51 protein-coding genes are annotated in these 57671 nt (G+C 74.6%); 22 read left to right on the forward strand and 29 right to left on the reverse strand.

All coding sequences use genetic code 11. The features are described 5' to 3' along the window. The first annotated feature begins 104 nt into the window (after nt 1-104). From LGQ04_RS16200 to LGQ04_RS16210, 3 genes are read left to right on the forward strand one after another with little or no spacing between them, the layout of a single operon-like run. On the forward strand, nt 105-1040 hold the full coding sequence (locus LGQ04_RS16200) for a hypothetical protein (RefSeq protein WP_229245006.1): 936 nt from the start codon (nt 105-107) through the stop codon (nt 1038-1040). A 53-nt stretch (nt 1041-1093) separates the two neighbouring features. Then, nucleotides 1094-1456, forward strand: coding sequence for a DUF2277 domain-containing protein (locus tag LGQ04_RS16205; RefSeq protein WP_229245007.1), 363 nt, complete (start codon nt 1094-1096; stop codon nt 1454-1456). A gap of 9 nt (nt 1457-1465) precedes the next feature. Further along, nucleotides 1466-1789 carry a hypothetical protein gene (locus tag LGQ04_RS16210; protein ID WP_308016427.1) on the forward strand — a complete coding sequence of 108 codons (324 nt, stop codon included), beginning with the start codon at nt 1466-1468 and terminating at the stop codon, nt 1787-1789. A gap of 37 nt (nt 1790-1826) precedes the next feature. Here the strand turns inward: LGQ04_RS16210 and LGQ04_RS16215 are convergent, their stop codons facing one another. Beyond that, nucleotides 1827-2039 carry a hypothetical protein gene (locus LGQ04_RS16215; RefSeq protein ID WP_229245008.1) on the reverse strand — a complete coding sequence of 71 codons (213 nt, stop codon included), beginning with the start codon at nt 2037-2039 and terminating at the stop codon, nt 1827-1829. A 197-nt stretch (nt 2040-2236) separates the two neighbouring features. On the opposite strand from LGQ04_RS16215, the gene glgX reads away from it, so the two are divergent. The 5 genes from glgX (at nt 2237) to LGQ04_RS16240 (ending at nt 10416) form a co-directional block, all read left to right on the forward strand. Continuing rightward, complete coding sequence (glgX, locus tag LGQ04_RS16220) at nt 2237-4480, forward strand: glycogen debranching protein GlgX (protein WP_229245009.1); 2244 nt, start codon at nt 2237-2239, stop codon at nt 4478-4480. Beyond that, nucleotides 4477-7041, forward strand: a complete 2565-nt coding sequence (gene treY, locus LGQ04_RS16225) for a malto-oligosyltrehalose synthase (protein WP_229245010.1) — start codon at nt 4477-4479, stop codon at nt 7039-7041. The genes glgX and treY overlap by 4 nt, the downstream gene beginning before the upstream one ends. After that, nucleotides 7038-8906, forward strand: a complete 1869-nt coding sequence (gene treZ, locus LGQ04_RS16230) for a malto-oligosyltrehalose trehalohydrolase (RefSeq protein ID WP_229245011.1) — start codon at nt 7038-7040, stop codon at nt 8904-8906. The genes treY and treZ overlap by 4 nt, the downstream gene beginning before the upstream one ends. A gap of 14 nt (nt 8907-8920) precedes the next feature. After that, nucleotides 8921-9832: a PPK2 family polyphosphate kinase gene (locus LGQ04_RS16235; protein ID WP_229245012.1), complete on the forward strand. Its 912-nt coding sequence runs from the start codon at nt 8921-8923 to the stop codon at nt 9830-9832. A 416-nt stretch (nt 9833-10248) separates the two neighbouring features. Beyond that, entirely contained in the window at nt 10249-10416 is a 168-nt protein-coding gene (locus tag LGQ04_RS16240; RefSeq protein WP_229245013.1) for a hypothetical protein, read from the forward strand. Here LGQ04_RS16240 and zapE read toward each other — a convergent pair. After that, complete coding sequence (zapE, locus tag LGQ04_RS16245; RefSeq protein WP_372470116.1) at nt 10413-11501, reverse strand: cell division protein ZapE; 1089 nt, start codon at nt 11499-11501, stop codon at nt 10413-10415. The genes LGQ04_RS16240 and zapE overlap by 4 nt on opposite strands. Nucleotides 11502-11538: 37 nt before the next feature. On the opposite strand from zapE, the gene LGQ04_RS16250 reads away from it, so the two are divergent. After that, the gene (locus LGQ04_RS16250; protein ID WP_229245014.1) at nt 11539-12384 is read left to right on the forward strand and encodes a dihydrofolate reductase family protein; all 846 of its coding nucleotides are present in this window, start codon (nt 11539-11541) and stop codon (nt 12382-12384) included. Between the two features lie 5 nt (nt 12385-12389). Then, nucleotides 12390-12887: a hypothetical protein gene (locus tag LGQ04_RS16255; protein ID WP_229245015.1), complete on the forward strand. Its 498-nt coding sequence runs from the start codon at nt 12390-12392 to the stop codon at nt 12885-12887. Nucleotides 12888-12936: 49 nt separating this feature from the next. On the opposite strand, the gene cuyB is transcribed toward LGQ04_RS16255, so the two are convergent. Genes cuyB through gnd form a run of 3 tightly spaced genes read right to left on the reverse strand, consistent with a single transcriptional unit; the run spans nt 12937 to nt 16362 of the window. Then, the gene (cuyB, locus tag LGQ04_RS16260; RefSeq protein WP_229245016.1) at nt 12937-13665 is read right to left on the reverse strand and encodes a cysteate racemase; all 729 of its coding nucleotides are present in this window, start codon (nt 13663-13665) and stop codon (nt 12937-12939) included. Next, a complete protein-coding gene (locus LGQ04_RS16265; protein ID WP_229245017.1) occupies nt 13658-14920 on the reverse strand; it encodes a carboxylate--amine ligase in 1263 nt (420 codons plus the stop codon). Before LGQ04_RS16265 ends, cuyB begins: the two co-directional genes overlap by 8 nt. Continuing rightward, the gene (gene gnd / locus LGQ04_RS16270; protein ID WP_229245018.1) at nt 14917-16362 is read right to left on the reverse strand and encodes an NADP-dependent phosphogluconate dehydrogenase; all 1446 of its coding nucleotides are present in this window, start codon (nt 16360-16362) and stop codon (nt 14917-14919) included. The genes LGQ04_RS16265 and gnd overlap by 4 nt, the downstream gene beginning before the upstream one ends. A 266-nt stretch (nt 16363-16628) precedes the next feature. Here gnd and LGQ04_RS16275 point away from each other — a divergent pair, with 266 nt between their 5' ends. From LGQ04_RS16275 to LGQ04_RS16295, 5 genes are all read left to right on the forward strand, one after another. After that, a complete protein-coding gene (locus tag LGQ04_RS16275) occupies nt 16629-17222 on the forward strand; it encodes a DUF3000 domain-containing protein (protein WP_372470117.1) in 594 nt (197 codons plus the stop codon). Next, nucleotides 17219-18493 carry a ribonuclease D gene (locus LGQ04_RS16280; RefSeq protein WP_229245019.1) on the forward strand — a complete coding sequence of 425 codons (1275 nt, stop codon included), beginning with the start codon at nt 17219-17221 and terminating at the stop codon, nt 18491-18493. Before LGQ04_RS16275 ends, LGQ04_RS16280 begins: the two co-directional genes overlap by 4 nt. A gap of 10 nt (nt 18494-18503) precedes the next feature. Then, nucleotides 18504-19550, forward strand: coding sequence for a lipid II:glycine glycyltransferase FemX (locus tag LGQ04_RS16285; RefSeq protein ID WP_229245020.1), 1047 nt, complete (start codon nt 18504-18506; stop codon nt 19548-19550). A gap of 196 nt (nt 19551-19746) precedes the next feature. Then, on the forward strand, nt 19747-21057 hold the full coding sequence (locus LGQ04_RS16290; protein WP_229245021.1) for a thiolase family protein: 1311 nt from the start codon (nt 19747-19749) through the stop codon (nt 21055-21057). A 2-nt stretch (nt 21058-21059) separates the two neighbouring features. Next, nucleotides 21060-23219, forward strand: a complete 2160-nt coding sequence (locus LGQ04_RS16295; protein ID WP_229245022.1) for a 3-hydroxyacyl-CoA dehydrogenase NAD-binding domain-containing protein — start codon at nt 21060-21062, stop codon at nt 23217-23219. A 121-nt stretch (nt 23220-23340) separates the two neighbouring features. Here the strand turns inward: LGQ04_RS16295 and LGQ04_RS16300 are convergent, their stop codons facing one another. From LGQ04_RS16300 to pflB, 7 genes are all read right to left on the reverse strand, one after another. Continuing rightward, a complete protein-coding gene (locus LGQ04_RS16300; protein WP_229245023.1) occupies nt 23341-24096 on the reverse strand; it encodes a PIG-L deacetylase family protein in 756 nt (251 codons plus the stop codon). A 57-nt stretch (nt 24097-24153) separates the two neighbouring features. Further along, entirely contained in the window at nt 24154-24453 is a 300-nt protein-coding gene (locus tag LGQ04_RS16305) for a hypothetical protein (RefSeq protein ID WP_229245024.1), read from the reverse strand. A gap of 32 nt (nt 24454-24485) precedes the next feature. Further along, nucleotides 24486-26717, reverse strand: coding sequence for a DEAD/DEAH box helicase (locus tag LGQ04_RS16310; protein ID WP_229245025.1), 2232 nt, complete (start codon nt 26715-26717; stop codon nt 24486-24488). Next, the gene (locus LGQ04_RS16315; RefSeq protein ID WP_229245026.1) at nt 26714-27100 is read right to left on the reverse strand and encodes a type II toxin-antitoxin system death-on-curing family toxin; all 387 of its coding nucleotides are present in this window, start codon (nt 27098-27100) and stop codon (nt 26714-26716) included. The genes LGQ04_RS16310 and LGQ04_RS16315 overlap by 4 nt, the downstream gene beginning before the upstream one ends. Nucleotides 27101-27103: 3 nt before the next feature. Beyond that, nucleotides 27104-27301, reverse strand: coding sequence for a CopG family transcriptional regulator (locus tag LGQ04_RS16320; RefSeq protein WP_229245027.1), 198 nt, complete (start codon nt 27299-27301; stop codon nt 27104-27106). A 61-nt stretch (nt 27302-27362) separates the two neighbouring features. Next, complete coding sequence (pflA, locus tag LGQ04_RS16325; protein WP_372470118.1) at nt 27363-28358, reverse strand: pyruvate formate-lyase-activating protein; 996 nt, start codon at nt 28356-28358, stop codon at nt 27363-27365. A gap of 9 nt (nt 28359-28367) precedes the next feature. After that, complete coding sequence (gene pflB, locus LGQ04_RS16330; protein ID WP_229245028.1) at nt 28368-30653, reverse strand: formate C-acetyltransferase; 2286 nt, start codon at nt 30651-30653, stop codon at nt 28368-28370. A gap of 364 nt (nt 30654-31017) precedes the next feature. On the opposite strand from pflB, the gene LGQ04_RS16335 reads away from it, so the two are divergent. After that, complete coding sequence (locus LGQ04_RS16335) at nt 31018-32100, forward strand: carboxylate-amine ligase (protein ID WP_229245078.1); 1083 nt, start codon at nt 31018-31020, stop codon at nt 32098-32100. Between the two features lie 99 nt (nt 32101-32199). On the opposite strand, the gene dxs is transcribed toward LGQ04_RS16335, so the two are convergent. Further along, nucleotides 32200-34119, reverse strand: a complete 1920-nt coding sequence (dxs, locus tag LGQ04_RS16340) for a 1-deoxy-D-xylulose-5-phosphate synthase (protein WP_229245029.1) — start codon at nt 34117-34119, stop codon at nt 32200-32202. A gap of 228 nt (nt 34120-34347) precedes the next feature. Between dxs and guaB1 the strand changes: the two genes are divergently transcribed. Then, a complete protein-coding gene (guaB1, locus tag LGQ04_RS16345; RefSeq protein ID WP_229245030.1) occupies nt 34348-35799 on the forward strand; it encodes a GMP reductase in 1452 nt (483 codons plus the stop codon). Next, the gene (locus tag LGQ04_RS16350) at nt 35796-36521 is read left to right on the forward strand and encodes an NUDIX hydrolase (RefSeq protein WP_229245031.1); all 726 of its coding nucleotides are present in this window, start codon (nt 35796-35798) and stop codon (nt 36519-36521) included. The genes guaB1 and LGQ04_RS16350 overlap by 4 nt, the downstream gene beginning before the upstream one ends. Nucleotides 36522-36583: 62 nt before the next feature. Here the strand turns inward: LGQ04_RS16350 and LGQ04_RS16355 are convergent, their stop codons facing one another. The 5 genes from LGQ04_RS16355 to LGQ04_RS16375 form a co-directional block, all read right to left on the reverse strand. Next, on the reverse strand, nt 36584-37045 hold the full coding sequence (locus tag LGQ04_RS16355) for a DUF1801 domain-containing protein (RefSeq protein WP_229245032.1): 462 nt from the start codon (nt 37043-37045) through the stop codon (nt 36584-36586). Between the two features lie 140 nt (nt 37046-37185). Further along, a complete protein-coding gene (acnA, locus tag LGQ04_RS16360; RefSeq protein WP_229245033.1) occupies nt 37186-39939 on the reverse strand; it encodes an aconitate hydratase AcnA in 2754 nt (917 codons plus the stop codon). Between the two features lie 210 nt (nt 39940-40149). Then, nucleotides 40150-40356, reverse strand: a complete 207-nt coding sequence (locus LGQ04_RS16365) for a hypothetical protein (protein ID WP_229245034.1) — start codon at nt 40354-40356, stop codon at nt 40150-40152. A gap of 77 nt (nt 40357-40433) precedes the next feature. Further along, complete coding sequence (locus LGQ04_RS16370) at nt 40434-41765, reverse strand: class I SAM-dependent RNA methyltransferase (protein WP_229245035.1); 1332 nt, start codon at nt 41763-41765, stop codon at nt 40434-40436. Nucleotides 41766-41814: 49 nt separating this feature from the next. Further along, complete coding sequence (locus LGQ04_RS16375; RefSeq protein ID WP_229245036.1) at nt 41815-43818, reverse strand: APC family permease; 2004 nt, start codon at nt 43816-43818, stop codon at nt 41815-41817. Nucleotides 43819-43901: 83 nt separating this feature from the next. On the opposite strand from LGQ04_RS16375, the gene LGQ04_RS16380 reads away from it, so the two are divergent. After that, the gene (locus LGQ04_RS16380) at nt 43902-44555 is read left to right on the forward strand and encodes a potassium channel family protein (protein WP_229245079.1); all 654 of its coding nucleotides are present in this window, start codon (nt 43902-43904) and stop codon (nt 44553-44555) included. After that, the gene (locus LGQ04_RS16385; RefSeq protein ID WP_229245037.1) at nt 44555-45319 is read left to right on the forward strand and encodes a potassium channel family protein; all 765 of its coding nucleotides are present in this window, start codon (nt 44555-44557) and stop codon (nt 45317-45319) included. Before LGQ04_RS16380 ends, LGQ04_RS16385 begins: the two co-directional genes overlap by 1 nt. 43 nt (nt 45320-45362) lie before the next feature. Here LGQ04_RS16385 and LGQ04_RS16390 read toward each other — a convergent pair whose 3' ends face one another. From LGQ04_RS16390 to dut, 4 genes are all read right to left on the reverse strand, one after another. Continuing rightward, on the reverse strand, nt 45363-46220 hold the full coding sequence (locus LGQ04_RS16390) for a DUF3159 domain-containing protein (RefSeq protein ID WP_229245038.1): 858 nt from the start codon (nt 46218-46220) through the stop codon (nt 45363-45365). A gap of 7 nt (nt 46221-46227) precedes the next feature. Further along, nucleotides 46228-46602 carry an OB-fold nucleic acid binding domain-containing protein gene (locus tag LGQ04_RS16395; protein WP_229245039.1) on the reverse strand — a complete coding sequence of 125 codons (375 nt, stop codon included), beginning with the start codon at nt 46600-46602 and terminating at the stop codon, nt 46228-46230. Between the two features lies 1 nt (nt 46603). Continuing rightward, nucleotides 46604-47329 carry a DUF3710 domain-containing protein gene (locus LGQ04_RS16400; protein WP_229245040.1) on the reverse strand — a complete coding sequence of 242 codons (726 nt, stop codon included), beginning with the start codon at nt 47327-47329 and terminating at the stop codon, nt 46604-46606. Between the two features lie 141 nt (nt 47330-47470). After that, nucleotides 47471-47947 carry a dUTP diphosphatase gene (gene dut, locus LGQ04_RS16405; RefSeq protein ID WP_229245041.1) on the reverse strand — a complete coding sequence of 159 codons (477 nt, stop codon included), beginning with the start codon at nt 47945-47947 and terminating at the stop codon, nt 47471-47473. Nucleotides 47948-48057: 110 nt separating this feature from the next. Between dut and LGQ04_RS16410 the strand changes: the two genes are divergently transcribed. Beyond that, nucleotides 48058-48573 (forward strand): DUF3093 domain-containing protein, encoded by a 516-nt coding sequence (locus LGQ04_RS16410; RefSeq protein WP_229245042.1) that lies wholly within the window; start codon nt 48058-48060, stop codon nt 48571-48573. A gap of 157 nt (nt 48574-48730) precedes the next feature. Here LGQ04_RS16410 and LGQ04_RS16415 read toward each other — a convergent pair whose 3' ends face one another. From LGQ04_RS16415 to LGQ04_RS16425, 3 genes are all read right to left on the reverse strand, one after another. Then, nucleotides 48731-49030, reverse strand: a complete 300-nt coding sequence (locus LGQ04_RS16415) for a DUF4193 domain-containing protein (protein WP_229245043.1) — start codon at nt 49028-49030, stop codon at nt 48731-48733. Between the two features lie 342 nt (nt 49031-49372). Then, a complete protein-coding gene (locus tag LGQ04_RS16420) occupies nt 49373-50224 on the reverse strand; it encodes an inositol monophosphatase family protein (protein ID WP_229245044.1) in 852 nt (283 codons plus the stop codon). Nucleotides 50225-50226: 2 nt separating this feature from the next. Continuing rightward, nucleotides 50227-50880, reverse strand: coding sequence for a trimeric intracellular cation channel family protein (locus LGQ04_RS16425; protein WP_229245045.1), 654 nt, complete (start codon nt 50878-50880; stop codon nt 50227-50229). Between the two features lie 125 nt (nt 50881-51005). Between LGQ04_RS16425 and sepH the strand changes: the two genes are divergently transcribed. After that, nucleotides 51006-52112: a septation protein SepH gene (gene sepH, locus LGQ04_RS16430; protein WP_229245046.1), complete on the forward strand. Its 1107-nt coding sequence runs from the start codon at nt 51006-51008 to the stop codon at nt 52110-52112. An 87-nt stretch (nt 52113-52199) separates the two neighbouring features. On the opposite strand, the gene LGQ04_RS16435 is transcribed toward sepH, so the two are convergent. The 4 genes from LGQ04_RS16435 to LGQ04_RS16450 form a co-directional block, all read right to left on the reverse strand. Next, nucleotides 52200-52841: a thymidine kinase gene (locus LGQ04_RS16435; RefSeq protein WP_229245047.1), complete on the reverse strand. Its 642-nt coding sequence runs from the start codon at nt 52839-52841 to the stop codon at nt 52200-52202. A 36-nt stretch (nt 52842-52877) separates the two neighbouring features. Beyond that, the gene (locus tag LGQ04_RS16440) at nt 52878-54077 is read right to left on the reverse strand and encodes an alkaline phosphatase family protein (protein ID WP_229245048.1); all 1200 of its coding nucleotides are present in this window, start codon (nt 54075-54077) and stop codon (nt 52878-52880) included. Next, on the reverse strand, nt 54074-54664 hold the full coding sequence (locus LGQ04_RS16445; RefSeq protein WP_229245049.1) for a DUF5998 family protein: 591 nt from the start codon (nt 54662-54664) through the stop codon (nt 54074-54076). Before LGQ04_RS16445 ends, LGQ04_RS16440 begins: the two co-directional genes overlap by 4 nt. Before the next feature lie 117 nt (nt 54665-54781). Further along, nucleotides 54782-57574 carry a bifunctional acetate--CoA ligase family protein/GNAT family N-acetyltransferase gene (locus LGQ04_RS16450; RefSeq protein WP_229245050.1) on the reverse strand — a complete coding sequence of 931 codons (2793 nt, stop codon included), beginning with the start codon at nt 57572-57574 and terminating at the stop codon, nt 54782-54784. Nucleotides 57575-57671: the final 97 nt, after the last annotated feature.

Raw genomic sequence — 57671 nt, forward strand, 5'->3', positions numbered from 1 at the left:
GGTTCGATCCCTGTATCGCCCACCCCACGAAGGCCGCCCCGGACACCGTCGGGGGCGGCCTTCGCTCGTCCGGCACCTGCGGCGCGTCCTCTAGGCTCGCCCGCATGACGACGCCCGCGCCTCGTGACGACGTGCTCCCCCTCGGCCCCGCGCCCCGCCCCGCCACCGGTCCGGAGCTCGCCGCCCGCGTGCGCGGTGCGGTCGTCGACGCGGTGCTCGACGCCGACGCCGGGGCGACCGGTCTGGACCGCGTCACCGTGGACGCGGCGCTCGAGGGCGCGGACGTCGTCGCCCTCGACGTCGCGCTCACCGGCCTTGCCGTGCACGTGGCCCGCGGCGAGACCGACGACCGCCCCGCACCCGACGCCACGGCACCGGGCGCACCGGCACCGGGCACGCGGACGGAGGACGCCTGGACGGCCAGCGACGGCGACCGGCACGAGCCGGGCACCGTGCGTCGGCTCCAGGTCGACGCCCACCCGCTCCTCGTGGAGGACGTGCCCGTCGACCTCACGGCGCACGCGGAAGGGCTGCGGTTCACGTGGGTGGAGACGGACGACGGCCGGCTCGGCGTGCTGCCCGTGGAGCCGGACGCGGCGCACCCCGTGACCGGGGACGTGCGCGTCGCGGTGCCGCAGGACGCGGTGGTGGAGGCCGCCCGCCGCCTCGTCGGGGCCGAGCTGGCGGCGGTGGGGGCCACGCTCGTCTCCCTCGACGTCACGATCACCTCCCGCGGCCCGCGCGCGGTGGCGGTGCAGGCGTTCGCCCGGGTGCGCAAGGGGCTCCTGTCGGCGAGCGTCCACGCGTCCCTCGTGGCCGACGTCGACCACCGGATGGTGCTCACGGTCCGCGAGGTCGGGCTGACGAGCCGCAACCCCGTGATCGCGGCCCTGCTCGTCGTCGCGCGCCGGCACGTCGACGCGCTGCGCGGCCGCACGGTGGACCTCGCGGCCGAGCTCCCGCCCGGGGTCCGGCTCGGGGACGTGCACCTCGACGTCGGCGGCACGGGCACCGTGACGCTCACGGCCCGGTTCGTCTGACGCCGGGCCGCGCGCCCTTGTGACCCTCGCCACGGCGACGTAGCGTCGCAGGCATGTGCCGGAACATCACGACCCTGCGCGGACTCGTCCCCCCGGCGACGGACGAGGAGGTGGAGGCCGCGGCCCGCCAGTTCGTCCGGAAGGTGACCGGGATCCAGCGCACGAGCGCCGCCACCGAGGAGCCGTTCGAGCGTGCCGTCACCGAGATCCACGCGATCGTGGCGCGTCTGCTCGACGAGCTGCCCGAGCGCCGTCAGCCCCCGCCCACGGTGCCGCCGCTGCGTCGCGAGGAGGTGCGTGCCCGGATCGCCGCGCGCGAGGCCGCCGAGCGCGAGCACGAGCGGGCGCACGCGCTGGGCCTCGCGCACACGCACGACGACGCCGAGGAGCACCCCGCGCACGTGGCCGGCGTCTAGGCTCGGTCCGTGGAACCCGGACCCGCACCCGAGCACACGGCCCCGTCGCACGACCACCGCCCCGAGCCCGTCAGCGCCTCGATGCGGCGCGCCAAGGCGGGGGCGCGGGCCGCGCACGTGACGACCGGCCAGGTGCGGGAGGACGGGGCCGGCCGCGTGACGATCGAGTGCTCGTGCGGGATGGTCCTCACCAACGGCCCGGACTGGACCGTGGACGAGCACATCCGCCTGCACCGCGCGGAGGCCCGCTACCTGGCGCTGAGCCTCGTGGCCCCCGCCGGGATGCCGCGCCTCCTGCCCGTCGACGCGCAGCGCCTCCCCCGGCTGGACTGACCGCGCCGGGCTGGACCGACCGCGCCGGGCGGGCGCCTCAGAGCTCGTCCGGGTCGTCCCAGGACGTGCCGGAGGACGCCCCCTCGATCGGCCGGCGCTCCACCTCCGACAGCGAGTGGGGCGCCTTCGTGGCGTCACCTCCCGTCAGGACGTCGCCGCGCCCCTCCTCGTCCTCACGGGGCGGGGAGAGACGGGCCGAGGCGATGTCGGACTGGTTGAGATCGTCCTTGCGAGGCGCACCGGTGCTCATGGCACGGGTCTACCAGGTCGGCAGGTCCGCCGCACGCCCACGAGGGCGTCCGGGCGCGGGGTGACGGGCGCTCGCGAGCGACCCTGGAGCGTCGTGCGCTTGGCACACTTTTTCGCTCGGCATCGGTGTGATCCGTGTCTCACCGAGGGGGTGGTGTCCCCAGCGCGACCCGACCGCGCCCATGACATCCTCGGGGGATGCAGACCTGGCCTGGTCACCCCTACCCCCTCGGGGCCACGTACGACGGCACGGGGACCAACTTCGCCCTCTTCTCCGAGGTCGCCGAGCGCGTCGAGCTCTGCCTCCTGCGCGACGACGGCACCGAGCGACGCGTCGAGCTCGAGGAGGTCGACGCGCACGTCTGGCACGTCTACCTGCCCGGCAAGGGACCCGGGACGCGCTACGGCTACCGCGTGCACGGACCGTACGACCCGGCGAACGGGCACCGCTGCAACCCGTCGAAGCTTCTGCTCGACCCGTACGCCAAGGCGATCGAGGGACAGGTCGACGGCGACGAGTCCCTGTTCTCCTACCGCTTCGCCGACGGACCGGCGGACGCGCAGACGGACGACGACGCCGACGGGACGTCCGGCCCCGCGCCCGCTCCCCCGCTCAACGACGACGACTCCGCCGCGCACACGATGGTCTCCGTCGTCGTGAACCCGTACTTCGACTGGGGGCACGACCGCCCGCCGAACCGGGACTACCACGACAGCGTCATCTACGAGGCGCACGTCAAGGGCATGACGATGCTCCACCCCGCCGTTCCGGAGGAGCTGCGCGGCACGTACGCCGGCATGGCGCACCCCGCGGTGATCGAGCACCTCGTCACCCTCGGCGTGACGGCCGTCGAGCTCATGCCCGTGCACCAGTTCGTCAACGACCCGACCCTCGTCGACCAGGGCCTGTCGAACTACTGGGGCTACAACACGATCGGGTTCTTCGCGCCGCACAACGGGTACGCGGCGTACGGCACCCGCGGCCAGCAGGTCATGGAGTTCAAGTCCATGGTCAAGGCGCTGCACGAGGCCGGGATCGAGGTCATCCTCGACGTCGTGTACAACCACACGGCGGAGGGCAACCACCTCGGCCCGACGCTGAGCTTCCGCGGCATCGACAACAAGGCGTACTACCGGCTCGTCGACGGCGACGAGGCGCACTACTTCGACACGACCGGCACGGGCAACTCGCTGCTCATGCGCTCGCCGCACGTGCTGCAGCTCATCATGGACTCGCTGCGGTACTGGGTGACGGAGATGCACGTCGACGGGTTCCGGTTCGACCTCGCCGCGACGCTCGCACGCCAGTTCCACGAGGTCGACCGGCTCTCCGCGTTCTTCGACATCGTCCAGCAGGACCCGGTGATCTCCCAGGTCAAGCTCATCGCCGAGCCGTGGGACCTCGGCTCGGGCGGCTACCAGGTGGGCGGCTTCCCGCCGCTGTGGACCGAGTGGAACGGGGCGTACCGCGACACCGTGCGCGACTTCTGGCGCGGCGAGCCGTCCACGCTGCCCGAGTTCGCGAGCCGGCTCACCGGGTCCTCCGACCTGTACGAGCACAGCGGCCGCAAGCCCATCGCGTCGATCAACTTCGTCACCGCGCACGACGGCTTCACGCTCAACGACCTCGTCTCCTACAACGACAAGCACAACGAGGCGAACGGCGAGGACAACAACGACGGCGAGAACCACAACCGGTCGTGGAACTGCGGCGTGGAGGGGCCCACGGACGACGAGGACGTCCTCGCGCTGCGCGCCCGCCAGCGCCGCAACCTGCTCACCACCCTCCTGCTGTCCCAGGGCGTGCCGATGCTCGCGCACGGCGACGAGATCGCGCGCACGCAGCACGGCAACAACAACGGGTACTGCCAGGACAACGAGCTCACGTGGATGGACTGGCGGGGCGTCGTCGACGAGGCGCACGCCGCCGAGCCGCCCGAGCACGACGAGGACGCCACGGACCCCGAGACGGAGGAACGGCGCGCGCTGCTGGACTTCGCGCGGCGGGTCGTGTGGCTGCGCCGCGACCACCCGGTGCTGCACCGCCGCCGGTTCTTCGTCGGCCGGGGACCGGAGGACGACGCGACGGACCCCGCCGAGCTGCCCGACATCGAGTGGCTCGACATCACGGGCTCGCGGATGGACCAGGCCGACTGGGACGCCGCCTACGCGCGCTCGGTGATGGTGTTCCTCAACGGCGACGCCATCCCCGAGACCGACCGCCGCGGCGAGCCCATCGTCGACGACTCCTTCCTGCTGCTCCTCAACGCGCACCACGACGTCCTCGAGTTCACGGTCCCCGCGGCGCAGTACGGCGAGAGCTGGTCCGTCGTCCTCGACACCGACGGGACCACCCAGACCGGGGACGAGCTCCGGCCGGGCGACGTGGTGCCGGTCACCGGCCGCAGCACGATCGTCCTGACCCGGCCACCGCTGCGATGACGGCGACGACGGGCCGGACCCCGGTCTCCACGTACCGGCTCCAGCTGGGCCCCGACCTCACGTTCGACGACGCCGCGCGCCAGGTGCCCTACCTCGCCGCGCTGGGCGTCACGCACCTGTACCTGTCCCCGGTGCTGCAGGCCGCACCCGGCTCCACCCACGGGTACGACGTCGTCGACCACGACCGCGTGAGCGACGTCCTCGGCGGGCGCGCGGGCCTGGAGCGTCTCGCGGCGACGGCCCGTGCGGCGGGCCTGGGCGTCGTGCTCGACGTGGTGCCCAACCACATGGCGGTGCCGACCCCGGCGTGGCACAACCGGGCCCTGTGGTCCGTGCTCGCCCACGGCCCGCAGTCCCCGTACGCGCCCTGGTTCGACGTCGACTGGTCGGCGGGCGACGGCGCCGTGCTCATGCCCGTGCTCGGGGTGCGGCTCGGCGACGCGCTCGCCTCGGGCGACCTCGTCCTCGACGAGGTCGTCGTCCCCGACACCGCGGCGGACGCGGGGAGCGGCGGGACCCCCACGACGGTCCTGCGCTACTTCGAGCACGTCTTCCCCGTCCGCGCGGGCACCGAGGACCTGCCGCTCGCCGAGCTCGTCGAGCGGCAGCACTACCGCCTCGCGTTCTGGCGGGTCGGCGACGAGGAGCTGAACTACCGACGCTTCTTCGACGTGGGGTCGCTCGTCGCCGTGCGGGTCGAGGACGAGGCCGTGTTCGACGCGACGCACGCCCTGCTGCTCGACCTCGTCGCGACGGGCGTCGTCGACGGCCTGCGCATCGACCACCCCGACGGGCTCGCCGACCCCGGGCAGTACCTCGACCGGCTCGCGGACCGCACGGGCGGCGCGTGGGTCGTCGTCGAGAAGATCCTCGCCGGGGACGAGCAGGTCCCGCCCGACTGGGCCACCGTCGGCACCACGGGGTACGACGTCGCGTGGCGTCTCCAGCAGCTCTTCGTCGACCCGGGCGGCCGCGCGGGTCTCGACGCGGTGATGACGCGGCTCACGGGCGGCCGGGCGGGCGGGCTGGAGGAGGTCGTCGAGCAGGCCAAGCGCGAGGTCGTCGCGGGCCCGCTCTACGCCGAGGTCCACCGCCTCACCGACCTCGCGGCGGCCGTCTGCCACGACGACCCGCGGCTGCGCGACCACACGTGGCGGGCCCTGCACCAGTGCGTGCGCGAGCTGCTCGTCGCCTTCGACCGCTACCGGGCCTACGTCGTGCCCGGGGTGACGCCCCGCCACGAGGCCGTGCGCGCGGTCGAGGACGCGGCCGCCCGCGCCCGCACGCACCTCGACCCGGAGCGCGCGGCGACGCTGGAGGTCGTCGTCGACCTGGTGCTCGGTCGCGAGGTGGGCAGCGCGGGCCGTCGCCGCGAGCCGCGCCGGGACGAGCTCGTCGTCCGGTTCCAGCAGGTGTGCGGCGCGGTCACCGCGAAGGGCGTGGAGGACACGGCGTTCTACCGCTGGACGGAGCTCGCGGGCCTGTGCGAGGTCGGGGGCGAGCCGGACCGGTTCAGCCTGGGGGTGCACGACTGGCACGCGTTCGCGCAGCGCTTCGCGGCGCTCACGCCGCTGGGCCTCACGGCGGGCTCGACCCACGACACCAAGCGGGGCGAGGACACGCGTGCGGCGCTCGGCGTGCTCTCCGAGGACGCGACCGGCTGGGGCCGGCTGGTGGACGAGGTGCGTACCGCGAGCGCCCCGTACCGGGGCGCGCTCGTGGACGGGCTCGCCGAGACGCTCCTGTGGCAGACGGTCGCGGGGACGTGGCTGCCCGACGCGGGGACCGACGGCGGGGATCCGGCAGGTGCGGACGCGGGATCGGGGGCGATCGGTCCCGACCGGCTCGTGGAGTACCTGCGCAAGGCGCTGCGGGAGGCGAAGGTCCGCACGTCGTGGACGGGGGTCGACGAGGCGTACGAGCGCGCGGTGGAGGACCTGGCGCGCCGGGCGCTGGACGACCCGGCGGTGCTGGGCGCGTTCGCCCGGTGGGCGCACGAGCACCGGGACGACCTGCGCGCGGCGAGCCTGGGGATCAAGCTCGTGCAGCTCACGGCGCCGGGCGTCGCGGACGTGTACCAGGGCAGCGAGGGGTACTCCCCCACGCTCGTGGACCCGGACAACCGCCGCCCCGTGGACGCCGCGGACCTGGCGGCGCGGCTCGCGCGGCTGGACGACGGCGCGGCGGCACGCACCCTGGGCGACGAGAAGCTGCTCGTCACGTCGCGCGCGCTGCGTGCACGCCGCGACGAGCCGGAGGCGTTCGTCGGCGCCGGCGCCGGGTACGCGCCGGTCGCGTCCTCGACGCCCTGCGCGCTGGCGTTCGCCCGCACGCGCGACGGCGTCCCGCGGGTCGTGACGGTCGCGACCCGGCTGCACGGGACGGTGCGCCGCCTCGGCGGGTGGCGCGACCACGTCGTCGCGCTGCCTCCCGCGGAGGGCGGGTGGCGCGACGAGCTCACGGGCCGGCTGCACCCGGCGGGTCCGGTGCCCGTCGCGGACCTGCTGGCCGAGCTGCCCGTGGCCCTGCTGCGCGCGGCGGCGAGCGGGGGGACGTCGTGACGCCCGCCCCGCCGCCCCGCGGCACGCCGTTGCTCCCCGTGCCGGGTCCTCGCCCGCTCGTGTGGGCGCCGACCGCGCGCCAGGTGGACCTCGTGCTGCCCGAGCCGGGATCGGGGTCGTTCGACGGCGCGCGTCGTGAGCCCCTGCGCCTCGTCGGGGCGCACGTGCCCGGCTGGTGGGGGCACGACCACGAGCTCGCGTGGGACACCGACTACGGGTTCGCCGTCGACGGCGGGCCGGGGCGGCCGGACCCGCGCAGCCCCCGCCAGCCGTACGGGGTGCACGGCCCGAGCCGGTCGTTCGACCCGGGGTTCGCGTGGACCGACGACGCGTGGGCGGGCCGCGACGTGCGGGGCGAGGTCGTGTACGAGCTGCACGTCGGGACGTTCACCCCGCAGGGCACGCTCGACGCCGCGATCGACCGGCTGGACCACCTCGTCGAGCTGGGCGTCGGCGCGGTCGAGCTCATGCCGGTCGCGGCGTTCGGCGGCCGCTGGGGGTGGGGGTACGACGGCGTGCACCTGTACGCCGTGCACGAGCCGTACGGCGGGCCGCGCGCGCTGCAGCGCTTCGTCGACGCGGCGCACGCGCGCGGTCTCGCGGTGGTCCTCGACGTCGTCTACAACCACCTCGGCCCGTCGGGGAACTACCTGCCCGGGTTCGGTCCGTACTTCACCGACGCGCACCACACACCCTGGGGGGCGGCGGTCAACCTCGACCGCTCGGGCAGCCGCGAGGTGCGCGAGTGGGTGCTCGACAACGCGGAGCGCTGGTTCGTCGAGTTCCACGTCGACGCGCTGCGGCTGGACGCCGTGCACGCCCTCGTCGACGACTCGCCGACCCACCTGCTCGCCGAGCTCGCCCGGCGCACGGCGCGGGTCGAGCAGGACCTCGGGCGCCCGCTGACCCTCGTCGCGGAGTCGGACGAGAACGACCCGGCGACCGTCACCGGGGTCGAGCAGGGCGGGCGCGGCATGGACGCGCAGTGGGCGGACGACGTCCACCACGCCCTGCACGCGCTGCTCACGGGAGAGCGGCACGGCTACTACGTGGACTTCGGGTCCGTCGCGGTGCTGCGCAAGGCGCTCACGGGCGCCTTCGTCCACGACGGCACGTACTCGACGTTCCGCGGCCGCACGTGGGGCAGGCCCGTCCCGCCCGGCACGGACGGCCACGCGTTCGTCGTGTGCGCCCAGAACCACGACCAGGTCGGCAACCGCGCCCAGGGCGACCGGCCGTCGTCGGTCCTCGACGCGGGCGGTCTCGCGGTCGCGGCGGCGCTCGTCCTCGTCTCCCCCTTCACCCCGATGCTGTTCATGGGCGAGGAGTGGGGGGCGTCGACCCCGTGGCAGTTCTTCACCGACCACGACGACCCGGAGCTGGCGCGCGCGATCCGTGAGGGCCGCGCGGCGGAGTTCTCGGGGCACGGGTGGGACGGCGAGGGCGCACCCGTGCCGGACCCGCAGGACCCGGCGACGCGGGACGCGAGCGTCCTCGACTGGACGGAGCGGACCGAGGGCGAGCACGCCCGGCTGCTCGACTGGTACGGCACGCTCGTGGCCCTGCGGGCGCGCGACGACGTGCGCTCCGGCGACCTCGCGCGGGTGCGCGTGCACGGGCCGGACGGCGCCGAGGACGACGCGGCCGCGGAGGAGGAGCACCGCGGCCCGGGCGACGGCCCGGCGTTCGTGGTCGACCGGCGCACGGTCGCCGTCGCGGTGAACCTCGGGACGCGCGAGCGGGCGCTGCACCTGGCGCTCGGCGGCGCGCCGCGCCTCCTCGCCGCGTGGGACCCCGCCACCCGGGTCGAGGGCCGGGTGGTGCACGTGCCCGCGCGTGCGGTCGCCGTCGTGTCCTGGGTGTGAGTACGCTCGCGCGCATGGCAGCGGCGAAGAAGACGGCGAAGAAGACGAAGAAGTCCCACGGCACCCCCGGCACCGGCGTCCACGACCTGTGGGAGGCGCCGGCCACCGAGGTGCTGCGCGCGCCGCGGGGGTTCGACGTCGCGGCGTTCGACCGCCGGTCGACGCCCGGCTTCACGGGGGACAAGGCGGCCGGGGCGGCGCTCGTCGCGCACCACGCCGACGAGCTCTCCGAGCTCCAGGAGCGCCTGTTCGCCGAGGGGCGCAGCGGCGGCTCCCGCTCCGTGCTCCTCGTGCTCCAGGGGATGGACACCGCCGGCAAGGGCGGGATCGTGCGCCACGTCGTCGGGCTCGTCGACCCGCAGGGCGTCGCGCACCGGTCGTTCGGCGTCCCGACGCCCGAGGAGCGCCGCCACCACTTCCTCTGGCGGATCCGGCGCGCGCTGCCCACCCCCGGCCACATCGGGGTGTTCGACCGCTCGCACTACGAGGACGTGCTCGTCGCGCGCGTCGACGCGCTCGCGACCCCCGAGGTGGTCGAGAAGCGCTACACCGAGATCAACCGGTTCGAGGAGAAGCTCGTCGAGTCGGGCACGGTCGTCGTCAAGGTCGCGCTCCTCGTGTCCTACGAGGAGCAGCGCGCACGCCTCATGGAACGGCTCGAGCGCCCGGACAAGTTCTGGAAGTACAACCCGAGCGACGTCGACTCGCGCGCGAAGTGGCCCGCGTACCAGGACGCCTACCAGGCGATGCTCGACCGGACGAACACCGAGGTCGCGCCCTGGCACGTCGTCCCCGCCGACCGCAAGTGGTTCGCGCGCCTCGCCGTGAGCGAGCTCCTCCTCGACGCCCTGCGCCGCTTCGACCTCGGCTGGCCGCCCGCGGACTTCGACGTCGAGGTCGAGAAGCAGCGCCTCGCCGCGACGTGACACCGCCCCGAACTGCTGGGCGTGCCGAGGTGCCGACGGCGCGGCGACGCATTGCGCGAGCGCTTCTCTGGGGCGGGCGGATCGTCCTGGCGCTCGCCGTCGTCCTCGTCACCGTCACCCGAGCGACTTTCGACACCTGGTCGAACGGCCCACTCGACGAGGCCGGCTTCGCGACGCACTGGCTGCCGTCGACGACGATGATCGTGCTGTTCGTCTGTGGTCTGACGGCACCGCTCACCCTCCTACCGGTCGGCTCCGCAGCTCTCGTCACGACCGGTCCCGGTCGGATCCACGTGCCGACGGTACTGGGGCGGCGGAGCGTCGAGGCGAGGTCGGCGCGTGGTCGCCTGGTGGTCGTGCCGGGGTCCGGCATCGGCCTGGACGTTCTGGTGCTCGTGGACGCGACAGGGCGTCGGGTGGCGATCGCGACCTCCGGGCTCTGGGACGACGACGCCTCGCCCCTCCCCGACCTGCCGGTCCGACGAACATCCGGCTTCCTCGGATGGCTCGTCGTGGGAGTCGCCGTCGTCAGCGCCTTCGCCGTCCTGTCGATCGGCGGCAGCCTGGCGCGCGTCCTCGTCTAGCGGACGAGCGCGCGACCGTCCTCGGCGAGCGCGCCGAGCCGCGACAGGGCGCGGTAGTACTTCTTGCGGTACCCGCCGCGCAGCATCTCGTCGGTGAACAGGCCGTGCTCCCCCGCCCCGCCGAGGAGCACGGGCACGTCGCGGTCGTAGAGCCGGTCGACGAGCACGACGAGCCGCAGCGCCGCCGACTGCTCCGTCACGGGACGCACGCCGGTGAACGCGACGGCCTCCACGCCGTCGAGCATCGCGCGGTACCGGCTCGGGTGGACCTGGGCGAGATGGGCGAGGACGTCGTCGAACGCGTCGAGGGTGGCACCGGGGACCGTCGCCGCCGCCGCGCGCACGGCGTCGTCGGCGAGCGGCGCGGAGTCCGTGACGACGGCGCGGTGGCGGTAGTCCTCGCCGTCGACGCGCAGCACCTCGAAGCGCGCGGCGAGCGCCTGGATCTCGCGCAGGAAGTCCTCGGCGGCGAAGCGGCCCTCGCCGAGCGCCTCGGGGAGCGTGTTCGACGTCGCGGCGAGCGCCACGCCCCGGTCGGCGAGCTCGCGCAGCAGCCGGGACATGAGGACGGTGTCGCCCGGGTCGTCGAGCTCGAACTCGTCGATGCACACGAGCTTGCGCGTGGCGAGGGCGTCGACCGTGCGCGCGAACCCGAGGGCGCCGACGAGGTTGGTGTACTCGACGAACGTCCCGTACGCGCTCGCGTCGAGCCCCACGGCGTGCGCGAGGGACGTGAGCAGGTGCGTCTTGCCGACACCGAACCCGCCGTCCATGTACACGGCGGGCGCGGTGGTCCGGCGCGCGAACAGGCCCTTGCGCGGGGGCTTCACGACGGCGGCAGCAACCTCCTCGAGCCGGGCGACGGTCGTGGCCTGGCTGGGGTAGCGCGGGTTCGCGCGGTAGGTCGAGAAGCGGGCGTCCGTGAAGTGGCGCGGCGGGACGAGGTCGGCGAGCAGCCGCTCCGGCGAGACGTCCGGCCGCACGCCGGCGAGCGCACGGACCACGGTCGTCCTGTCCGGTTCGGGAGTCGGGGTCGGGGTGCCGGACGAGGCGGCCGTCCCGCCGGCGGCTGGCGCTGAGGTCACGAGGATCCAGCCTACGCCTGCGGCTAGCGTGGCCCCTGTGACCTCTGCCACCGCCGGGCCCGGGCTCGCGGGTCGTGCCGACCTGCCGCCGCTCGACGTCCTCCTGCCCTCCCCCGCACGGCTCGACCCCGACCCGCGCGAGGACGCCCTCGCCGCGCTCTACGCCTACCCGCCGCGGTCCCGTGGCCCGGTGGCGGTCCGCGCGAACATGGTCACGAGCCTCGACGGCGCCGCGTGGGGGCCGGACGAGCGCTCGGGGTCGATCAACGACGACGCCGACTGGCGCGTCTTCCGCGTGCTGCGTGCCCTCGCGGACGTGGTGCTCGTCGGCGCAGGCACCGCACGGGCCGAGGGGTACACCGCCCTCGACCGGCCGCGCGGCCTGGGCCACCTCCACGACGCGCCGCTCGAGCTCGCCCTCGTCACGCGCACGGGGAACGTCCCCGCGACCCTGGCCCCCGGGGACCGGCCGCCCCTCGTCCTCACGGGGCCCGACGGCGCGCGGGCGGCCCGCGCCGTCGTGCCGGCCGACCGCGTGCTCGTCGTCGGGGCGGGCGGCACGGACGGCACGGACCGCGTCGACCTGACCGCCGGTCTCGGGGCGCTCGCCGGGCTCGGCCTGACGCGCGTCCTGGCGGAGGGCGGCCCGTCGCTCCTCACGGACCTCCTGGGCGCGGACCTCCTCGACGAGCTCTGCGTGACGACCACGCCGTCGGTCGTCGGCCCGGGACCGGGCCGGATCGTCGCGGGCGACGCGACCGCGGGCCCGGCCGTGGCCCTGCCGCGCACGGCACGGCTCGGCCACCTTCTGCACTGCCCGGACGACCGGCCCGGCTCACCGGCCGGCACGACCCTCGCGCGCTGGCTCCTGCCGATAGGCTGACGCGCGTGACCGACACGATCCTGGTCCTCACCGAGGACACGCTCAACCCGGCCGACGTCCAGCACATCCTCGCGCTGCACAGCACCGAGGAGGGTGCCGAGACGCTCCGCTACCGGCTCCTCGTCCCGGCCGACACCGAGCGCAACCTGGTCTCCGCCATCGTCGACCACCTCAGCGTGGGCGAGCTCAAGGAGGCGTGGGACGAGGTCCTGGGCCGCGAGCCCTCCCGCGCGCAGGCGACGGCCACCGCCGCCGAGCAGCTCGAGCGCAGCACCGCCGAGCTCCGCGCGGCGGGTCGCGAGGCCGACGGCGCCGTCACCGACGACGACCCCCTGCCCGCGCTGCGCAAGGCCGTCGCGGCGGGCGACGTGCGGGAGATCGTCGTCGTGACGTACCCGCACGCGGTCGAGGACACGTTCCACACCGACTGGGCCTCGCGCGCCCGGGACGAGCTGCACGTGCCCGTGCTGCACCTCTACTCGGGGACCAGCGAGCTCGGCTGAGCCCCGCGCCGTCGGGCCGGCCCGGGGTGAGGGTCGGCCAGGACGCGGCTCAGTCGCGGACGCGGTGGCCCGCGCGACGGATCGTCGCGCGGGCGAGCTGGTCCATCGAGTCGAGGTAGACGGGGTCGGCGAGCAGGTCGTGGTCGACGGCGACGACCGACAGCTCCGTGCACCCGAGGACGACGACCGACGCGCCCCGTGCGACGAGGCGGCCCGCCACGGCCCGGAACGTCGCGATGTCGACCGGGCGGCCCGCCTTCACCTGCTCGTAGATGATCTGCGAGACGAGCGCCTGGTCGGCCTCGTCCGGGACGATCGCCTCCACCCCGCGCGCCGCGAAGGCGTCCTGGTACACGCCCGACGACGCGGTGCCGGCCGTCGCGAGGATCCCCACGGTCGTCAGCCCGGGCACCCGCTCCCGCGCGGCCTGGACCGTCGTGTCGATGATCGACACGAACGGCACGCTCACGGCGTCGAGCACCTGCTGGGTGAAGTAGTGCGCGGTGTTGCACGGCATGACGAGGAACGACACCCCGAAGGCCTCGAGCCGCTGCGCGTCGCGCGCGAGCACCGGGCCGGGGTCCTGCGTCGAGCGGCCGAGCACGAACGCGGTGCGGTCCGGGATCGTCGCGTGGTTGAGCACCACCATGTCGAGGTGGTCCTGGTCCCGCTCCGCGTCGGTGAGCGCGACGACGAGCTGGAGGAAGTACGCCGTCGCGAGCGGGCCGACACCGCCGATGACGCCGACGGGTGCCCGCTCGGCACCCGCGTCAGGCACGGTCGTCCCCCGTCGCGCGCGACGCCGCGGCCCGCACGGCCGACACCGGGTAGTACTGCGCGAACTTGCGCACCTGGCGCAGCTCGGACAGCCGGACCCACAGGTCGCGCCGCCAGGCCCGGTCCCCGCGGTACTTCAGCGGGTGCCCGACGCGCTTGACCTTGCGCAGCCGCGCCGCCACCGCCGTGTCCCCCGCCGCGCGCACGTACCGGCGCAGGAGGAACCCGGGGACGATCCGGTAGAGGACCGGCACCCGCCGCGGGTCGGGCACGCGCCCGCCCTGCAGGTGCTCGCCGACCCAGAACATGGCCGGGTTGATGCCGCTCGCGGTGAGGTAGAAGTTCGACCGCCCCGTCCGCGGGTTGAGCTCGAAGAAGTGGCCCCGCCCGTCGCGCGGGTCGACCTTGACGTCGAAGTTCGCGAACCCGGTCCACCCGAGGTGCTCCACGAGCCGGCGCGCGTCCGCCTCGATCTGCGGGAGCGGACCGGTGAGGATCGCGGCGGGGTTGCCGAGCGTCCCGGGCGTGTGCTCCTCGATCAGCACGTGCCCGCCGTGCGCCATGCGCACCCGGCCGTCCGAGTCGGAGAACGTCGTCATGATCCGCATCTGCGAGTCGTCGCCCGGCACGAACTCCTGGACGACGAACGCCTTGCGGTACCCCGCCTCGCCCGCCGTGTGCAGCAGCCACTCGAGCTCGGCGCGGTCGGCGAGCTCGTGGACCTTGCGCTTCCCGGCGAACTGGGTGTGGTGCCAGGCGACGTTGTCCCCCGGCTTCGCGATGATCGGGAACCGCAGGTCGAGGTCCCCGACCTCGTCGCCGCCGTGCCGCACGACCGTGCGCGGGTGCGGCACGCCGAGCTCGTGGCACAGCTCGGAGAACCGCTGCTTGTCCATGACGCGGTCCAGCAGGTCCGTCGTCGTGTACGGCACGACCGCCACGTCCTCGAGCTGCGCGCGGTGCTCCGCGAGCGCCCGGACGTACCAGTCGGTGCACGTGACGACCATCGCGGGGGCCTTCGCCCGTCCCGCGATCTCCCGGACGGTGCGCACCATGACCTCGGGGTCGTCGAGCTGCGGCTCGATGACGTTCGTGAGGATGGTCGAGTAGCGCATGTTGCGCGTCGAGACGATCGTCACGACCGTGCTGCGCACCCCGTAGGCCTCGTGGAACGCGCGGGCCAGGCTGTACGCGCCGGCGTCGCCCCCCAGGATGATCGGGTGGACGACCGCCGGCCGTGCGACGCGACGACTCACGCGTCGCCGTCGCGCGTCTCGTTCCGGTCGCCGGACCACTCGGTGTGGAACACGCCCGGGCCGTCGACGCGGCGGTACGTGTGGGCGCCGAAGAAGTCGCGCTGCGCCTGGATGAGCGCGGCGGGGAGACGTTCGGCCCGCACGCCGTCGTAGTAGGCGAGCGAGGAGGAGAACGCCGGGGTCGGGACCCCGTTGAGCGCGGCCTGCGCGACAACGCGGCGCCACGCGGACAGGCCGTTGCCCACCGCGCCCGTGAAGTACTCGTCGGCGAGGAGCAGCGGGAGCTGCGCGTCGCGCTCGTACGCCTCCGTGATGCGGTTGAGGAAGCGCGCGCGGATGATGCAGCCGCCGCGCCAGATGCGGGCCATGGCACCGCGGTCGATGTCCCAGCCGTACTCGGCCGAGGCGGCGGCGATCTGGTCGAAGCCCTGCGAGTACGCGACGACCTTCGACGCGTAGAGCGCGAGGCGCACGTCCTCGACGAACGCGTCGCGGTCGGTGACGTCCCACGCCTGGGCGTCGGCGGGCAGGGCCGCACGGCCCGCCTCGCGCTGCGGGACGGAGCCGGACAGGGCGCGCGCGAACGTCGCCTCGGCGATGCCGGTGATCGGCACGCCCAGGTCGAGGCCGTTCTGCACGGTCCAGCGGCCGGTGCCCTTCTGCTCCGCCTGGTCGAGCACGACGTCGACGAACGCCGACCCGGTCGCGGCGTCCACGTGCTGGAGCACGTCGGCGGTGATCTCGATGAGGAACGACTCCAGGTCGCCCGTGTTCCACTCCTCGAAGGTCTTCCCGATCTCCGCGGCGGACGCGCCGAGCCCCTGCTTGAGCAGGTCGTACGCCTCGGCAATGAGCTGCATGTCGGCGTACTCGATGCCGTTGTGGACCATCTTCACGAAGTGGCCGGCGCCGTCGGGGCCGACGTACGTGCAGCAGGGGACGCCGTCGACCTTCGCCGAGATGTCCTCGAGGATCGGGCCGAGGCTCGCGTACGACTCGCGCGTGCCGCCGGGCATGATCGACGGGCCGTTGAGCGCGCCCTCCTCGCCGCCGGACACGCCGGTGCCGACGAAGTGCAGGCCCCGGGCGGCGAGCGCCTTCTCGCGGCGGATCGTGTCGGGGAAGTGCGCGTTGCCCGCGTCGACGACGATGTCGCCCTCCTCGAGCAGGGGCAGGAGCTCGTCGATCACGGCGTCGGTCGCGGCGCCGGCCTTGACCATGACGACGACCTTGCGGGGACGCTCGAGCGAGGCGACGAAGTCCGCCATGGACTCCGACGGCACGAAGTCGCCCTCGTGGCCCGCCTCGGCGATCAGGGACTGCGTCTTGGCGTACGAGCGGTTGTGCACCGCGACCGTGTAGCCGTGGCGGGCGAAGTTGCGGGCCAGGTTGCGGCCCATGACCGCGAGTCCGGTCACGCCGATCTGTGCTCGTGCTGCCATCTGCTTCCCTGCTCCTCGGAGATCGGTACCGGGCACGGCCGCGTCCCGGGCCCGCGGGGCGGGCGGGGCACGACGGGCACGCTGGTGCCGCCGGTACGGGGCGGATACCGGACCAGCCTAGTCCCTGGTCGTCGGCCCGCCCGGACGTGGCCACCATCCGGGCGCGGGCAGCGGTGGTGACGATCCGCCGCCGTCGGCGGTCACGATTCGGTGACGCACCCGCGCGCCCTGGCTCCGCGGGGCGCGGCGGCTCGTAGTGTCGACGGGTGATCACCGCACACGGGACCGACGTGCCCGCGGAGTTCCGCACCGCGCTGGAGTCGGCGTCCGCCCGGCGCGTGCGCCCCGAGGTGTCCCTGCAGGAGGTGCCCGCACCGCGTCGCATCGCCCCGTACTCGTTCGCGCTGACGGGCGAGGTCGCCGGGGCGCGGACCGACGACGGCGAGCTCGCCTCGGGCCGCTTCGTCGTGCTGCACGACCCCGACGGCCAGGAGGCCTGGCACGGGAGGTTCCGGGTCGTCACGCTCGTGCGCGCGACGCTCGAGCCGGAGCTCGCCGCCGAGGACATGCTCGCCGAGGTGGCGTGGACGTGGTTGGCGGACGCGATGCGCGACACGGGCGCCCGGGCGCACGCCGAGGGCGGCACCGTGACACGCGTGCTCTCGCAGAGCTTCGGCGCGATCGCGGGCCGCGCGGACGACGTCGAGCTGGAGATCCGGGCGTCGTGGACCCCCGCCTCCGCCGACCTCGGGCCGCACCTCGGCGCGTGGGCGCAGCTGTTGTGCACGGCCGCCGGCCTGCCCCCGCTCCCCGACGGCGTGGCAGCGCTGCCCCTGCGACGCAATACCGTGGAGCCATGAGCTCGGCCGCAGCACCCTCCACCACCCCCGACCCGACCGGCGACGCGCCGGGGTCGGACGCGCCCGTCGTCGTCCCTCTCACGGAGCCCGCCGACGGCGTCGGACCTGTGGTCGACACCCCCGAGGCGTTCGCGCGGGTCGTCGACGCGTTCGCCGCGGGCCGCGGCCCGGTGGCCGCGGACGCCGAGCGCGCCTCGGGGTACCGGTACGGCCAGCGCACCTACCTCGTGCAGGTGCGGCGCGAGGGCGCGGGGACAGCGCTGGTCGACCCGGTGGCGGTCCCCGACCTGGCGCCCCTGCGCGAGGCGGTCGGCGACGCGGAGTGGGTGCTCCACGCGGCGTCGCAGGACCTGCCGGGTCTCGCCGAGCACGGGGTCGTCCCGGCGCGGGTGTTCGACACCGAGCTGGCGGCCCGGCTCCTCGGGCTCGAGCGGGTGGGGCTGGGCGCGGTCGTCGCGGAGGTCCTCGGCCTGGGCCTGGCGAAGGAGCACTCGGCGGTGGACTGGTCGACGCGACCGCTGCCCGTGGAGTGGCTGCGGTACGCCGCCCTCGACGTCGAGGTGCTCGTCCCGTTGCGCGACGCGCTGGCCGCCCGGCTCGACGAGGCGGGGAAGTCGGCCTGGGCCGAGCAGGAGTTCGAGGCGGTGCGCACCGCTCCCCCGCCGCCGCCGCGCGTCGACCCGTGGCGCCGCACGTCGGGCTCGCACACGGTCCGCGACGCCCGACGCCTCGCCGTGGTGCGCGGGCTGTGGCAGGCGCGCGACGAGAACGCGCGCCGTCGCGACGTCGCCCCGGGGCGGGTGCTGCCGGACCGCGCGATCGTCGCCGCGGCCGAGGCGCTGCCGCGCTCCGTCGCCCAGCTCGTCACGCTGCCGGCGTTCGCCGGGAAGGGGACCCGGCGCCGCGCCGCGTACTGGCAGCGCGCGATCGACGAGGCGCTGGCGCTCCCCGCCTCCGCGCTCCCCTCGCTGCGGGGGCCGCGCACGGACGCCCCGCCGCCGCCGCGCGCGTGGGGCGACCGCGACCCGGGCGCCGCGGCGCGCCTCCAGGCGGCGCGCGCCGTCGTCGCCGACGCCGCCGAGCGATGGCACGTCCCCGTGGAGAACCTCCTCCAGCCGGACGCGCTGCGCCGCGTGTGCTGGACGCCGCCCGAGCCGGCCGACGCCGCGGGGGTCGCCGCGTTCCTGCGCGGGCGCGGGGCGCGCGAGTGGCAGGTCGAGCTGCTCGCGCCGGCGCTGGCGGACGCGTTCGCGGGCGTCGGCGGCCGGTAGGGTCGGGGCCGTGCACGACACGAACCTGACGATCCGGACAGTCTCCGACCGCGCGGCGTGGGACGCCGAGGTGAACGCGCTGGGCGGCCACCCGCTGCAGCTGTGGGGCTGGGGCGAGGTGAAGGGCGCGGGCGCGTGGCGTCCGCACCGGCTGCGGGCCACGGACGCCCACGGCGAGGTCGTCGGCCTCGCGCAGGTGCTCGAGCGCCGTCTGCCGGCGCAGTTCAAGGCGTTGTCGTACGTGCCGCGCGGGCCGGTCGTGCGCGGTGACGGCGACGGCACCGCCGACGAGGCGACGCGTTCCGCGGTGACGCGGTCGGTGGTCGCCTGGTGCCGCGAGACCGTGGGCGGGGTGGGCGTGACGCTCGAGCCCGACTGGGACGCGGGCACGCCGTTCGACCTGCCGGGCGCGCAGCCCGCGGTGAACCCGGTCCTGTACCCCACGACGCTGATCCTCGACCTGCGCCGGAGCGACGACGAGCTGATGTCGGCGATGGCGAAGAAGACCCGGCAGTACATCCGCAAGTCCCAGCGCGAGGACCTGGAGTTCCGCGCGGTGGCGTCCGCGGCGGAGCTCGACGCGTGCCTGGCGATCTACCGCCTCACGGCGGAGCGCGCGGGGTTCGGGCTGCACGGCGACGACTACTACCGGCTGGTGGCCGCCGAGCTGGGCGACCACTCGCCGGTGTTCGCGGCGTTCGCGCGCTCGACGCCGGACGGCCCGCACGACCGCCCGGTCGCGTTCGTGTGGTTCGCCGCCTCGGCGCGCACGTCGTTCGAGCTGTACGGAGGGATGGACGACGAGGGGCAGCGTCTGCGGGCGAACTACGGCCTGAAGTGGCACGCGATCACGGCGATGCGTGAGCGCGGGGTGGTGCGGTACGACGTGAACGGCCTGCTCAACGACGGGATCTCGACGTTCAAGCGCGGTTTCGCGAGCCACGAGGACGAGCTCGTCGGCAGCGTCGACGTGCCGTTCTCGATGTGGTACTCGGCGTGGAACAAGGGCCTGCCGACGGCGAAGAAGGTCGTGCGGCGCCTGCGCGGAGGGCACTGACGGTCCCCCTGCCGACCCGTCGGAGACCCGGTATCGCCCACGGCGATACCGGGTCTCTTCATGGCGTAGCATCGCTCTCGTGCTTTCCCGATACTCGCGGTAGCGTGTATCACCTGAGCGGTGCCGCTCCGGACACCGCCGTCCCGACCATCTGAACCGGCCCACCGGCCGGTGCACCCGACCGGATGGAGATGCCATGACCGTGGCCGACACCTCCCCAGGAGCCGCCGAGGGCGCGCCCTCGCCCCGCAGCCAGGCCGCGCGACACCGCGCGGTGCGCGACGTCGTGTTCGTCGAGGGCGTGCGCAGCCCGTTCGGCAAGGCCCGACCCGACGGGATCTACGCCGAGACCCGCGCGGACGACCTCGCCGTCAAGACGGTCCGCGAGCTCCTGCGGCGTCGCCCGGAGCTGCCCGCCGAGCGCATCGACGAGCTCGCGCTCGCCGCGACCACCCAGACCGGCGACCAGGGCCTGACCCTGGGCCGCAGCGTCGCCGTCCTCGCGGGCCTGCCGAAGTCCGTGCCGGGCTTCGCGATCGACCGCATGTGCGCCGGGGCGATGACGGCGGTCACGACGACCGCCGCGAACGTCGCGGTGGGCGCGCAGGACGTCGTCGTCGCGGGCGGGATCGAGCACATGGGCCACCACCCGATGGGCGAGGGCTCGGACCCGAACCCGCGCTTCGTCGCCGAGCGGCTCGTCGACTCCTCCGCGCTCGTCATGGGCGCGACGGCGGAGAACCTGCACGACCGCTACCCGCACCTGACGAAGGAGCGCGCGGACGCGTACGCCGTGGCGAGCCAGGCGAAGTACGCCAAGGCCCTGGCGAACGGCGACATCACGCCCGACCTCGTGCCGGTCGCGACCCGGTCGAGCGAGCTCGGCTGGGGCCTGGCGACCGCGGACGAGCTCCCGCGTCCCGGGACGACCGTCGACGCGATCCGCGACCTCAAGACCCCGTTCCGCCCGGGCGGCAAGGTCACGGCGGGCAACGCCTCGCCGCTCACCGACGGGGCGACGGCGTGCCTGCTCGCCGCCGGTGACGTCGTCGCCGAGCTCGGGCTGCCCGCGCGCATGCGCCTGGTGGCGTACGCGTACGCGGGCGTCGACCCCGAGGTCATGGGGATCGGTCCCGTCCCGGCGACGGAGCGCGCGCTCGCGTCCGCCGGCCTCACCATCGACGACATCGGCCTGTTCGAGATCAATGAGGCGTTCGCCGTCCAGGTGCTCGCGTTCACCGACCACTTCGGCATCGCGGACGACGACGAGCGCGTCAACCTCTACGGCGGCGCCATCGCCATGGGCCACCCGCTCGCGTCGTCGGGCGTGCGCCTCATGACGCAGCTCGCGCGCCAGTTCGAGCAGCACCCCGAGGTCCGCTACGGCCTGACGACGATGTGCGTCGGGCTCGGCATGGGCGGCACGGTGATCTGGGAGAACCCGCACCACGCCGACTACTCCGGCCACACGTCCGTCACCGCCGCCGAGCACGAGGGAGACCGCTGACCATGAGCGCACCCACGCAGACCTCCCCCACCGCGAGCCCGGCCGACCGCGGCGAGCGCGTCACGCACTCGCTCGTGCGCGACGTCGCGCTGCCGGGCGGGACGGGGACGCTCGCCCTGCTCACGCTCGACAACGGGCTGGACCACACCAAGCCGACGACGCTCGGCCCCGAGGGCCTCGCCGAGCTGCACGCGGCGCTGCAGCGCCTCGAGCAGCGCGCGGCCGACGGCGAGATCGTCGCCGTCGCCGTGACGGGCAAGCCGTACTTCCTCGCCGCGGGCGCCGACCTCACGCAGGCCGCCGCCGTGCAGACGTACGACGACGCGCTCGCCCTCGGTCGTGCGGGTCACGCCGCGTACGCGATCCTCGGCGGGCTCCGGGAGAGGACCGGTGTGCCGACGTTCGCGTTCGTCAACGGCGTCGCCCTGGGCGGCGGCCTGGAGATCGCGCTGAACTGCGACTACCGCACCGTGGCGTCCGACGCCGGGGCGCTCGCCCTGCCCGAGGTCGGCCTCGGCCTCGTCCCCGGCTGGGGCGGCGCGTACCTCGTGCCGCGCCTGCTCGGTGTCGAGAAGGCCATGCACGTCATCCTCGAGCGTCCCGCGGCGAACAAGCCCTTCAAGGCCAAGGAGGCGTTCGAGACCGGCCTCGTCGACGCGCTGTTCGACGCGCCGGACTTCCTCGAGTCCTCGATCCGCTGGGCGGAGTCCGTCGTGCGCGGCGACGTCGTCGTCGAGCGCCGCGCGCTCGACCCGCAGCCCGTGTGGGACGCCGTCGTCGCGGGGACGCGGCAGCGGCTCGACGCCGTCGTCGCGGGCTCGCGGCCGGCGCCGTACCGCGCGCTCGACCTGATCGCCGACGCCCGGACGGCGACGCGGGACGAGGCGTTCGCCGCCGAGGACACCGCGCTGGCCGGCCTCATCATGAGCGACGAGATGCGCGCGAGCGTCTACGCGTTCCAGCTCGTGTCGAAGGGGAAGCGGCCGCAGGGCGCCCCCGACCCGAAGCTCGGGCGTCCGGTGACGCGCGTCGGCATCGTCGGCGCCGGGCTCATGGCGGCGCAGATCGCGCTGCTGTTCGCGCAGCGCCTCCAGGTGCCGGTCGTCATGCGCGACCTCGACGCCGAGCGGGTCGACAAGGGTCTCGGCTACGTCCGCGCGACGGTCGAGAAGCTCGTGGGCTCGGGCCGCATGTCGCGCGACGTCGGTGCGCGCATCGTCGGCTCGGTGCACGGCACGACGGAGCTCGGCGACTTCGCCGGGTGCGACGTCGTCATCGAGGCGGTGACGGAGATCCTGCCGCTGAAGAAGAAGGTCTTCGCCGAGCTCGAGGACGTCGTGGGCGAGGAGACCGTGTTCCTCACGAACACCTCCGCGCTGTCCGTCACGGACATGGCGGCGGACCTGCGCCACCCGGAGCGCGTCGTCGGGATGCACTTCTTCAACCCCGTCGCGCAGATGCCGCTCGTGGAGATCATCCAGGCGGCGAGGACCGACGACGCGGCGCTCGCCACGGCCTTCGCCATGACGAAGAAGCTGCGCAAGACGGCGGTGCTCGTCGCCGACCGTCCGGGTTTCGTCGTCAACCGTCTGCTCATCCTCCTCATGGGCAAGATCGTCGAGGCCGTGGAGAACGGGACGTCGGTCGAGGTGGCGGACCGCGCCGTCGCGCCGCTCGGGCTGCCGATGCCGCCGTTCGCGCTGTTCGACCTCGTGGGCCCGGCGGTCGGCCTGCACGTGCTCACGTCGCTGCGCGAGGACCTCGGCGACCGGTTCCCCGTGTCGCCGGGGCTGCAGCGCATCGTCGACGAGCAGATCCCCGTCGTGCTCGACGCGCCCAAGGGCCTGCCGAAGCCGGTCGACCCGGCGATCCAGCAGGTCTTCGGCTCCGGTGAGGCCGGTGGCGAGGGCGCGCTCGACGAGGCGGGCGTGCTCGACTCCGTGCTCACGGCGCTCACGCAGGAGATCGGGCTCATGCTCGACGAGGGCGTCGTCGCGAGCCCGTCGCAGATCGACCTGTGCATGATCCTCGGCGCCGGGTGGGGCTTCCACCTCGGCGGCATCACGCCGTACCTCGACCGGACGGGCTACTCCGAGAGGGTCCTCGGCCGCCGGTTCCTGCCCGACGGCGTCGCGAACGTCCCGGCGGCGTCGCGCGTCTGACCTGTCCCCGGCACCCCGACGTGCCGACCAGGCGGCTGTGGCCCGTCCGGAGCTCCGGACGGGCCACAGCCGCATGGTCGGCGGGCGGCAGGCGCAGGCTCGGCGGGCGGACGCCTCGCCGTCAGTCCCAGGTGAGCTGCACGACCTCGAACGCCGCGGCGTGCTCGACGCCGAGCCGCTCGCCCGTGGGGCGCGTCATCGAGCCGAGGAACTCCGCGGGGTCGAACCCCTCCCAGCCCAGCCCGTCGAGGTAGGCGCGGTGCGCCGCGAGCGACGCGACCCCGGCGTCGAACGTCGCGGTGACGTCGACGGCGTGCGCCGCGGCCGGAGACCCGGACACCCACACCTGACCGACGCCGCCCCACGGCTCGAGCCCCTCGTCCTCCACCTGGTCGCGGAACACCCAGCGGTTGCCCGCGTCGCGCACGGCGTCGAGCACGGCACGCCCCGTCGCCATGTGGTCGGCCTGGTTCGGGATGCCGCCCGGGAACGTCTCGCGGTGGTTGCCCGTGATGACGAGGTCCGGCCGGTGCCGCCGCACGACGCGCGCGATCTCGCGACGCAGCGGCACCCCGTACTCGAGCACGCCGTCGGGCAGCCCGAGGAAGTCGACCTCGTCGACCCCGACGAGCCGCGCCGACTCGACCTGCTCCGCCTCCCGCACGCCGCGCGCGACGTCGGGGTCCATGCCGTCGATGCCCGCCTCGCCGCTCGTCACCATGCAGTACACGACGCGCTTGCCCTGGCCGGTCCAGCGGGCCACGGCGGCAGCGGCACCGAACTCCATGTCGTCCGGGTGGGCGACGACCGCGAGCGCGGTCGACCAGTCCTCGGGCAGCGGGGCGAGCGGGGCACGGTCGGGCGTCGGCGTCGTCATCCCCTCACGCTAGGGCACCCGCGTCGGCGCGGCACCGGCGGTCGCGGGCGCGCGGGGTCACGCGCCGTCGTACCCCTGGTGGGCGGACCAGCGCCCGGCGGCCGCGCTCGCGCCCTCCTCGATCAGCGCCGCGAGGTCGGGACGGTCGGGGACGCGGAAGGAGACGTAGCCGCCGCGGCCGCCCGCGACGGGCCGGCCGTACGCCTTGGCGGCGAGCCGGCCGTCGGCCAGCAGCCGCACGGTGATGGTCTGCAGCTCGAAGGTCTCGCCGCGGCGTTCGTCGGTCCAGCGCAGGTGCTCGGGGACGGTGACGGTGATGGCGAGGGCGCCCACCTCGACGTCGGGGGTGTCGGTCATCCGCCCATCCTCGCGCGGCGAGTGCCTCGGCGTCAGGTCTCGTGCTCCGGGACGGGCGCGTCCTCGACGGACGTGACGGCCGGGTCGACGACGAGCCGGGCGCGCTCGGCGGCGACGACGGTCCGGGCGAGGTGCGCCTCGGACACGTCGACGGCGCCCGCGACCTCCTCGGCGAGAGCGCTGCGCCGCGCGTAGGCGTCGAAAAGGCGCCGCTTGGTGTCGAGGATCCGCACGAGGTGCTCGTCCACGCTGTCGACGGTGAGGAGGCGGTGCACCTGCACGGTCTCGACCTGGCCCATGCGGTGGGCGCGGGCGACCGCCTGCGCCTCGGTCGTGGGCTTGGTCTGCGGCTCGCAGAGGATCACGACGGACGCCGCCTGGAGGTTGAGGCCCACTCCCCCGACGTCGATCTGGCTGACGAGCGCGCGGGGCACGGGCGAGGTCGTGAACTCGTCGACGACCGCCTGGCGCGTCGGGACCGGGACGGACCCGGTGAGCGGCCCGGCCGCGAGGTCCCCGAGCGCACGGACGACGACGTCCACGACGTCGAGGAACGCCGAGAACACGACGACCTTGCGCCCGTTCTGCGTCGCCTCCTCGACGAGCTCGACGAGGCGCCGGACCTTGGCGGAGTCCTCCGGGTGGTCGACGGCGAACGCCGCGCGTCGCATCGCCATGAAGCCGCCGTGCACGACCGCCTCGCGGTACGCCGCGCCGTCGCGCGGTCCGAGCTCTTCCCACTCGTCGACCTGGACGAGCTCGGGCAGCTCCTCGAGGACGTCCTCGGCGTTGCGCCGCAGGTAGGCGGGCGCGACCGCGCGCCGGAAGGCGTCCGGTCCGGCAGCCCCGGTCGCGGCGTCGAGGCCCGCGGCGAGCCCGGGCTGCAGGTAGCCCACGAGCGTGCGGAACTCCTCGACCCGGTTCTCCATCGCGGTGCCGGTGAGGAGCAGCGCGTGCGGGACGGCGCCCGCGAGCGCCGCGACGGCGGCGGACCGCTTGGCCTCGGGGTTCTTCACGTAGTGGGCCTCGTCGACGACGAGCGCCGCGGGTGCGGCCGCGGTGAACGTCTCGACCCCCGCGTCGCGCAGCCCGGCGAACGTCGTCACGGCGACGCCCCCGCCGGACCGCCACGCGGCGGTCGCCTCGGCGCGTGCGTCGCCGTGCAGCGCGTGGACGGTGAGCGTGCTGTGGGCGCGCACCTCGCGCACCCAGGTGGTCAGCACGCTCGCGGGGCACACGACGACGGCGTGGGTGGCGCCGCGCGCGACGAGGTGGGCGACGACGGCGATCGCCTGGACGGTCTTGCCGAGCCCCATCTCGTCACCGAGGACGACGCGGCGCTGCGCGAGCGCGAAGCGTGCGCCGAACGCCTGGTAGCCGCGCAGCGAGACGCGGAGCAGGGACTCGTCGAGCACCTGCGTCTGGACGCGCTCGACGAGGTCGGCGGGCAGGTGCCCCTCGGTCGCGGCGACGTCGCGGCCCGTGGGGGCGACGCCGTCGAGCAGGGCGTAGTACGCGGCGGAGCGGCGCCGGAAGTCCTCCCAGGCGTCGTAGGGGCGCGCGGGGTCGTCGAGCAGGGACGTGACGCGCCGTGCGTCCTCGGCGAGGCCGGTGGCGCGTGCGTCGTCGAGGAGGTCCGCGAGGGTCGCCACCGCCGCGAAGGCCCGACGGCGGCGCCCGCCCCAGGCGAGGAGGCGGCGCGGTGCGCTCGCGACGGCCCGCGCCTCGTCGGACGCGCGCGCGTGGTCGGCGAGGACGCGTCGCGCCTGCGCACCGTACCGCGCGAGCGCGGCGTCGGCCTGGTCGAGCGCGTGGAGGGCCTGGACGAGCGCCGTCGCGACGGGGTCGGTGGGCGTGAGGTCGATGCGGAACCGCAGGCTCTCGCGCACCGCCCGGGCGACCTGTTCGGCGGCGGCGAGCAGGTGCGTCGCGGTCTGCGGACCGATGCCGGGGACGCGTTCGAGGCCCGCCCGCCCGTGCCGGGCGACGTCGCCGACCGTGGTGACACCCGCGTCCGTGAGCGTCCCCAGGCGCAGCCGCTCGCGCGTGACGTCGCGCAACGCCGACACGTCGACGCCGTCGAGGTGCGCGAGCACCTTCTCCTCGCGGCTGTCGCCGAACGCGGCCCGGACCCGCTCCCGCGCCTCCGCGGGTGCGGCGGCGAACCGCCCGAGCAGCACCGCCAGGTCGTCCGCATCCACGAGGACGCGACGGACCGACACGGCGTCCGGCCTCCCCGGCTCCGTCGCGGGAGCGGCGCTCACGGTTCGACGCGCGTCACGTGCTCCGCGAGCCGCGCGGCCACAACCGCGACGTCCTCGACCTCTCCGGACGCGATGGCGATGACGAGGTCGTACGCGTCGTCCTGCGGCATGGCGAGGCGTGCGCCGTTCAGGGCGTAGAAGAGGCGCACGCCGACCCACCCGAGGCGCTTGTTGCCGTCGATCAGCGCGTGGTTCTTGGTGAGCGAGATGAGCAGTGCGGCGGCCTTCTCGTCGAGCGCCGGGTACGCCTCGACCCCGAACATCGACGCGCTGGGCCGGGCCAGGGCCGAGGAGAGCAGCCCGTAGTCCCGGACCGCGGCGGAGCCGCCGAGGAAGGCGTCCGCGGCGGCGAGCAGGTCGTCCTCGTCGAGGTAGACGACCACGGCCTACTGCGCCAACCGGTCGAGGAGATCGCGGTCCTCCTCGACGATCTGCGCGATGAGCCGGTCGCGCAGCTCGCGTCGCTTCGCGTCGTACTCCACGACGGCATGGGCCACGGCGGCGTTCGCCGAGATGCCCTCCCGCCGGGTGATCCGCTCGAGCGCGGCCTGGGCCTCGTCGTCGAGCCGCAGCGTCATGGCCATGGTCTCCCCCGATCCGTCGTGATACCAGCACGGTACCACCGCGTCCACCGGGACCGGACGATCAGTACGTCGTCAGGCCGTGGGCGCGGAACTGGTCGCGCACGCGCTCGGTGAGCTCCGCGGACGGCGCGGGGGTGTCGTCGAGCTCGTAGGTGCGCCCGAGCGCGTCCCACTTGTCGCGGCCCATCTGGTGAAAGGGCAGCACCTCGACGCGCGCCACGGTGCCGGGGCGGATCTCGTCGAGGGACGCGACGTACGACGCCACCTTCTCGACGTTCTCCACGTCGTCGGTCAGACCCGGGACGAGGACGAACCGCACCCAGACCTCGGGTCCGTGCCCGGTGAGGCCGCGCTCGGCGAGGCGCCGCCCGAAGCGCAGCGTCGGTTCGAGGTCGCGACCCGTGACCGTGCGGTACGTCTCGGGGTCGCCGGACTTCACGTCGAGCAGCACGAGGTCGGTGTCGTCGAGCATCGCGTCGGTCGCGTTCGCGCCGAGGAAGCCCGACGTGTCGAGCGCGGTGTGCACGCCCCTGGCCTTCGCGCCGCGCAGGACCCGCGCGGCGAACGCGGGCTGCATGAGCACCTCGCCGCCCGAGAGCGTGAGGCCGCCGTGCGTCGCCCGGAACACCGGCAGGTAGCGCGTGACGCGGGCGAGGAGCTCGTCCGCGGTGACCGGCTCGCCGTCCTTCATCGCGAACGTGTCGGGGTTGTGGCAGTACAGGCACCGCAGGGGGCACCCGTTGAGGAACACCGTGAGCCGTGTCCCCGGCCCGTCCACGGCCGTGACGAGCTCCCAGGAGTGGACCGAGCCGAGCTCGCCCGCGCGCATCGCCGCGAGCTTGTCGGCCCGGTCCACGTCCGCGACCGTCAGGCCGTCCAGGCCCGCACCCGCGCGGCGCGCGTGGCCCACCGGGGTGCCCGACGCCGCGGGCCCGCCCGCCGTCGTCGGGCCACCGGGGACGTCGAGGCCCGTCGCGTCGTCGGGCGCTGCGGCGCCCTGGGGCGCGCCGCAGCCCCGCGTCCGACGGACGTCGGGTCCCGGGAGGGTGACGGTCACGGGGGCCTCCTACAGCGCGCCGTGGAAGGTGCGCGAGAGCACGTCGAGCTGCTGCTCGCGCGTGAGGCGGACGAAGTTCACCGCATACCCGGACACGCGGATCGTCAGCTGCGGGTAGTCCTCCGGGTGGTCCATGGCGTCCAGGAGCGTCTCGCGGTTCAGCACGTTGACGTTCATGTGGTAACCGTTCGACCCGACGTACGCGTCGAGGAGACCCGCGAGGTTCGTCACCTGCTCCTCCTTCGTGCGCCCGAGACCGCTCGGCACCACGGTGTTCGTGAGCGAGATGCCGTCCTGCGCCTCGTCGTACGGGAGCTTCGCCACCGACAGGGCCGAGGCGAGCATGCCGTGCGTGTCCCGGCCGTTCATCGGGTTCGCACCCGGGGCGAACGGCTCGCCGGCGCGGCGGCCGTCGGGCGTGTTGCCCGTCGCCTTGCCGTACACGACGTTCGACGTGATCGTCAGGACCGACTGCGTCGGCACCGCGTCGCGGTACATCGGGTGCGTGCGCACCTTCGCCATGAACCGCTCGACGAGGTCGACGGCGATCGCGTCCGCCCGGTCGTCGTCGTTGCCGTACGTGGGGTACTCGCCCTCGGTGACGTAGTCGACGACGATACCGCGCTCGTCGCGCACCACGGAGACCGTCGCGTGCTTGATCGCCGACAGGGAGTCCGCCGCGACCGACAGCCCCGCGATGCCGCACGCCATGGTCCGCAGCACGTCGGAGTCGTGCAGCGCCATCTCGATGCGCTCGTACGCGTACTTGTCGTGCGACCAGTGGATGCAGTTGAGCGCCTCGACGTACGTCGCCGCGAGCCAGTCCATCGTGGCGTCGAACTTCGCCATGACGTCGTCGAAGTCGAGCACGTCGCCCTCGACAGGGGCCGCGACCGGGGAGACCTGCTTGCCCGAGACCTCGTCGCGCCCGCCGTTGATCGCGTAGAGCAGCGTCTTGGCGAGGTTGACGCGCGCGCCGAAGAACTGCATCTGCTTGCCGACCCGCATCGGGGACACGCAGCACGCGATGGCCGCGTCGTCGCCCCACGCCGGGCGGATGATCTCGTCGGACTCGTACTGCACCGCGGACGTGTCGATCGACACCTGGGCGCAGTAGTCCTTGAACCCCTGCGGCAGGTCGGGGCTCCAGAACACCGTCATGTTCGGCTCGGGCGCCGGGCCGAGGTTGTACAGCGTCTGGAGGAACCGGAAGGAGTTCTTCGTCACGAGCGGCCGCCCGTCCTCCCCCATACCGCCGATGGTCTCGGTGACCCACGTCGGGTCGCCGGAGAACAGGGCGTCGTACTCGGGGGTGCGCAGGAACCGGACGATGCGCAGCTTGATGACGAAGTCGTCGATGATCTCCTGCGCCTGCGCCTCCGTGATCCGGCCCGCCTCCAGGTCGCGGTCGAGGTACACGTCGAGGAACGTCGACGTGCGGCCGAGCGACATCGCGGCGCCGTTCTGCTCCTTCACCGCGGCGAGGTAGGCGAAGTAGAGCCACTGCACGGCCTCGCGCGCGGTCGTCGCCGGGCCGGAGATGTCGTACCCGTACTCGGCGGCCATGTCCTTGAGCTCGCCGAGGGCGCGGATCTGCTCCGCGTGCTCCTCGCGCTCGCGCACGACCTTCTCGCTGAAGGGCTGCGTGTCGAGCGTGAGCTTGTCGAGCTTCTTCGCGGCGACGAGCGCGTCCACGCCGTACAGGGCGACGCGGCGGTAGTCGCCGATGATGCGCCCGCGGCCGTACGCGTCCGGCAGGCCCGTGATGATGTGCGAGCTGCGGGCCGCGCGGACGTTCGGCGGGTAGACGTCGAACACGCCCTGGTTGTGCGTCTTGCGGAACTCGGTGAAGACCTTCTTCAGCGTCTCGTCGACCGCGTACCCGTAGGTCTGCAGCGCGCCCTCGACCATCCTCCAGCCGCCGTTGGGCATGATCGCGCGCTTGAGCGGCGCGTCCGTCTGCAGCCCGACGACGACCTCGTTCTCGCGGTCGATGTAGCCGGGGGCGTGCGCCGTGATGCCCGCGGGCGTGTGCGGGTCGACGTCGTGGACACCGTTCTCGCGCTCCGCGGGGAACATCGCGGACAGCGTCGCCCAGATGCCGGTGGTGCGCTCCGTCGGCCCGGCGAGGAACGACGCGTCTCCGTTGTACGGGCGGTAGTTGCGCTGGATGAAGTCGCGCACGTCCACGCCGTCGCGCCACGGGCCGTCGACGAACCCCTCCCACGCGGCGACGCGGGCGTCGTCGGCCTCGGTGCTGGTGACGCGGTCGCGCGCCTCGGAAACGCTGGTCATGCGGACCTCCCTCAGTGCCTGGCGCGCGGTCTCGCGACGCCGGCGGTGCCCGCGTGGCTCCTCGTCGCGGCGGGCCGCGGGCGGCGGGCCGGGGAGGTGTCCGACGGGCTCCTTCGCCACTTCCAGGGTAGGCCGGACGAGTCGTCGGTGGGGGGCCCGCGAGGGCATCGGGGACCTTGGTCCCGAGCCGGGCGCACGGCAGGAGAACGGCGAGATCCTGCGGCCGAGAGGGCCTGGAGGATCGTTCGGCGACGTGGCTTGTGACAGCATTCACAAGACGTGGGGACGCTTCCGCGCAGACGGCGCGGTCCTTCGGCTCCCGTGCCGCGCCCGCTCGTGTGACACTTCCTCGGTGAAGCGGACCATGGGTGTCGAGGAAGAGTTCCTGCTCGTCGGCGACGACGGGCGTCCCGTCGCGAAGGCGGCCGAGGCGCTCGAGGCGTCGGGCAGCGGCGACGAGGGCGGGACCGGCTCGCTCGAGTCGGAGTTCATGGAGGAGCAGATCGAGACGGCGACGCACCCGCGCGCCGAGCTCGACGACCTCGCCAAGGAGATCCGGGCCGGCCGCGCGCGGGCCCAGGTCGCCGCCGACCAGGTCGGGGCGCACGTCGCGGCGCTGTCCACGTCCCCCCTGCCCTTCGAGGGGACCACCGTCGCCCGGCTGCGCTACCTCCAGGCGCGCGCGGCGTTCGGGCTCACCGCCCGCGAACAGCTCACCAGCGGGTGCCACGTCCACGTCGCCGTCGCGGACGACGCCGAGGGCGTCGCCGTGCTCGACCGCATCGGGCCGTGGCTCGCGACGCTCCTCGCGCTGAGCACCAACTCCCCCTACTGGCAGGGCGAGGACAGCGGGTACGCGAGCTTCCGCTCCCAGGTGTGGTCCCGCTGGCCCACCTCCGGCCCCGCGCGCGCGTTCGGCACGCCCGAGGCGTACCACGACGCCGTCGACTCGCTCGTCGCCACGGGCACGATCCTCGACGAGAACATGGTCTACTTCGACGCCCGGCTCTCCTCGCGGTACCCCACGGTCGAGGTTCGCATCGCCGACGTCTGCCTCGACCCGGACACCGCGACGCTCCTCGCCGCCCTCGCGCGCGGCCTCGTCGAGACCGCGGCCCGCGAGGCGGCGGACGGGCTCGCCGCCCCCGAGCTGCGGCCCGAGCTGCTGCGCACCGCGTCCTGGCGCGCGGGACGCTCCGGGCTCGCCGACGACCTGCTCTCGCCGCGCACGTGGCGCCCCGCCCCGGCGCACGACGTCGTCGGGCAGCTCGTCGCGCACGTGCGCGACGCCCTCGTCGACGCGGGCGACCTCGACGCCGTCACCGAGCTGCTCGGTCGGCTCTGGTCGCGCGGCAACGGCGCGGCCCGCCAGCGCGAGTGGTTCGTCGAGTCCGGCGAGGACCTCGGCGCCGTCGTGCGGCGCGCGGTGGAGGTCACGCACTCCTGACGGGCCGCCCACCGGGATCGCCCGGTCGAGATCGGCAGACCGGTTCGAGATCGGCGGAACAGGTCCGCCGATCTCGACCGGGTCCGCCGACCTGGCGCGTCAGGGCTGGGAGAGACCGGCGAGAGCGTCCAGCACGTCGCGGGCGACGTCCGGCGCGGTGAGGCGGTAGGCGGACGCGACCTGGTCGCGGCTGGCGTGGTCGAGGAACTGGGCGGGCAGGCCGAGGGCGTGCACCGGCGTCGCGACGCCGGACTCGCGGGAGCGCTGCGCGAGCAGCGCGCCGACGCCCCCGTCCGCGACGCCGTCCTCCACGCTCACGACGAGGTCGTGCTCGCCCGCGAGCTTGACGAGCGCGGTCGGCATCGGCAGGACCCACGTGGGTGCCGCCACCGTGACGTCCACGCCGTGCGCGCCGAGCGACCCCGCCGCCTCGAGCGCGACGCGCGCCATGGAGCCCACGCCGACGAGCAGCACGCGCCGTCGTGGCACCCCCGCCGCGCCCGCCTCCGGGGCCGACGCCGCGCCGTCGGGCACGGCGAGGAGGTCCACCCCGTCCACGGTGTCCGCCGCGGGGAGGGCGTCCGCGAGGGCACCCTTCGGGTAGCGCACGACGGTCGGCGCGTCGTCGACGTCGACCGCCTCCCGCAGGGCGGCGCGCAGGGTCTCCTCGTCGCGCGGCGCCGCGAGGCGCAGGCCGGGCACGACGCGCAGCATCGCCATGTCCCACATGCCGTTGTGGCTCGCGCCGTCGTCGCCGGTGATGCCGGCGCGGTCGAGCACGAACGTCACGCCCGCCTTGTGCAGCGCGACGTCCATGAGGACCTGGTCGAACGCGCGGTTGAGGAACGTCGCGTACACCGCGACGACGGGGTGCAGGCCGGCGAACGCCATGCCGGCCGCGGACGTCGCGGCGTGCTGCTCCGCGATGCCGACGTCGAACGTGCGCTCCGGGAAGGCCTGCGCGAACGGCTTGAGGCCCACGGGCTCGAGCATGGCCGCCGTGATGGCGACGACGTCGGAGCGGCGGCGGCCGATCTGCACGATCTCGTCGGCGAACACCTTGGTCCAGCCGAACCGCGAGGGCGCGACGGGCAGCCCGGTCTCCGGGTGGATCTGGCCGACGGCGTGGAACCGGTCCGCGACGTCCTGCTCGGCGGGCGTGTAGCCACGGCCCTTCTCGGTGATGGCGTGCACGAGGACGGGCGCCCCGTACGCCTTGGCGCGGCGCAGCGCGTGCTCCATCGCCTCGAGGTCGTGCCCGTCGATCGGCCCCACGTACTTGATGCCGAGGTCCTCGAACATGCCCTGGGGCGCGACGACGTCCTTGAGGCCCTTCTTGAGCCCGTGCAGCCAGTCGTACGCGAAGCGGCCGGGCGCCCCCGTGCGGTGGAGGGTCCGCTTGCCCCAGTCGAGGAAGCCCTCGTAGCCGCTCGTGGTGCGCAGCGTCGACAGGTGGTGCGCCATGCCGCCGATGGTCGGCGAGTAGGAGCGACCGTTGTCGTTGACGACGACGACGAGACGCCGGTCCTGGGACTCGGCGATGTTGTTCAGCGCCTCCCAGGCCATGCCGCCGGTGAGCGCGCCGTCGCCGATGACCGCGACGACGTGCCGGTCGGTCAGGCCGCGCACGACGTTCGCCTTGGCGATCCCGTCGCCCCACGACAGCGCGGTGGAGGCGTGGGAGTTCTCGACGACGTCGTGCTCGGACTCGGCGCGCGACGGGTACCCGGACAGGCCGCCCTTCTTGCGCAGCGCGGAGAAGTCGCGTCGGCCCGTGAGCAGCTTGTGCACGTAGGACTGGTGCCCGGTGTCGAACACGAAGGTGTCGCGCGGGGAGGTGAACACGCGGTGCATGGCGATGGTCAGCTCGACGACCCCGAGGTTCGGCCCGAGGTGACCGCCGGTCCGCGACACGGAGTCGACGAGGAACGCCCGGATCTCGGCGGCGAGCGCGCGGGACTGGGCGGGGGTCAGCCGTTGCACGTCCTCCGGCGAGGTGATCGTGCTCAGCAGGCTCATGCAGTGCTCCGTTCCGTTCCCGTCGACAGCCGTCCCACTCTAGGTGCTCCACGGCGGTGCCCCGCGCCACGGTGCGCGGGGGACGAGACCTTCACGCCATTCACGCACACTCCGCGCCCGGACGCACCCAGCCCGCGCCGGGGCGGGGCGACGGCCCAGGTCAGCAAGCGACACGGAAACCTGCTTCCGCCCTGCGGACAACACGGCGGCCCGCCGTAGGATGGGGGCATGCGCTTCCTGACCGGCCAGTCCCCCGCGACCGACCTCACCTACGGCGACGTGTTCCTCGTGCCGTCCCGGTCCGAGGTCAGCTCGCGCTTCGACGTCGACCTGTCCTCCGCCGACGGCACGGGCACGACCGTCCCGCTCGTCGTCGCGAACATGACGGCCGTCGCCGGGCGCCGCATGGCCGAGACCGTGGCACGGCGCGGCGGCATCGCGATCATCCCGCAGGACGTCCCCACCGACGTGGTCGCCGACGTCGTCGCCGACGTGAAGTCCAAGGACCCGGTGGTCGAGACACCGGTCGTCGTCGGGCCGCACGACACGGTCCACACCGCCCTCACCCTCATCGGCAAGCGCGCGCACGGCGCCGCCGTCGTCGTCGCGGACGGCCGCCCGCTCGGCGTCGTCACCGAGGCCGACTGCACGGACGTCGACCGGTTCACCCAGGTGCACCAGGTGATGTCCGACCATCCCCTCATGCTCGACGCGGCGCTGCTCGACGGCGGTCGTGCCGGGCTCGAGGCCGCGTTCGACCAGCTCTACGCCGCTCGTCTCAAGGTCGCCCCCGTGACGCGGGACGGCGCGCTCGCCGGCGTCCTGACGCGCAAGGGCGCGCTGCGCTCCTCCGTCTACACCCCGGCGCTCGACGCCGGGGGTCGTCTGCGCGTCGGGGCCGCCGTCGGCATCAACGGCGACGTCGCCGCGAAGGCCAAGGAGCTCCTCGCCGCGGGCGTGGACGTCCTCGTCGTCGACACCGCGCACGGCCACCAGGTCAAGATGCTCCAGGCGCTCGACGCCGTGCGCTCCGTCGCGCCGGACGTCCCCGTCGTCGCGGGCAACGTCGTCACGGCCGACGGCGTGCGCGACCTCGTCGCCGCCGGCGCCGACATCGTCAAGGTCGGCGTGGGACCGGGCGCGATGTGCACGACGCGCATGATGACGGCCGTCGGACGCCCCCAGTTCTCGGCGGTCCTCGAGTGCGCCGCCGCCGCGCGCGAGCTCGGCAAGCACGTGTGGGCCGACGGCGGGGTGCGCCACCCGCGCGACGTCGCCCTCGCGCTCGCCGCGGGCGCCTCCCAGGTCATGATCGGCTCGTGGTTCGCGGGGACCTTCGAGTCGCCGGGCGACCTGCACGACGACGGCACGGGCCGCCTCTACAAGGAGAGCTTCGGCATGGCGTCGGCACGCGCCGTGGCCGCGCGGACCGCCGGCGGCTCGCCCTTCGACCGGGCCCGCAAGGGCCTGTACGAGGAGGGCATCAGCTCCGGGCGCATGTTCCTCGACCCGCAGCGCCCCGGCGTCGAGGACCTGCTCGACGAGATCACGTCGGGCCTGCGGTCGTCGTGCACGTACGCGGGCGCCGCGGACCTCGCGCAGTTCGCCGAGCGCGCGGTCGTCGGGATCCAGTCCGCCGCGGGCTACGAGGAGGGCCGCCCGCTCCCGGTGAGCTGGTGACCCCGGTGCCGCTCGGCGGCCCGGACGACGTCGCGGGCCCCGGCCCGGCGCGCGCGCAGCTCGCCGCGCTGCCCGCCGACGGCGGTGCCTGGCCCGCGCCGTGGCGCCACGCCGTCGGGACGCTCGACGACCGGGCGCGCCCCGCCGCGGTCCTCATGCTGTTCGGCGTGCTCGACGGGGCGCCGTCCGACCACGCGGCCCGTGCCGTGGCGCGCGACCTCGACGTGCTCCTCCTCGCCCGCGCGACGACGCTCGGTCACCACCCGGGCCAGGTCGCGTTCCCCGGCGGGCGCCTCGACCCGGGCGACGACGGCCCGGTCGACGCGGCGCTGCGGGAAGCCGTCGAGGAGACGGGTCTCGACCGCACCGGCGTCGACGTGCTGGGCACCCTCGGCGCGCTCCCCGTCCCCGTGAGCAACCACGTCGTGACGCCGGTGCTCGGCTGGTGGGCCCGCCCCACGCCGGTGCGGGCCGTCGACGACGCGGAGTCCGCCCACGTCTTCCGCGTGCCCGTCGCGGACCTGCTCGACCCCGACCGGCGTCGGACCGTCACGGTCCGGCGCGGTCGCCAGGTCTTCCGGAGCCCCGGCTTCCTCGTCGAGGCCGACGACCGCGAGCACCTCGTGTGGGGCTTCACCGGTGGCGTGCTCGACGCGCTCTTCGACCGCCTCGGCTGGACCGAGCCCTGGGACGCCACGCGCACGGTCGACCCGCCCCTGTGACCCACCGCTGAGTGCGGGGTATTCGTCCTCCTGAGCAGCTCCGGACGACGGATACCCCGCACTCAGGGGGTGTCGGCCGACGGGCCGGACAGCCGCCTGCCGAACGCGGGCGACCCGGTGAGGGTCTCGTACGACCGACCCACCATCTCCTCGAGCACGGCGAGGTCGACGGCGTCGAGGTCCTTGACGTAGACGCAGGACTTCCCGACCGCGTGCGGCCCGAGCCGCGCGAGCAGCGCGGCGTGCTCGTCCACGCCGTCCGTGAGGTAGAGCGTCGTCGCGGCCTTGCGCGGCGAGAACCCGACCGCGGCCATGTCGCCCTCGCGCCCGCTGGCGTACCGGTAGTGGTACGACCCGAACCCGACGATCGACGGCCCCCACATCCGCGGCGGCTCCCCCGTCACCCGCGTCATGAGCTCCACGAGGCGCTCGGCGTCCCGGCGCCGCACCGGGTGCTCCACCGTCGCGAGGAAGGCCTCGACGTCCGCGTCGGTGGGCCGGGTCCGGTTCTCCTGTGCAGCCATGGCACCAGTGTGGCCTCGACGTGCCCGCGGGACGACCCCGCGTCGTCGAGCCCCTGCACGACGGCGGGGCGCCCACCCCGAGAGGTGGACGCCCCGCCGTCGTCCGCAGGACCCGTCCCGCTACGCCGCCGCGAGCGGCGTCACGCGACGAGCGAGCGCAGCACGTACTGCAGGATGCCGCCGTTGCGGTAGTAGTCCGCCTCGCCGGGGGTGTCGATGCGCACGACGGCGTCGAACTCGACGCTCGTGCCGTCCGGCTTCGTCGCGGTGACCTTCACCGTGCGGGGCGTCACGCCGTCGTTCAGCGCCGTGATGCCGGAGACGTCGAACGTCTCCGTGCCCGCCAGGCCGAGCGACTCGGCGCTCTCGCCGGCGGGGAACTGCAGCGGCAGCACGCCCATGCCGATGAGGTTCGACCGGTGGATGCGCTCGAAGCTCTCCGTGATGACGGCCTTGACGCCGAGGAGGGCCGTGCCCTTCGCCGCCCAGTCGCGCGACGAGCCGGAGCCGTACTCCTTGCCACCGAGGATGACGAGCGGGGTGCCCTGCGCGGCGTAGTCCTGCGCGGCGTCGTAGATGGTGTCCTGGGCGTTCTTCACGAAGTTGAACGTGTAGCCGCCCTCGACCCCGTCGAGGAGCTGGTTGCGCAGGCGGATGTTCGCGAAGGTGCCGCGGATCATCACCTCGTGGTTCCCGCGGCGCGAACCGTAGGAGTTGAAGTCGCGGCGACCCACGCCGTGCTCCGCGAGGTACTTCCCGGCGGGCGAGTCCGCCTTGATGGCGCCCGCGGGGCTGATGTGGTCGGTCGTCACCGAGTCGCCGAGCTTCGCGAGCACGCGCGCACCGGAGATGTCCGAGACCGGGGCCGGCTCCATGCCCATGCCGTCGAAGTACGGGGGCTTGCGGACGTAGGTCGACTCGCCGTCCCACGCGAACGTGTCGCCCTCGGGGGTGTCGAGCGAGCGCCAGCGGTCGTCACCGGTGAAGACGTCCGCGTAGTCCTTGGTGAACATGTCGCGGTCGATCGACGCGTCGATCGTCGCCTGGACCTCCTCCGGCGTCGGCCAGATGTCCTTGAGGAAGATCGGGTCGCCCGCCTCGTCACGGCCCAGCGGGTCGTGGTCGAAGTCGAACTCCATCGTGCCCGCGAGCGCGTACGCGATGACGAGCGGCGGCGACGCGAGGTAGTTCATCTTCACGTCGGGGTTGATGCGGCCCTCGAAGTTGCGGTTGCCCGACAGCACCGACACGACGGCGAGGTCGTGCTCGTTGACCGCCTCGGAGATCTTCTCGTCGAGCGGGCCGGAGTTGCCGATGCACGTCGCGCAGCCGTAGCCCACGAGGTGGAAGCCGAGCTTCTCCAGGTACGGCCACAGGCCGGACTTCTCGTAGTAGTTCGTCACGACCTGCGAGCCGGGCGCCATCGACGTCTTGACCCACGGCTTGGCCTCGAGGCCCTTCTCGACCGCGTTCTTCGCGAGGAGCGCCGCAGCGAGCATGACCGACGGGTTCGACGTGTTCGTGCAGCTCGTGATCGACGCGATGGCGACCGCGCCGTGGAACAGCTCGAACTCACGGCCCTGGGTGTCCGTCATGGGCACGGTCTTGCGACCGTTCGGCGTGATGGCGGGGGCGTCGGACGCGGGGAACGACTCCTTCTCCGCCTCGTCGACGAGGTCGCGGACCTCGGGGGCGTACGTCGGCAGGTCGCGGGCGAAGGCCGACTTCGCGTTCGACAGCTCGATGCGGTCCTGGGGGCGCTTGGGGCCGGCGATCGACGGGACGACCGTCGACAGGTCGAGCTCGAGGTACTCCGAGAAGACCGGCTCGACGTAGCCCTCGGCCGAGGGGTCGAGCCACAGGCCCTGCTCCTTGGCGTACGCCTCGACGAGCGCGAGCTGGTCGTCGCTGCGGCCGGTGAGGCGCAGGTAGTCGAGCGTCACGCCGTCGATCGGGAAGATCGCGGCGGTCGAGCCGAACTCGGGGCTCATGTTGCCGATGGTGGCGCGGTTCGCGAGCGGCACCTGGGCCACGCCCTCGCCGTAGAACTCGACGAACTTCCCGACGACGCCGTGCTGGCGCAGCATCTGGGTGATCGTCAGCACGACGTCCGTCGCGGTGACGCCCGCGGGGATCGAGCCGCCCAGCTTGAAGCCGACGACGCGCGGGATGAGCATCGACACGGGCTGGCCGAGCATGGCCGCCTCGGCCTCGATGCCGCCGACGCCCCAGCCGAGCACGCCGAGGCCGTTGACCATCGTCGTGTGCGAGTCGGTGCCGACGCAGGTGTCGGGGTACGCACGCAGCACGCCGCCCACCTCACGGGTCATGACGGTGCGCGCGAGGAACTCGATGTTCACCTGGTGCACGATGCCGGTGCCCGGGGGGACGACCTTGAAGTCGTCGAACGCCGTCTGGCCCCAGCGCAGGAACTGGTAGCGCTCGTGGTTGCGCTCGTACTCGATCTCGACGTTGCGCTCGAACGCGTCGGGGCGGCCCGCGACGTCGATCTGCACGGAGTGGTCGATGACCATCTCGGCCGGGGCGAGGGGGTTGATGCGCGACGGGTCGCCGCCGAGGTCGGCGACGGCCTCGCGCATCGTGGCGAGGTCGACGACGCAGGGGACGCCGGTGAAGTCCTGCATGATCACGCGGGCGGGCGTGAACTGGATCTCCGTGTCGGGGTGCGCGTCGGGGTCCCACGACGCGAGCGCGCGGACGTGGTCGGCGGTGATGTTCGCGCCGTCCTCCGTGCGCAGGAGGTTCTCGGCGAGGATCTTCAGGCTGTACGGGAGGCGCTCGACACCCTCGACGGCGGACAGGCGGAAGATCTCGTACGAGCTCCCACCGACCTCCAGTGTTCCCTTCGACCCGAACGTGTCGACGCTGCTCACTCGTGGCTCCTTCGTGGCGAGACGGTGGCACGGATGCCATGGTTCTGGGGGGCTTCGCCCAGCCTACGCCGGGCCGGCGCGGCGACCCGGCCGAGGCCGCGTGCGCCGTTCGCGCTCGCGTCGTCGGCGCCGGGACCAGCACCGCGACCAGCATACCCCACATATCTTGACGTCAAGATATATGCCTTGCGGCGCGGCATGGGCGCCCCCTCAGCGGTCGCAGTCGCAGAGCAGGTTCAGCTCGACGACCTGCTCGCCCTCCTCCGGCCGCGCCCACGCCTCGGCCTCCGCCCGCGACGCGAAGCGACGTCCCGCCAGGCGACCGTTCGCGAGCAGCACCCCGACGCCGACGACGTCCCGCACGTCGACGTCGACGGCCTCACCCACGCCGGTCTCGCGCTCCACCGTGCCGCTCACTGCCGCCCCTCTCGCCGACGACCCCGACCGACGAGTCTCTCGCCGACCGCCGGGAGCCTCCGTCGGCCCCGCTCCCCTCAACGCTCGAGGACGGCCACCGCTTCCAGGTGGTGGGTGTGCGGGAAGAGGTCGAACGCCCGCAGCCCGCGCAGCGCGTAGCCGTGCTCGCCCAGGTACGCCACGTCGCGCGCGAGCGCCGCGGGGTCGCACGCGACGTAGACGACCCGGCGGGCGCCGGTCCCGGCGACGGCGTCCACGACGCCGCGGCCCGCGCCCACGCGCGGCGGGTCGAGCACGACGACGTCCGCTCCCCCGCGCGCGACGGCCTCCGCCCCCTCGCCGTGCCCGGCGAGCACGCGCTCGACAGCACCGTGGTGCAGCTCGACGGTGTCGAGACCGTGCGCGTTGCGGCGCGCGTCACGCACGGCGCGCTCGTCGCCCTCGACGGCGACGACCCGGCCGTCGGGGCCCGCCGCCGCCGCGAGCGGCAGCGCGAACAGCCCGGCGCCCGAGTAGAGGTCGAGGACGCGTGCGCCGTCCACGTCCCCGACGGCGGCGAGCACGGCTTCCGCGAGCGCCGCCGGCGCGGCGCGGTGCACCTGCCAGAAGCCGGCGGCGGCGACACGGTAGGCGTGCTCGCGTCCGTGCAGGGCGACCGTCTCGGTCACGCTCCGGCGCGCGTTGGGCCGTCGGTCGACGGACCCGGCCCGCCACGGCTCGCCGTCGACGAGGAGCAGGGGCGCGCCGTCGGACGGTGCCACGACCTCCAGGCGGGTCCCCGGCCGCCAGGACCGGGTCCAGACGCGCTCCCGGTCCGCGTGGTCGAGGAGCTCGGGGGTCGCGAGCGGCATCGTGTCGAGCGCGAGCACGTCGTGGGACCGGAACCGGTGCATCCCGGCCCGGCCCGCGGCGTCGGCCACGAGGTCGATGCGCGTGCGGTAGCCGAGGCCCCCGCGCTCGTCGTCACCCGGGAGACCCTCGACCTCTACCTGAAGGTCAGGAAGCGTGTCGAGGTCGAGCCGGGCGAGGCGCCGCAGCTGCTCGGCGAGGACGTCCCGCTTCCAGCGGCGCTGGGCGGGCAGCGCCACGTGCGCGAGCTCGCCGCCGCCGACGCCGCCCGGCCCCGCCTCGGGCCACGCGGAGGGCACGCGGTCCGGCGAGGCGTCGAGCACCTCGACGGCGTCGGCCCGCCAGAACTTCGCGCCGACCCCGCCCTCGGTGACCCGCGCGCGCACGCGCTCCCCGGGCAGCGTGTGCCGGACGAAGACGACCCGCCCGTCGTGGCGCGCCACGCAGTGGCCGCCGTGCGCGACGGGCCCGATCTCGAGGTCCAGCTCGACCTCGACCTGAGGTCGAGGGTTCGGGTTCGGACGGGGACGGGCTGCGCGTCCGCGCGAGGAGGAGGGCATGGGTCCAGTATCCCGGACGACCGGTGCCGCGCGGGCACCGCGCCGCCGCTCACATGCCCGGGTAGCGCCTCCGGAAGCCCTCGCCCTCGAGCCCGGTGTGCCCCTCCGACGACGCGAGCTGCCACGGCACGGACGCCACCACGACGCCGGGGGTGAACAGCAGACGGCCCTTGAGACGCAGGGCGCTCTGGTTGTGTAGGAGCTGCTCCCACCAGTGCCCCACGACGTACTCGGGGATGTAGACCACCACGAGGTCCCGGGGCGACTCGCGGCGCACGGACCGCACGTACGACAGCACGGGCCGGGTGATCTCACGGAACGGCGAGTCGAGCACGCGCAGCGGGACGGGCAGGTCGAGCGCCTCCCACTCGCGCATGAGCTCCGTCACGTCGTCCGCGTCGACGCCCACGGTGACGGCCTCGAGCACGGACGGTCGGGACGCGCGCGCGTAGGCGAGGGCACGCATCGTCGGCCGGTGGATCTTCGACACGAGGACGATCGCGTGGACGCGGCTCGGCAGGGCGCGCGCCTGGGAGACGTCGTCGCCGAGCGCGAGCTCGTCCCGGACGGTGTCGTAGTGCGTGCGGATCGCGCGCATGAGGACGAAGACGACGGCCATCGCGAGGATCGCGATCCACGCCCCGTGCGTGAACTTCGTGACGAGCACGATGACGAGCACGGTCCCCGTCATCGCGAGGCCGACGGAGTTGACCACGCGGGACCGGCGCATGCGCGCACGCTCGCGCGGCTGGTGCTCGCGCCGCAGCGCCCGGGTCCAGTGCCGCACCATCCCGAGCTGGGAGAGCGTGAAGGACACGAAGACCCCGACGATGTAGAGCTGGATGAGCCGGGTCACCTCCGCGTCGAACGCCCAGATGAGGACGATCGCCGCGAACGCGAGCGTGAGGATCCCGTTGGAGAACGCCAGGCGGTCGCCGCGCGTGTGGAGCTGGCGCGGCAGGTAGCCGTCCTTGGCGAGGATCGAGCCGAGCACCGGGAAGCCGTTGAACGCCGTGTTCGCGGCCAGGACGAGGATGATCCCCGTGACGGCCGACACGAGGTAGAAGGCGAGGGGGAAGCCGGAGAACACGGACTCCGCGAGCTGGCCGATCACGGGGTGCTGGACGTAGTCGACCGGGAGCGGCTCGCCGCCGGAGGTGAGCTGCGTGTGCGGGTCCTCCGCGTAGTGCACGCCCGTCGCACGCGCCAGCAGCAGGATCGAGAGCATCATGACCGCCGAGATCCCGCCGAGCATCGCGAGCGTCGTGGCGGCGTTGCGCGACTTCGGCTTGCGGAAGGCGGGCACGCCGTTGCTGATCGCCTCGACGCCCGTGAGCGCCGCGCAGCCCGACGCGAACGCGCGCGCCACGAGGAACGCTCCCGCGATCCCCATGAGCCCCTGGTCGAACCCGTCCTGCGCCACGAGCTCGAACTGCGCGCTCTCCGCGGGCGGCAGCGTCCCGGTGACGTAGCGGAAGAAGCCCACCACCGCCGTCGACCCGATGGCGAACATGAACAGGTACACCGGTATCGCGAAGAACGACCCGGACTCCTTGACCCCGCGCAGGTTGACGAGCGTGAGCAGCACGACGAGGACGATCGCGAAGAGCGACTCGTGCCCGCGCAGCGCCGGGATGGCGCTCGCCGCGTACTGCGCGCCCGAGGAGATGGACACCGCGACCGTGAGGACGTAGTCGACGAGGAGCGCGGACGCGACGCCCACGCCGGCGTTCGGCCCGAGGTTCACCGTCGCGACCTCGTAGTCGCCGCCGCCGGACGGGTACGCGCGCACGTTCTGCCGGTAGGACGCCACGACGGTGAGCAGCACGACGACCACGGCCAGGCCGACCCACGGGGAGACCGTCGTCGCGGTGAGCCCGGCGATCGCGAGCGTCAGGAGGATCTCGTCCGGGGCGTACGCCACCGACGACAGGGCGTCGGACGCGAACACGGGCAGCGCGATGCGCTTGGGCAGGAGCGTGTGGCCCAGGCGCTCGCTCCGCACCGGACGCCCGACGAGGAGCCGCTTGGCGGCGTCTGCGATCTCCGACACGAGGCCACATGCTATGCCCGTCGTCCCCCGGGCGCCCCGCGGGCGCCCGGCGGTATAGCGTTCGTTGCGTGCACTTCGTGATCATGGGCTGCGGCCGCGTCGGTGCGACGCTCGCGCACTCGCTCGAGGCCAGCGGGCACTCCGTCGCCGTGGTGGACCAGAACCCCGACGCGTTCCGGCGGCTGCCGGGCGAGTTCACCGGCAAGAAGGTCACCGGGGTCGGGTTCGACCGCGACACGCTCGTCCAGGCGGGGATCGAGGACGCCTACGCATTCGCCGCGGTCTCCGACGGCGACAACTCGAACATCCTCTCGGCTCGGGTCGTGCGCGAGACGTTCGGCGTCGAGAAGGTCGTCGCCCGCATCTACGACCCGCACCGGGCCGAGATCTACCAGCGGCTCGGCATCCCGACCGTGGCGACCGTGCGGTGGACGGCCGACCAGGTCCTGCGCCGGATGCTCCCGCTCGGGGCGACGGACGAGTACCGCGACCCGTCCGGGCGCGTCCGGCTCGCCCAGCTCGACTTCCACCCGGGCTGGGTGGGACGCACCGTGCGCGCCGTCGAGGAGGCCACGGGCGTGCGCGTCGCGTTCCTCAGCCGGTTCGGCGACGGGCTGCTCGTCACCGAGCGCACCGTGCTGCAGGAGAACGACGTGCTCCACGTGCTCGTCACCACCGACGACGCACCGGCCGCGGAGCGGCTCCTCACGCACGCACCGAAGACGGAGGTGGACTGATGCGGGTCGTCATCGCCGGGGCCGGGTCCGTGGGCCGCTCGATCGCCCGCGAGCTCCTCAGCCACGACCACGACGTGATGCTCGTCGACAAGCAGCCCGCGGCGATGCGCGTCGCCCAGGTCGCCGAGGCGGACTGGCTGCTCGCCGACGCGTGCGAGCTGTCCACGCTCGCCGACGCGAAGGTCGACGAGTGCGACGTCATCGTCGCCGCGACGGGTGACGACAAGGTCAACCTCGTCGTCTCGCTCCTCGCGAAGACCGAGTTCGGGGTGCCGCGGACCGTCGCGCGGGTCAACAACCCCAAGAACGAGTGGATGTTCGACGAGTCGTGGGGCGTCGACGTCGCCGTCTCCACGCCGCGCATCATGACGGCGATGGTCGAGGAGGCCGTGGCCGTCGGGGACCTCGTGCGCATCTTCACGTTCCACCAGTCCGGCGCCGACATCCTCGAGGTGACCTTGCCGGCGTCCTCCCCGCTCGTCGGGCGACGCGTGGGCGCGATCGCGTGGCCCGCGGACACGGTGCTCGCCGCCGTCGTGCGCGGCACGCGCCCCATCGCGCCGAGCCAGGACGACACGCTGGAGGCGGGCGACGAGCTCCTCCTCGTCACCGGGAACGAGGCGGACGAGGAGGCGCTGTCCCGGCTGCTGGCCGACGGTTCCGACGGCGCGGCGCCGGTCCGCGACGTCGCGGACGTGCTCGTGCCGGACGGGCCCGTCGGGGACGCGCCGGACGACGAGGGCGAGGACGGGTCGCTCGGCTGAGAGCTGCGCCTCGGGGCCTCGTCGATCAGGCCGGACGGGCCGCTCAGGCCGGACGACGGCGCACGAGCACCCAGGTGAGCCAGAGCACGAGCGCCCAGAGCGGCAGGCCCATGACCAGCCGCGCGGTGCCCAGCCAGCCCACGGAACCCTCGAGGTACAGCGGCACCTGGACCGCGAGGCGGACGCCGAACAGGCCCACCCACAGCCACGTCGCGCCGACGTAGCGACGCATCAGCGCGCGGTCGCCCCGCCACGAGGCCGCCCAGGCCGCGAACCCGCCCTGCGGCGCGGCGTCGGCGGCGGGCGATCCCGCCGACCCCGTCGACGCCGGCGGCGCCGTCGCCGTCGTGTCGTCGGACGCCCGTGCCTCGTCCTCGTCCCGCGCGGCGCCGAACCCGCTGCGCAGGCCCTCGACGACGAGACCGACCAGCGGCCAGCGCGCCACCAGCGAGACGAGGAGGACCGCGAGGTACGCGGCGTTGGTCCACAGGCCCCAGGCGAAGTAGTCCTGCGCCTCGCCCGAGCGCCAGGCCCACACGACGCCGATCCCGACGCCGAGCAGCCCCCCGAGGGCCTGGGTGACCGGGGTCCGCTGCGCGAGACGCACGACGAGGGCGGCCAGCGCGACCGCGACCGAGGACACGAGCGCCCACGACAGCTCGCGCGTCGCGACGAACGCGACGACGAAGACGAGACCGGGCGCGACGGACTCGACGAGACCGCGGACGCCGCCGACGGCCTCCGCGAGCGAGAACTGCTCGCCGGTCAGGGCGCGGACGCCGCGCGCGGGACCGTCCTCCGGCGCGGCGGCGTCGGCCACCACCGTCTCCGCCGTCTCGATCTCCCGTGCGCGCTCGTGCTGGTCGCCGTGCCCGTCCGGCGGCGTCTGGTGCTGGGTCATCCGTCCCTCACTCGCCCGGCTTCGCGAGCAGCTCGTACCGGGGGTTGAACATGGTGCGGCGCCCGTCGACCTCGCACACGAGGCCCTCGACGAGAGCACGGCGGCCGGGCTCGACGCCCGCGATGCGGCGTCGACCGAGCCACACGAGGTCGAGGGAGCCGGAGCCGTCGTAGAGCTCCACCTCGACGGTGGGGACGCCCTCGCGAGGGCGCAGCACCACCGAGCGCAGGATGCCCGTGACCTTCGCGCGGCGACGGTTGGGCAGCTCGGACACGGCCCGGCACCCCTTCTGCCGGGCTGCCTCGGTGCGCTCCTCGTCGGCGGCGACCTCTTCCTGGGACGCGAGCGCCGCGTGCCAGGCATCGCGCAGGGTGGGGCTCACGTCACCGGATCTCCGTGATCTCGGGCCCGCGGGTCAACGGGTCGAACGACGGCGTCTCCGGAGCTCCCTCGGGCGTGGCGGGTGCCGCGGCGGGCGCCTTGCCCGGCAGGTGCAGGGTGAGCAGGTCGCGCGGCGGGCGCGGGCTCTGGTCGCGCACGACGACGATGTTCGCGAAGACCGACTCGAGGAGCCGCGCCTCCTGCTGGTCCACGGCGGCCTTGCCGGTGAGCACGCCGCGCAGGAACCAGCGGGGCCCGTCCACACCGACGAAGCGGGCCGGGCGCACGCCGGTGCGGCCGTCCGGCGACTGCGCCGGGATGCGGGCGATGAGCTCGCGGCCGAACGGGCCGGGGACGTCGTCGACGGTCCCGCCCTGCTTCGTCACCGAGGCCGCGATCTCCTGACGGATCTCGTCCCAGATCCCCTCGGAGCGGGGTGCGGCGAACGCCTGCACCTGCAGGCCGGACCCGGCGACGGCGCAGGCCACGCCCGTGATGCGCTGGGTCTTCTTGTCGACCTCCATGCGCAGCTCCATGCCGGGCAGCCCCGGCAGCCACACGGCGCCCAGGTCGACCCGGGGCCCGCGCTCCGGCACCTGCGACGCGTCGAACGGGCCGCGGGCCGGCGCCTGCGCGTCGGCCTCGTCCGGCGTGGTCGTACCCTCGTCGGCGTCCTGGGGGGCGGTCGGCTCGGTGTCCTGCGACCTCGAGCGGCGGAACAGACCCACGAAAGAGCTCCTTCACCTGCCCGGCCGGGCCGGGTCTTCTCGCGGGGCGGCGTTCGCCCCGGCCTTCCACACTAGTCCTCGTCCGACGTGTCGTCGGTCACGCCCACCCAGCGGGAGGCCGGGGGCGCGGCGGCGCACCCTTCACGGCGCGGCGGACCAGCCTCCGCTCGACCCGAAGCCGCCCTCGCCCCGGTGCGACCCGGGCAGGCGCTCCGCCGGGACGAACCGCGCCCGCTCGACCTTCTGCACGACCAGCTGGGCGACGCGGTCGCCGCGCCGCAGCACCACCGGCTCGGCGGCGTCGGTGTTGAGCAGGGTCACCTTGATCTCGCCGCGGTACCCCGCGTCGACCGTGCCCGGCGCGTTGACGACCGTCAGCCCGTGACGTGCCGCGAGCCCCGAGCGCGGGTGCACGAAGGCGGCGTAGCCGTCCGGGAGCGCGATCGCGACCCCCGTCGGCACGACGGCGCGCTGCCCGGGCCCGAGCTCGACGTCGACGGTCGTCACGAGGTCGGCGCCCGCGTCGCCGGGGTGGGCGTAGGCGGGGACGGGGACGTCGTCGAGGAGCGTGATGAGGACGTCGACGTCCGTGGTCGGAGGCTGCTGCTGCGTCGGCACCCGCCAGAGCCTAGTCCGCGCCCGCGGGTGCGGACACCTCCGCGCCGCCCGGCGCCGGGCGCCGCCTCGCGGCACCGGACCGGGGGGACGACGCCTGGGATGATGGACGCATGACGCGAGCGGACCAGCCCTCCCGACCGACCGACCGACCGGCGCGCCAGGGCGCCGTCGCGTTCCGCGAGCGGGTCCTTCCCGGGCCGGGCGGCTGGGTCGCGGCCCTCGCGTTCGCCGCGGTGCTCGGCGTCGCGCTGTGGCCCGCGAGCCCCGCCACGGGTGTCGTCGTCGGGCTCGTCGCCGCGGTTCTCGGCGTGGCCGCCCTGGTCGCCACGTCTCCCGTCGTGAGCGTGCACGACGGCGCGCTGCGGGCCGGGAGGGCGACGATCCCCGTGACCCTCACCGGCCCGGTGCGCGCGCTCGACGCGGAGGAGATGCGCACCGAGCTCGGTCCGGTGCTCGACGCGCGCGCCTACGTGTGCCTGCGCGCGTGGGCGCGCACCGGGGTCCGTCTCGAGCTGCACGACGCCGAGGACCCGACGCCCTACTGGCTCGTCTCGACGCGTCGCGCCCCGGAGCTCGCGGACGCGCTGCGCGCCGCCGGCGCGGCACCGGACGTCCCCTCCCCCTGAGCGTCGTCCCCCCTGAGCGTCGTCCCCCCTGACCGTCGCCCCCTGACCGTCGCCCCCTGACCGTCGTCGCCGGACCGGCCGCAGGGTGACGACGGACACGACGACGGCCGCCGCCCGCGGTGGGGGCGACGGCCGTCGTGACGATGGGGCCCGAGGCTCAGGCGGCGCACTCCGAGCAGATCTGCTGCCCGTTCTTCTCGTACGCGAGCTGGCTGCGGTGGTGCACGAGGAAGCAGCTCGAGCAGGTGAACTCGTCCGCCTGCCGCGGCAGCACCCGGACGGAGAGCTCCTCGCCGGACAGGTCCGCGCCGGGGAGCTCGAAACCTTCCGCCGCCTCGGTCTCGTCCTCGTCCACAACGCCCGAGCTCTTGTCGGAGCGACGAGCCTGCAGCTCCTGGATCGAGTCCTCGCTGAGCTCCTCTTCGCTCTTGCGGGGGGCGTCGTAGTCTGTTGCCATCTGTGAGGTCACTCTCCGGAAGTAGTCGATAGCGACTGCGCGCGCCGGAACGGCCGACGGTCGCCGGTCGTGCCGGACGGCACGAGGTGCGGGACGTCGGGGGAGCGTCCCGGGACGTGACGTGCCCCGAGGTCGTCGTGGTACGTGCACGCTGGTCAATGCGTGGCGCCCCGGAATTGTTCCCGGCGGGCCCCCGGATTCTGCACCATTTCCAGCGCTGATGCACTCCGAGGCGCGAGCAGCGCCCCGTGGCCTTCGTCACGACGTCCCCGACCGGCGCGGGCGCGGCTCGCAGGGGCCCGTCGCCGGGGTCCGGGCGGACCGGGAGGAGCCGTCGCCGGCTCAGTCGTCGCTGTCCGCGGACAGCTCCTCGAGCAGGGACACGAGCTCGCCCGCACGGGCCGCGGGTCCCGCCACGGTCATCGCCCGCCCGGCCGGGGAGCCGCGCAGCCCGCTGACGCGCGCACCGGCCTCCTGGGCGATCAAGCCTCCGGCGGCGAGGTCCCACGGGTTCAGGCCGCGCTCGTAGTAGAGGTCGAGCTCACCGCTCGCGACGAGGCACAGGTCGATGGCCGCCGAGCCGAGGCGACGGATGTCCCGCACGCGTGGGATGACGTCGACGAGCACGCGGGCCTGGGCGCGGCGACGGTCCGGGTCGTAGCCGAAGCCCGTCCCGACGAGGCACTGCGCGAGGTCGTCCGGGCCGACGACGTGCAGCGGGCGGCCGTCGACCGTCGCCCCGCCGCCCAGCCCCGCGGTCCACGTCCGGTCGTCCACCACGGAGTGCACCGCGCCGGCGAGGACGGTCCACTCCTGCGGGTCGGGAGGCCCGACGACCGCCGCGACCGACACCCCGTACGACGCGACGCCGTACAGGTAGTTGACGGTGCCGTCGATCGGGTCGACGACCCACGTGATGCCCGTCGTCCCGGGCGAGGCCCCGTCCTCCTCGCCGAGGACCGCGTCCCCCGGCCGTGCCGCCGCGATCTCCCGGCGCAGGAGCGCCTCGGAGTCCGCGTCCATGCGCGTCACGACGTCGGTCGCGTTCGACTTCGTCGCGGCGACCTCGACGCGCTCCGGCCGGCCGGAGCGCACGAGCTCGCCCGCGGTCCGGGCGAGGTGCTCGGCCAGTCGGCGCAGGTCGGCCACGGTCACGTCGTCGGGCAGGCGGGGGTCGTCGATGAAGGAGTGCACGCTCACATCCTGCCGGACCCCGGCCGGCGGCGGCGACCCTCCCACGGACCGGGCGCCGACCATCCCATGCGCAGCGAGAGCAGCCGGAACCCCAGGACGAGCGCGAGCACCGCCGCCTGGGACGCGAGCCCGAGCAGACCGGCCTCACCCAGGACGGCGGTGAGCGCGGCACCCGCGAGCGCGGGGATCGCGTAGAGCTGCTTGTCCTGGAACAGCAGCGGGGTCTCGTTCGTGAGGACGTCGCGCAGGATCCCCCCGCCGACACCGGTGAGGACGCCCGCGAACACGGCCGCGAGCGGACCGACGCCGTAGTCGAGGCCCTTCATGGTGCCGGAGAGCACGAACAGGGCCAACGCCCCGGCGTCGAGCACGATGATGCTGCGGCGCAGGCGCTCGAGACGGGGGTGCCAGAAGAACGTCACGACGCCTGCCGCGACCGCGACCGCGACGAGGCGCCAGTCCGAGATGCCGACGGGGGGCGTCGCACCGATGAGCACGTCGCGCAGCAGTCCCCCGCCGAGCCCGGCGACCCATGCGAGGACCAGGACGCCGACCAGGTCGAAGCGCTTGCGGACCGCGGCGAGCCCTCCGGACAACGCGGCGAAGAACACCCCGCCCAGCTCCAGGGCGTCGCCGGGGACGAGGTCGAGGATCACGAGGGCATCATCCCAGGCGCGAGTCCGCGGCACACCGGGGCGTGTTGCGCCGCGGGGGTGGGCGAGGATGGCACCCTCGAGGGAGCGCGGGCGCGCTGACGCCCGCGGGCGACACGGGAGGACCGATGGACGAGCTGGAGCTGGTGAGGCTGCACGAGGACGGGGAGCACCTCGTCCTCGGCAGGGCGGACGGCGACCGGTTCGTCCTGCCCATCACCGAGGCGTTGCGTGCCGCGGTCCGCCGGGACCGACCGCACCTGGAGCACCTGCGCGCCGAGGGCGAGCGCAACCTGACGCCGCGGGAGATCCAGGCCCGCCTGCGCGCGGGCGACGACGTCGAGGACGTCGCGGACGCCGCGGGCATGGCGGTGGAGCACGTGCGCCGGTTCGCGGGCCCGGTGGTCGCCGAGCAGGAGTTCGTCGTGGAACGGGTGCGCGGCTCCCGCCAGGGCCACGACGACGACGCCCCGACCATCGCCGAGCTCGCGGAGCAGCGGTTCGCCGCCCGCGACGTCGACCCCGGCTCGGTGACCTGGAGCGCGGCCCGCGACGCGGGCTCGCCGTGGGTCGTCACCGCGTCGTTCGAGATCGCCTCCGGACCCCGCACGGCCCGGTGGTCCTACGACCCGTCGTCCCGCGCGCTCCTCGCCCTCGACGACGAGGCACGCTGGCTGTCGCAGCCCGAGGGCGAGCCGGACCGGTCCCCGGGGGCCCAGGCCGTGTTCGACGTCGACGCGTCGCCGCGCCGCGGACCGGACACGACGCGGACGGACGGCACCGACGACCTCCTGGACGACCTCGGACGACGGCGCGGGGTGCGGGCCCGCTCCGAGCCGTCGGGCGCCGACGCCACCCAGGAGCCGTTCGAGGGGTTCGGACCGCGGACGCTGCTCGACGGGCCGGGGTCCGACCCCGTGCCCCCGCCCCCGCCGTCCACGGGAGCGACGGTGGTCCGCCTGCCGTCGGTGCGGCACCCGGACGCCGAGGACCGGGCACGACCCCCGGGCGCGCCGGAGCCGGACGAGCCCCGCGACGCCGGTGACGCGACGCGCGACGAGCGGCACGACGCGCCGCACGACACGACGCGCGGGGCCAACGACGGCAGCGGCGGCGGGGCGGACCGGTCGTCGCCGCGTCCCGGGCCGCGCGACGCGCGCAAGGGCCGGAACCGGTCGCGCGCCAAGGTCCCGAGCTGGGACGAGATCGTCTTCGGGGCCCGCCCCGAGCACTGACACGCCGCTCACGCAGGGGCCGGACAGAGACCCGCCGCACGAGCCGCCGCACGATCCGCCGCACGGCCCGAGCGGGCCAGGACGCCGTCAGCCGTGCAGGTCGAGCGCGAGGTCGTCGGCGGGGGCGATCGCCCGAGCGGCGGCCGTGGTCATCCGTCGCATGTGGTGGCGTCGGCACAGCACCTCGTACGCGACCTCGCCGGCTCCGTCGCCCACGTCCCCGACGACGACCTGCTCCCCCTCGACGACCATGCGCCCGTCGACCGTCCGGGCGTTGTGCGTGGCCCGCGCCCCGCACCAGCACAGCGAGTGCGCCTGGAGGACCTCCACGCGGTCGGCGAGCTCGACGAGCCGTGCGGAGCCCGGGAACAGCCGGGTGCGGAAGTCCGCGGTGATGCCGAACGCGAAGACGTCCACCTCGGTCTCGTCGACGAGGCGCGCGAGCTGCTCGACCTGGCGCGGCGAGTAGAACTGCGCCTCGTCGCACACGAGGTAGTCCACGGGCTCGGGCAGGGCCGAGACGAGCGACCAGAAGTCGGTGGCATCCGTGACCTCGTGGGCCGCGACCTCCAGCCCCAGCCGGGAGGAGAGCCGGTCCGTGCCGGCCCGGTCGTCGCGCGAGAAGATCAGGCCGCGCCGCCCCCGGGCGGCGTGGTTGTGGTCGAGCTGCAGCGCGAGGGTGGACTTGCCGCAGTCCATGGTTCCGGAGAAGAAGACGAGCTCGGCCACGGGGAGGCTCCTCGGTCGTGGGGTGGTGCGGCGCGGTCAGTGCGCGACGAGCAGGGGGACGCGCATCTCCGCCTCCGTGAGGGAGCCGTGCACGCCGACGAGGGCGAGGGACGCCGGGGTCTGCGTGCGCGAGTCGACGACCGTGGCGCGCCCGCGCAGCGCGACGACGACGTCGCCCGCCGCGGCGACCGCGTCGACGCGCGGATCGGACCCGAGGAGCCCGCGCGCGAGGACCTGCTCTCGGGTGAGCACGAGCGCGTGCTCGCCGAGCACCGCACGCCAGCGCTCGGCGACGTCGGCGGTCGCGCCGGGCTCGGTGTAGACGTGCACCGCGCGTGGCTCTCCCCCGACGAGCGCGACGCCGCGGCGCAGCTCCGGGTCGGTGGCGACGTCCCACCGGAGGGTCGGGTCGACGTCGACCATCCCGTGGTCGGCGGTGACGAGCACGAGGGTCCCGGCGGGGACCGAGCGCGCGAGGCGGGCGAGCTCGCGGTCGAGCGCCTCCAGCTCGTCGCCCCACTGCCACGACCGGACGCCGTGGTGGTGCCCCGCCTTGTCGACCTCGCCCCAGTACAGGTACACGAGACCGGGCCGCGACAGGGCGCGCACGGCGGCGTCGACGCGCCCGGCCAGGGGCTCGGCCGCCGCGTAGCCGCCGCCGCGCAGCGCGGCGACGGTCATGCCCGAGCCCGCGAACCGTGCCGGACCCGTCGACGTGACGCGCAGACCGGCGTCCGCGGCGACGGTGAGCAGCGGCGTCTCGCGCTGGAGCGTCCGCGGGTCGGGCGCGCCCTCCCACGAGACCATGTTGGCGAGCCGGCCGGTCTCGGGGTTGCGCTGCGTGTAGCCCAGCATGCCGGTGCGCCCGGGTGCCGTCCCGGTGCCGAACGCGCCCACGGCGGCGGCGGTCGTGCTGGGGAAGGTCGAGGTGAGCGGGCGCGCGTCGGGCAGGAGCGAGCGCAGGAACGGGGCGTGCCCGGCGCGCTCGGCGAGGTTGAGGTGACCGAGGCCGTCGACGAGGACGACGCACACGCGCTCCGCACGGGGCACGTCGAGCGCCCTGCGCGCCGCCGTCCCGGCGAGACCGGTCGCCGTGGTCGTGGCGACGCCGAGCGCGTCGAGAGCCGCCGGCAGGACTGCCGCGAGCGAGCCGGTCCCGGTGGCGGGGGCGACGAGACCGTCGGGGAGGGCGGCAGGTGCCGCGGACCGGTCGTGCGCCGTGCGCGGCGCCGTCACCGGGCGCGCCGCGCGGTGGCCCCCGACAGCGCCCGGGCGAAGTCGACCGCGGCGTCGACCGCGGACCGGCCCTCGGCGTCGGCGCTCACGCGGACCACGACGTCGTCGGGGGTGATCTGCCCGGTCAGGCCGTGGTCCGCCTCGCACGCGGGGTCGGGGCACCCGGCCGGCTCGAGGTCGACGCGCGAGACGGCGCCCCAGCCGACGGCGAGGGTCACCTCGAGCGGGGCGGTGCCGGCCCGGTGCGTCTGCGGGTCCGCGACCACGTGGGTGAGCGAGACCGACCGCACCTCGGTGAGCGGGACCGACTCCGTGGTCGCCGCCGCCGACGCGGACGGGTTCTCGCTGTCCGCCGGGTGGTCGTCGACGTGCGCGGTCACGAGACGCGTGGGCGTGAGGACCAGGACCGTGAGGTGGCGTCGTACCTCGGAGGCGTCGAACGTCGTCTCGGGGAGCACGAGGTGCGAGACGATCGCCTCCCCGGCCACGGCGACGTCGAGCACGTCGGCGACGAGCTCCGGGTAGTAGCCCGCGTGGTGGAGCTGGGCGGTCAGGTCGGTCCAGGCGTCGGAGGTTGCGGAGGGCACCCGCGCATTCTCCCACCCCGTGTCGGGGCGGGGCCAGCCCGTGCCGGACGCTGTGGACACGCCGTCGGGCAGGACGTCATCCGGCAGGACGTCAGCGCGGCGCCTCACCCCGGTGCCTCACCCCGGCAGGGCCCGGCGCAGCGCGTCGGCGCGCTGGGCGTCGGCGAGGCTCGCCCGCGCGCTGAGGACCGCGGCGCCGTGCTCCGAGACGACGACGGGGTACAGCTCGAGGCTGCGCACCTCCGGCAGGTCGTCGGCGAGCACGGAGACGCGGGCGAGCACATCCTCCAGCGCGGCCGTCGCGACCTCCGAGGTGCCCATGTACCCGAACAGCCGCGGCGCGGCGCGCACCGAGCGCACCATCGCCGCGACGTCGGTCCCCGTCAGCGGGGGGACGCCGTACGCGACGTCGTCGAGGAGGTCGACGGCGTCGCCCGCGAGCCCGAACGACACCACCGGCCCGAACAGCCGGTCCTCGCTCGACCGGACCACGCACGCCACGCCCGCCGACGCCATCGCCTGGATCTCGAACGGCTGGTCGCGCGCACCCGGGAGGACGGCCGCGAGGGCCGCCCGCATCTGCTCGACGTCCGCGCGCAGCTCCGCCTCGTCCCCGATGTCGAGCCGCACGCCCCCCAGGTCGGCCCGGTGGCGCAGCGCCGCGGCGGTGCTCTTCAGCGCGACGGGCCAGCCGGTCTCCCGGGCCGCGGCCACCGCCTCGTCGGCGGTGCGCACGCGTCGCGCGGGCCACACGGACACGCCGTAGCAGGCGAGGAGCTCGGCGACGTCGTCGGCGTCGAGCTCGACCTCGGCGCGGTCCGCGAGCGCACGCTCGACGAGGGCCCGTGCCCGGGCGGCGTCCACCCCGGGCGGTGCCACCGGGGTGCCGTGGTCCGCCTCGCGCCACGCCGCGTACCGCACGACGGCGCCCAGCGCGGCGACCGCGTCCTCCGGCGTGGAGTAGGCGGGCACCCGGCACGTGGCAGGGGCGCCGTCGTCCGTCCCCTCGGCGTGCGGGTCCGGGGCGGACAGCTCGTCGGTGAGCCCGTGCAGGCCGAGCATGCTCGCGACGGTCGTGCGGCGCGTGCGCGCGGCGGCCGCGGCGAGCGCGCGGGAGAGCTCGGGGCGGCGTGGTTGCACCGTGGGCACCTGGACGGCGACGACGACGTCGCACGCGTCGGGCGCGTAGAGCTCCTCGACCGCCGCCTCGACGCTGTCGGCAGGAGCGTCCTCGGGGACGAAGCCGGACCGGGCGACCACGAGCCCCGCGGAGGCGACGGCCTCGGCGACGAGCGCCGCGAGCGACGCGGAGCTCGCGAGGATGCCCACGCGCCTGCCCCGGGGCAGGGGTTGGTGGGCGAGGAGCTGCGCCACGTCGATGAGCTGGTGGGTGTTCTCGACGCGCACGACGCCCGACTGGCGCAGCATCTCGTCGAGGGCGCGGCGGGGGACGCTCGTCTCCCGCACGGCGTGACCGGGCGGGACGACGTGGCCGGAGCGTCCCGCGATGACCACGACGACGGGCTTGACGGACGCGAGCCGGCGGGCGATGCGGGAGAACTTGCGCGGGTTGCCGATCGACTCGAGGTAGAGGCACACGACGCGCGTCGCCGGGTCGTCCTGCCAGTACTGCATGAGGTCGTTGCCGGAGACGTCGGCGCGGTGCCCGGCGGACAGGAAGGACGAGACGCCGAGCCCGCGGCGCGCGGTCGTCGCGAGGAGGGTCACGGCCATGGGCGCGGACTGGCTGAAGAGCCCGACGACGCCCGGCGCGGGCAGCTCCTCGGCGAGCGTGGCCGCGAGCGCGGGTCGGTCGCGGTCCCGCCCCGCGGTGAGGAGGCCGTAGCTCGCGGGCCCGACGACGCGCAGCCCGGCGGTGTGCGCGGCACGCAGGAGCTCGCGCTGCAGCGCGAGCCCGTCCGGCCCGGTCTCGGCGTACCCGGCGGACAGCACGACGACGCCGCGCACACCCAGGCGCGCGAGCCGGCGCACCGCGTCGATCGCGTCGGGCGGTCGCAGGGACACGACCGCGAGGTCGACCGGGCCGGGCACCTCGGCGAGCGAGGCGTACCGGCGGAGGTGCGGGGCGCCGTCGGGCACCCCGGGTGCGGCGGGCACGCCGGTGACGTGGACCTGCAGGTGCTCGCCGCGCGCGAGGGAGCCGAGCGCGCGGCGGGCGAGCAGCAGCTCGATCGACGGCGCGTCGTCGCCCACGGGGGGGCTGCCGGGTCCGACGAGCACGACGCTGCTCGCGCCGAGCAGGCCCTGCATGCTGCGGGCCTCGGCGCGGTGCTCGCGGTCCGCCATCACGGCGCGCGAGCGCTCGGTGGGGTCGAGGTCGACGCTCACGACGACGAACCCGTCGTCCATCTGCTGGTGGACGTCGTAGCCGGCCTCGCGGAACACGGCGAGCATGCGCCCGTTCTGCGGCAGGACCTCGGCGGTGAACCGCCGCACCCCGCGCTCGCGCGCCGCCGCCGCGACGTGCTCGAGCAGCACGGAGCCGAGGCCGCGTCCCTGCGCGGCGTCCGCGATGTTGAACGCGACCTCCGCCTCGTGGGGCGAGGTCCGGTCGAACCGGGCCACCCCGATGATGTCGACGCCGTCCGGGTCGGCCGGCGCGGCGTCGGGCGCGTCCGGGCGACCGGTGCGAGGGCGGACGGCGACGAGCGCGACGCGGTCGACGTGGTCCACGCGCGTGAAGCGGTCCAGGTCGCGGTCCGAGAGGCGTTCGATCGGCGCGAAGAAGCGCAGGTACGTCGAGCGCTCCGACTGCCCGACGTGGAAGCGCTGGAGCGCGTCGGCGTCGTCGGGGCGGATCGGCCGCACGTGGGTGGTGGTCCCGTCGCGCAGCACGACGTCCGCCTCCCACTCGACCGGGTAGCCCTCGGCCGTGCCGCCGTCGCTCACCCGCCCAGGCTATGCGGTCGCCGCCGCGGTGCGCCTGCGCCACCCCGGGCCTGACCGGGAGGACAATGGTCCCGGTGGCCGCGCCGGGTCACCTGTC

The organism is Cellulosimicrobium marinum (assembly GCF_020551945.1).
Taxonomy (GTDB): Bacteria; Actinomycetota; Actinomycetes; order Actinomycetales; family Cellulomonadaceae; genus Cellulosimicrobium; species Cellulosimicrobium marinum.

What these genes read in the sequence shown, in the direction of transcription:
- LGQ04_RS16295 (WP_229245022.1), top strand. Translation starts at nt 21,060, where the DNA reads ATGAGCGCACCCACGCAGACCTCCCCCACCGCGAGCCCGGCCGACCGC.
- treY (WP_229245010.1), top strand. Translation starts at nt 4,477, where the DNA reads ATGACGGCGACGACGGGCCGGACCCCGGTCTCCACGTACCGGCTCCAG.
- sepH (WP_229245046.1), top strand. Translation starts at nt 51,006, where the DNA reads ATGGACGAGCTGGAGCTGGTGAGGCTGCACGAGGACGGGGAGCACCTC.
- LGQ04_RS16280 (WP_229245019.1), top strand. Translation starts at nt 17,219, where the DNA reads ATGAGCTCGGCCGCAGCACCCTCCACCACCCCCGACCCGACCGGCGAC.
- LGQ04_RS16415 (WP_229245043.1), bottom strand. Translation starts at nt 49,030, where the DNA reads ATGGCAACAGACTACGACGCCCCCCGCAAGAGCGAAGAGGAGCTCAGC.
- dxs (WP_229245029.1), bottom strand. Translation starts at nt 34,119, where the DNA reads ATGAGCCTGCTGAGCACGATCACCTCGCCGGAGGACGTGCAACGGCTG.
- LGQ04_RS16300 (WP_229245023.1), bottom strand. Translation starts at nt 24,096, where the DNA reads ATGACGACGCCGACGCCCGACCGTGCCCCGCTCGCCCCGCTGCCCGAG.
- LGQ04_RS16215 (WP_229245008.1), bottom strand. Translation starts at nt 2,039, where the DNA reads ATGAGCACCGGTGCGCCTCGCAAGGACGATCTCAACCAGTCCGACATC.
- LGQ04_RS16380 (WP_229245079.1), top strand. Translation starts at nt 43,902, where the DNA reads ATGGGCTGCGGCCGCGTCGGTGCGACGCTCGCGCACTCGCTCGAGGCC.
- LGQ04_RS16370 (WP_229245035.1), bottom strand. Translation starts at nt 41,765, where the DNA reads ATGCCCTCCTCCTCGCGCGGACGCGCAGCCCGTCCCCGTCCGAACCCG.
- pflB (WP_229245028.1), bottom strand. Translation starts at nt 30,653, where the DNA reads ATGACCAGCGTTTCCGAGGCGCGCGACCGCGTCACCAGCACCGAGGCC.
- LGQ04_RS16385 (WP_229245037.1), top strand. Translation starts at nt 44,555, where the DNA reads ATGCGGGTCGTCATCGCCGGGGCCGGGTCCGTGGGCCGCTCGATCGCC.
- LGQ04_RS16200 (WP_229245006.1), top strand. Translation starts at nt 105, where the DNA reads ATGACGACGCCCGCGCCTCGTGACGACGTGCTCCCCCTCGGCCCCGCG.
- LGQ04_RS16410 (WP_229245042.1), top strand. Translation starts at nt 48,058, where the DNA reads ATGACGCGAGCGGACCAGCCCTCCCGACCGACCGACCGACCGGCGCGC.
- LGQ04_RS16390 (WP_229245038.1), bottom strand. Translation starts at nt 46,220, where the DNA reads ATGACCCAGCACCAGACGCCGCCGGACGGGCACGGCGACCAGCACGAG.
- glgX (WP_229245009.1), top strand. Translation starts at nt 2,237, where the DNA reads ATGCAGACCTGGCCTGGTCACCCCTACCCCCTCGGGGCCACGTACGAC.
- guaB1 (WP_229245030.1), top strand. Translation starts at nt 34,348, where the DNA reads ATGCGCTTCCTGACCGGCCAGTCCCCCGCGACCGACCTCACCTACGGC.
- LGQ04_RS16355 (WP_229245032.1), bottom strand. Translation starts at nt 37,045, where the DNA reads ATGGCTGCACAGGAGAACCGGACCCGGCCCACCGACGCGGACGTCGAG.
- LGQ04_RS16320 (WP_229245027.1), bottom strand. Translation starts at nt 27,301, where the DNA reads ATGGCCATGACGCTGCGGCTCGACGACGAGGCCCAGGCCGCGCTCGAG.
- LGQ04_RS16235 (WP_229245012.1), top strand. Translation starts at nt 8,921, where the DNA reads ATGGCAGCGGCGAAGAAGACGGCGAAGAAGACGAAGAAGTCCCACGGC.
- LGQ04_RS16305 (WP_229245024.1), bottom strand. Translation starts at nt 24,453, where the DNA reads ATGACCGACACCCCCGACGTCGAGGTGGGCGCCCTCGCCATCACCGTC.
- gnd (WP_229245018.1), bottom strand. Translation starts at nt 16,362, where the DNA reads ATGGCAGCACGAGCACAGATCGGCGTGACCGGACTCGCGGTCATGGGC.
- LGQ04_RS16205 (WP_229245007.1), top strand. Translation starts at nt 1,094, where the DNA reads ATGTGCCGGAACATCACGACCCTGCGCGGACTCGTCCCCCCGGCGACG.
- LGQ04_RS16290 (WP_229245021.1), top strand. Translation starts at nt 19,747, where the DNA reads ATGACCGTGGCCGACACCTCCCCAGGAGCCGCCGAGGGCGCGCCCTCG.
- LGQ04_RS16335 (WP_229245078.1), top strand. Translation starts at nt 31,018, where the DNA reads ATGGGTGTCGAGGAAGAGTTCCTGCTCGTCGGCGACGACGGGCGTCCC.